General features: G+C 53.2%; 54 protein-coding genes and 1 tRNA gene (2 of these 55 only partly in view). 33 read left to right on the top strand and 22 right to left on the bottom strand.

The window, feature by feature from the left end; genetic code table 11:
- Window positions 1-213: the 3' portion of a hypothetical protein gene (locus FE845_RS07600; RefSeq protein ID WP_200363085.1), read on the top strand. 21 nt of this gene lie to the left of the window's left edge; 213 of the gene's 234 nt are visible here — the last part of the coding sequence; the start codon falls outside the window, past its left edge; it ends in the stop codon at window positions 211-213.
- 11 nt (window positions 214-224) lie between these two features.
- Here FE845_RS07600 and FE845_RS07595 read toward each other — a convergent pair whose 3' ends face one another.
- From FE845_RS07595 to FE845_RS07575, 5 genes are all read right to left on the bottom strand, one after another.
- Window positions 225-1,475 carry a CynX/NimT family MFS transporter gene (locus tag FE845_RS07595; RefSeq protein ID WP_227714182.1) on the bottom strand — a complete coding sequence of 417 codons (1,251 nt, stop codon included), beginning with the start codon at window positions 1,473-1,475 and terminating at the stop codon, window positions 225-227.
- 71 nt (window positions 1,476-1,546) lie between these two features.
- A complete protein-coding gene (locus FE845_RS07590) occupies window positions 1,547-2,857 on the bottom strand; it encodes a TRAP transporter large permease (protein WP_200363083.1) in 1,311 nt (436 codons plus the stop codon).
- Entirely contained in the window at window positions 2,854-3,399 is a 546-nt protein-coding gene (locus FE845_RS07585; protein ID WP_200363081.1) for a TRAP transporter small permease subunit, read from the bottom strand. The genes FE845_RS07590 and FE845_RS07585 overlap by 4 nt, the downstream gene beginning before the upstream one ends.
- Window positions 3,400-3,489: 90 nt before the next feature.
- Window positions 3,490-4,536, bottom strand: a complete 1,047-nt coding sequence (dctP, locus tag FE845_RS07580) for a TRAP transporter substrate-binding protein DctP (protein WP_200363079.1) — start codon at window positions 4,534-4,536, stop codon at window positions 3,490-3,492.
- 259 nt (window positions 4,537-4,795) lie between these two features.
- Complete coding sequence (locus tag FE845_RS07575; RefSeq protein ID WP_200363077.1) at window positions 4,796-6,397, bottom strand: class I adenylate-forming enzyme family protein; 1,602 nt, start codon at window positions 6,395-6,397, stop codon at window positions 4,796-4,798.
- Window positions 6,398-6,542: 145 nt separating this feature from the next.
- Between FE845_RS07575 and FE845_RS07570 the strand changes: the two genes are divergently transcribed.
- The 8 genes from FE845_RS07570 to FE845_RS07535 all read left to right on the top strand — a co-directional run bounded on the left by FE845_RS07570 (window position 6,543) and on the right by FE845_RS07535 (window position 14,529).
- Window positions 6,543-7,337, top strand: coding sequence for an SDR family NAD(P)-dependent oxidoreductase (locus tag FE845_RS07570; RefSeq protein WP_200363075.1), 795 nt, complete (start codon window positions 6,543-6,545; stop codon window positions 7,335-7,337).
- The gene (locus FE845_RS07565; RefSeq protein ID WP_200363073.1) at window positions 7,337-7,792 is read left to right on the top strand and encodes a PaaI family thioesterase; all 456 of its coding nucleotides are present in this window, start codon (window positions 7,337-7,339) and stop codon (window positions 7,790-7,792) included. Before FE845_RS07570 ends, FE845_RS07565 begins: the two co-directional genes overlap by 1 nt.
- 75 nt (window positions 7,793-7,867) lie before the next feature.
- Complete coding sequence (locus tag FE845_RS07560) at window positions 7,868-9,070, top strand: acyl-CoA dehydrogenase family protein (protein ID WP_200363071.1); 1,203 nt, start codon at window positions 7,868-7,870, stop codon at window positions 9,068-9,070.
- Window positions 9,071-9,226: 156 nt separating this feature from the next.
- Window positions 9,227-9,994, top strand: a complete 768-nt coding sequence (locus FE845_RS07555; RefSeq protein ID WP_200363069.1) for an SDR family NAD(P)-dependent oxidoreductase — start codon at window positions 9,227-9,229, stop codon at window positions 9,992-9,994.
- Between the two features lie 66 nt (window positions 9,995-10,060).
- A complete protein-coding gene (locus FE845_RS07550) occupies window positions 10,061-11,125 on the top strand; it encodes a phosphotransferase (RefSeq protein ID WP_200363067.1) in 1,065 nt (354 codons plus the stop codon).
- On the top strand, window positions 11,122-11,901 hold the full coding sequence (gene surE / locus FE845_RS07545) for a 5'/3'-nucleotidase SurE (RefSeq protein ID WP_200363065.1): 780 nt from the start codon (window positions 11,122-11,124) through the stop codon (window positions 11,899-11,901). The genes FE845_RS07550 and surE overlap by 4 nt, the downstream gene beginning before the upstream one ends.
- Window positions 11,902-11,926: 25 nt before the next feature.
- Entirely contained in the window at window positions 11,927-13,597 is a 1,671-nt protein-coding gene (locus FE845_RS07540; RefSeq protein ID WP_200363063.1) for a long-chain fatty acid--CoA ligase, read from the top strand.
- Window positions 13,594-14,529: a ketopantoate reductase family protein gene (locus FE845_RS07535; protein WP_200363061.1), complete on the top strand. Its 936-nt coding sequence runs from the start codon at window positions 13,594-13,596 to the stop codon at window positions 14,527-14,529. The genes FE845_RS07540 and FE845_RS07535 overlap by 4 nt, the downstream gene beginning before the upstream one ends.
- A gap of 30 nt (window positions 14,530-14,559) precedes the next feature.
- Here the strand turns inward: FE845_RS07535 and FE845_RS07530 are convergent, their stop codons facing one another.
- Genes FE845_RS07530 through FE845_RS07510 form a run of 5 tightly spaced genes read right to left on the bottom strand, consistent with a single transcriptional unit; the run spans window position 14,560 to window position 19,337 of the window.
- Window positions 14,560-15,012: a MaoC family dehydratase gene (locus FE845_RS07530; protein WP_200363059.1), complete on the bottom strand. Its 453-nt coding sequence runs from the start codon at window positions 15,010-15,012 to the stop codon at window positions 14,560-14,562.
- A 15-nt stretch (window positions 15,013-15,027) separates the two neighbouring features.
- Window positions 15,028-15,780, bottom strand: coding sequence for a class II aldolase/adducin family protein (locus FE845_RS07525; RefSeq protein ID WP_200363057.1), 753 nt, complete (start codon window positions 15,778-15,780; stop codon window positions 15,028-15,030).
- A 5-nt stretch (window positions 15,781-15,785) separates the two neighbouring features.
- Window positions 15,786-16,928, bottom strand: a complete 1,143-nt coding sequence (locus FE845_RS07520; RefSeq protein ID WP_200363055.1) for an acyl-CoA dehydrogenase family protein — start codon at window positions 16,926-16,928, stop codon at window positions 15,786-15,788.
- A 10-nt stretch (window positions 16,929-16,938) separates the two neighbouring features.
- Window positions 16,939-18,135 carry an acyl-CoA dehydrogenase family protein gene (locus tag FE845_RS07515; protein WP_200363053.1) on the bottom strand — a complete coding sequence of 399 codons (1,197 nt, stop codon included), beginning with the start codon at window positions 18,133-18,135 and terminating at the stop codon, window positions 16,939-16,941.
- A 32-nt stretch (window positions 18,136-18,167) separates the two neighbouring features.
- Complete coding sequence (locus FE845_RS07510; protein ID WP_200363051.1) at window positions 18,168-19,337, bottom strand: acyl-CoA dehydrogenase; 1,170 nt, start codon at window positions 19,335-19,337, stop codon at window positions 18,168-18,170.
- 331 nt (window positions 19,338-19,668) lie between these two features.
- Between FE845_RS07510 and FE845_RS07505 the strand changes: the two genes are divergently transcribed.
- From FE845_RS07505 to FE845_RS07480, 6 genes are all read left to right on the top strand, one after another.
- Window positions 19,669-21,036: a hypothetical protein gene (locus FE845_RS07505; RefSeq protein ID WP_200363049.1), complete on the top strand. Its 1,368-nt coding sequence runs from the start codon at window positions 19,669-19,671 to the stop codon at window positions 21,034-21,036.
- 94 nt (window positions 21,037-21,130) lie between these two features.
- Window positions 21,131-21,958, top strand: a complete 828-nt coding sequence (locus tag FE845_RS07500; RefSeq protein WP_200363047.1) for an IclR family transcriptional regulator — start codon at window positions 21,131-21,133, stop codon at window positions 21,956-21,958.
- Window positions 21,959-22,109: 151 nt separating this feature from the next.
- Complete coding sequence (locus FE845_RS07495) at window positions 22,110-24,203, top strand: 3-hydroxyacyl-CoA dehydrogenase NAD-binding domain-containing protein (RefSeq protein ID WP_200363045.1); 2,094 nt, start codon at window positions 22,110-22,112, stop codon at window positions 24,201-24,203.
- An 81-nt stretch (window positions 24,204-24,284) separates the two neighbouring features.
- Window positions 24,285-25,469: an acetyl-CoA C-acyltransferase gene (locus tag FE845_RS07490; protein ID WP_200363043.1), complete on the top strand. Its 1,185-nt coding sequence runs from the start codon at window positions 24,285-24,287 to the stop codon at window positions 25,467-25,469.
- 196 nt (window positions 25,470-25,665) lie between these two features.
- A complete protein-coding gene (locus tag FE845_RS07485) occupies window positions 25,666-26,775 on the top strand; it encodes a zinc-binding dehydrogenase (protein WP_200363041.1) in 1,110 nt (369 codons plus the stop codon).
- A 1-nt stretch (window position 26,776) separates the two neighbouring features.
- Window positions 26,777-27,757, top strand: a complete 981-nt coding sequence (locus FE845_RS07480) for an NAD(P)H-dependent flavin oxidoreductase (protein WP_200363038.1) — start codon at window positions 26,777-26,779, stop codon at window positions 27,755-27,757.
- 107 nt (window positions 27,758-27,864) lie between these two features.
- Here FE845_RS07480 and FE845_RS07475 read toward each other — a convergent pair whose 3' ends face one another.
- Together FE845_RS07475 and FE845_RS07470 are read right to left on the bottom strand one after the other, a co-directional pair.
- On the bottom strand, window positions 27,865-28,995 hold the full coding sequence (locus FE845_RS07475; RefSeq protein WP_200363036.1) for a DcaP family trimeric outer membrane transporter: 1,131 nt from the start codon (window positions 28,993-28,995) through the stop codon (window positions 27,865-27,867).
- Between the two features lie 209 nt (window positions 28,996-29,204).
- The gene (locus tag FE845_RS07470; protein WP_200363034.1) at window positions 29,205-29,546 is read right to left on the bottom strand and encodes a DUF805 domain-containing protein; all 342 of its coding nucleotides are present in this window, start codon (window positions 29,544-29,546) and stop codon (window positions 29,205-29,207) included.
- Between the two features lie 365 nt (window positions 29,547-29,911).
- Here FE845_RS07470 and FE845_RS07465 point away from each other — a divergent pair, with 365 nt between their 5' ends.
- The 4 genes from FE845_RS07465 to FE845_RS07450 all read left to right on the top strand — a co-directional run bounded on the left by FE845_RS07465 (window position 29,912) and on the right by FE845_RS07450 (window position 34,642).
- Window positions 29,912-31,156, top strand: a complete 1,245-nt coding sequence (locus FE845_RS07465; protein ID WP_200363032.1) for an immunity 49 family protein — start codon at window positions 29,912-29,914, stop codon at window positions 31,154-31,156.
- 48 nt (window positions 31,157-31,204) lie between these two features.
- Window positions 31,205-31,765 (top strand): hypothetical protein, encoded by a 561-nt coding sequence (locus FE845_RS07460; protein ID WP_200363030.1) that lies wholly within the window; start codon window positions 31,205-31,207, stop codon window positions 31,763-31,765.
- Window positions 31,766-31,869: 104 nt separating this feature from the next.
- Window positions 31,870-32,451, top strand: coding sequence for a hypothetical protein (locus FE845_RS07455; RefSeq protein WP_200363028.1), 582 nt, complete (start codon window positions 31,870-31,872; stop codon window positions 32,449-32,451).
- 358 nt (window positions 32,452-32,809) lie between these two features.
- Complete coding sequence (locus tag FE845_RS07450) at window positions 32,810-34,642, top strand: ricin-type beta-trefoil lectin domain protein (RefSeq protein ID WP_200363026.1); 1,833 nt, start codon at window positions 32,810-32,812, stop codon at window positions 34,640-34,642.
- Window positions 34,643-34,726: 84 nt separating this feature from the next.
- Here FE845_RS07450 and FE845_RS18585 read toward each other — a convergent pair whose 3' ends face one another.
- The 7 genes from FE845_RS18585 to FE845_RS07415 all read right to left on the bottom strand — a co-directional run bounded on the left by FE845_RS18585 (window position 34,727) and on the right by FE845_RS07415 (window position 40,185).
- Complete coding sequence (locus tag FE845_RS18585; RefSeq protein WP_227714180.1) at window positions 34,727-36,163, bottom strand: fibronectin type III domain-containing protein; 1,437 nt, start codon at window positions 36,161-36,163, stop codon at window positions 34,727-34,729.
- Window positions 36,164-36,300: 137 nt separating this feature from the next.
- Window positions 36,301-36,930 (bottom strand): HPP family protein, encoded by a 630-nt coding sequence (locus FE845_RS07440; RefSeq protein WP_200363024.1) that lies wholly within the window; start codon window positions 36,928-36,930, stop codon window positions 36,301-36,303.
- A gap of 439 nt (window positions 36,931-37,369) precedes the next feature.
- Window positions 37,370-37,684 carry a hypothetical protein gene (locus FE845_RS18970; RefSeq protein ID WP_413785076.1) on the bottom strand — a complete coding sequence of 105 codons (315 nt, stop codon included), beginning with the start codon at window positions 37,682-37,684 and terminating at the stop codon, window positions 37,370-37,372.
- Window positions 37,685-38,064: 380 nt separating this feature from the next.
- Window positions 38,065-38,613: a superoxide dismutase family protein gene (sodC, locus tag FE845_RS07430; protein WP_200363022.1), complete on the bottom strand. Its 549-nt coding sequence runs from the start codon at window positions 38,611-38,613 to the stop codon at window positions 38,065-38,067.
- Between the two features lie 93 nt (window positions 38,614-38,706).
- Window positions 38,707-38,991 carry a hypothetical protein gene (locus tag FE845_RS18965; RefSeq protein ID WP_200363020.1) on the bottom strand — a complete coding sequence of 95 codons (285 nt, stop codon included), beginning with the start codon at window positions 38,989-38,991 and terminating at the stop codon, window positions 38,707-38,709.
- 478 nt (window positions 38,992-39,469) lie between these two features.
- A tRNA-Arg gene (locus tag FE845_RS07420) sits at window positions 39,470-39,546 on the bottom strand.
- Between the two features lie 99 nt (window positions 39,547-39,645).
- A complete protein-coding gene (locus FE845_RS07415) occupies window positions 39,646-40,185 on the bottom strand; it encodes a YaeQ family protein (protein WP_200363018.1) in 540 nt (179 codons plus the stop codon).
- Window positions 40,186-40,260: 75 nt separating this feature from the next.
- Here FE845_RS07415 and FE845_RS07410 point away from each other — a divergent pair, with 75 nt between their 5' ends.
- From FE845_RS07410 to FE845_RS07355, 12 genes are all read left to right on the top strand, one after another.
- A complete protein-coding gene (locus FE845_RS07410) occupies window positions 40,261-40,626 on the top strand; it encodes a CidA/LrgA family protein (protein WP_200363016.1) in 366 nt (121 codons plus the stop codon).
- Window positions 40,619-41,341 carry an LrgB family protein gene (locus FE845_RS07405; protein WP_200363014.1) on the top strand — a complete coding sequence of 241 codons (723 nt, stop codon included), beginning with the start codon at window positions 40,619-40,621 and terminating at the stop codon, window positions 41,339-41,341. The genes FE845_RS07410 and FE845_RS07405 overlap by 8 nt, the downstream gene beginning before the upstream one ends.
- A gap of 169 nt (window positions 41,342-41,510) precedes the next feature.
- Complete coding sequence (locus tag FE845_RS07400; protein ID WP_200363012.1) at window positions 41,511-43,073, top strand: ABC transporter substrate-binding protein; 1,563 nt, start codon at window positions 41,511-41,513, stop codon at window positions 43,071-43,073.
- 93 nt (window positions 43,074-43,166) lie between these two features.
- Entirely contained in the window at window positions 43,167-44,216 is a 1,050-nt protein-coding gene (locus FE845_RS07395) for an ABC transporter permease (RefSeq protein WP_200363010.1), read from the top strand.
- On the top strand, window positions 44,213-45,145 hold the full coding sequence (locus FE845_RS07390) for an ABC transporter permease (RefSeq protein WP_200363007.1): 933 nt from the start codon (window positions 44,213-44,215) through the stop codon (window positions 45,143-45,145). Before FE845_RS07395 ends, FE845_RS07390 begins: the two co-directional genes overlap by 4 nt.
- A gap of 6 nt (window positions 45,146-45,151) precedes the next feature.
- Window positions 45,152-46,162, top strand: coding sequence for an ABC transporter ATP-binding protein (locus FE845_RS07385; RefSeq protein WP_200363005.1), 1,011 nt, complete (start codon window positions 45,152-45,154; stop codon window positions 46,160-46,162).
- Entirely contained in the window at window positions 46,159-47,169 is a 1,011-nt protein-coding gene (locus FE845_RS07380; RefSeq protein WP_200363003.1) for an ABC transporter ATP-binding protein, read from the top strand. Before FE845_RS07385 ends, FE845_RS07380 begins: the two co-directional genes overlap by 4 nt.
- 113 nt (window positions 47,170-47,282) lie before the next feature.
- On the top strand, window positions 47,283-48,197 hold the full coding sequence (locus FE845_RS07375; protein WP_200363001.1) for a LysR family transcriptional regulator: 915 nt from the start codon (window positions 47,283-47,285) through the stop codon (window positions 48,195-48,197).
- The gene (gene pepQ / locus FE845_RS07370) at window positions 48,190-49,482 is read left to right on the top strand and encodes a Xaa-Pro dipeptidase (protein ID WP_200362999.1); all 1,293 of its coding nucleotides are present in this window, start codon (window positions 48,190-48,192) and stop codon (window positions 49,480-49,482) included. Before FE845_RS07375 ends, pepQ begins: the two co-directional genes overlap by 8 nt.
- 98 nt (window positions 49,483-49,580) lie before the next feature.
- Window positions 49,581-49,787 (top strand): bacterioferritin-associated ferredoxin, encoded by a 207-nt coding sequence (locus FE845_RS07365; protein ID WP_200362997.1) that lies wholly within the window; start codon window positions 49,581-49,583, stop codon window positions 49,785-49,787.
- 167 nt (window positions 49,788-49,954) lie between these two features.
- Window positions 49,955-50,431 carry a bacterioferritin gene (gene bfr, locus FE845_RS07360; protein ID WP_200362995.1) on the top strand — a complete coding sequence of 159 codons (477 nt, stop codon included), beginning with the start codon at window positions 49,955-49,957 and terminating at the stop codon, window positions 50,429-50,431.
- Window positions 50,432-50,439: 8 nt separating this feature from the next.
- A complete protein-coding gene (locus FE845_RS07355; protein WP_200362993.1) occupies window positions 50,440-51,792 on the top strand; it encodes a phosphomannomutase in 1,353 nt (450 codons plus the stop codon).
- Window positions 51,793-51,946: 154 nt separating this feature from the next.
- On the opposite strand, the gene FE845_RS07350 is transcribed toward FE845_RS07355, so the two are convergent.
- A complete protein-coding gene (locus FE845_RS07350) occupies window positions 51,947-53,071 on the bottom strand; it encodes a phospholipase A (RefSeq protein WP_200362991.1) in 1,125 nt (374 codons plus the stop codon).
- A 13-nt stretch (window positions 53,072-53,084) separates the two neighbouring features.
- Window positions 53,085-53,423: a hypothetical protein gene (locus FE845_RS07345; RefSeq protein WP_200362989.1), complete on the bottom strand. Its 339-nt coding sequence runs from the start codon at window positions 53,421-53,423 to the stop codon at window positions 53,085-53,087.
- Between the two features lie 198 nt (window positions 53,424-53,621).
- Here FE845_RS07345 and FE845_RS07340 point away from each other — a divergent pair, with 198 nt between their 5' ends.
- Complete coding sequence (locus tag FE845_RS07340) at window positions 53,622-54,035, top strand: c-type cytochrome (protein ID WP_200362987.1); 414 nt, start codon at window positions 53,622-53,624, stop codon at window positions 54,033-54,035.
- Between the two features lie 63 nt (window positions 54,036-54,098).
- Here FE845_RS07340 and rep read toward each other — a convergent pair whose 3' ends face one another.
- Window positions 54,099-56,117: a DNA helicase Rep gene (rep, locus tag FE845_RS07335; protein WP_200362985.1), complete on the bottom strand. Its 2,019-nt coding sequence runs from the start codon at window positions 56,115-56,117 to the stop codon at window positions 54,099-54,101.
- 147 nt (window positions 56,118-56,264) lie between these two features.
- On the opposite strand from rep, the gene FE845_RS07330 reads away from it, so the two are divergent.
- Window positions 56,265-56,653: the start of a putative bifunctional diguanylate cyclase/phosphodiesterase gene (locus tag FE845_RS07330; protein ID WP_200362983.1), read on the top strand. 1,348 nt of this gene lie beyond the right edge of the window; the window shows 389 of its 1,737 coding nt (coding positions 1-389); its start codon is at window positions 56,265-56,267; its stop codon lies off the right edge, out of view.

The following is a 56,653-nucleotide window of genomic DNA, read 5'->3' as shown; positions in this document are numbered from 1 at the left end:
CAGGTTTTGGACGTGATTCCGGATGTGCGTGACGGCCTAACCCGAACTGAAAGGCTTATTCTGTATTTGATACACGAAACCCAAAAAGAGCGGTGCGGGCGCAATGTGCCCACGGTTATGCTTTATGGGCGGGTACTGGAATATGTTGATATGAGTGAGGCCGAGTTGCATGTCTATCTGGACCGGCTCGGCGTTCGAGGTGACGGCACCTAAGACCACCTTGCCTAATGATCGAGCACGTAAAGCCGGCGCCCGGCCCCGAGCCCGGCAACAATGGCTCCAATGGCGACCAGAGCCAGAAAGCCACCTGCAACATTCCAGCTGTCGAACTTCTCGTGCAGTATGCCCACACATAGCGGACCCAGAGCTGCCATGGTGTAGCCCAGGCTTTGTGCCATGCCCGACAAGCGCGCAGCGGCTTCCGCATCCCGCGCTCTTACGGCAAGCAAGGTAAGTGCAATGCTGAATGAGCCGCCCTGGCCCATTCCCAGCAAAACCACCCATACCCACACTCCGTTGATCGGTGCGTAAATGCTGCCGCAAAGCCCTGACAATGTTGCCAGCATCACCAGTACCAGCATAAATCGCTGGTCGCGCATGTGGCTGGCTATCCAGGGTGCTGCAATAGCGGTTGGCACTTGCATAAGAATGGAAACCGACGCGGCCAGCCCCGCATCCACTGGCGCCAACCCGCGGTCTTGAAGAATTGTGGGTAGCCAGCCAAATACCGTATAGGCCAGTGATGATTGCAGGCCCATGTAAAAAGCAATCTGCCAGGCCAGTTTGTCTTTAAACATGGATTTTGTGGGTGCGCTGGGCACCTTCGGAACGTGCTTACCGTTGAGTTGCAGCCACCAGACGAGGGCAGCGATAACGGCGGGGATTGCCCAGAAGGCCAGCGCAGATTCCCAGTTGCCGGAGAAGGCGATGCGAAGCGGCTCGGTTGCCCCAGCTGCAACAGAGGCTCCGGCGCAAAGCATGGCGGTGTAAATGCCAGTCATCAGGCTTGTGGAATTGGGGAAATCCCGTTTCACGATACCCGGAAGTAAAACACTCATCACGCCGATGCAGCCACCGGCCACCGCTGTGCCCAGAAATAAGCTGCCTGCGCCAAGGTAAGGGCGTGCCACTAACGCCACACCCAGAATGATAAGGGCCACTAACACCGCTCGTTCCAAGCCGAATTTGCGCGCTGCTCTTGGAGCCAGTGGTGCTGCAAGGCCCAACAGCAACACGGGGAGTGTTGTGAGTACGCCCTGGCCAACAGACGACAGCGACAGGCCATCGCCGATGGACGTCAGAATCGGGCCGACACTGGTGAGTGCAGGTCTCAGATTGAGGGCGACCAGCATCAAGCCCACGAACATCATTATGGTGTTGCGGGTTGGCCGAGGGCGGGGGTTGTTAATCATGAGGTTGGGCGCAATCGCTTCCACCGACATAGTGCTGAGGCGAAGGTAGCTACTGGCATACATTGTTCAGGTGCAGGCGGCAGCTTGGTATGTAACATTCACTGACCGCCTTTTTGGTGCACCTGAGTGATGGATCAGAAGAACACCCCTGGTAGCCAAGTGGCGATTTCCGGGAATACCATAATGATACCTATGGCGATTATCTCGATGATCACAAACGGAACCACAGAGGTATAGATGTCTTTCATGGTGATATTCGGCGGAACCACGCCCTTCAAATAGAAGAGGTTGAAGCCGAAAGGTGGCGTCTTGTAGCCAATTTCCATGTTGATCACGAAAAGGATGCCGAACCAGATTGGGTCGAAGCCAAGGGATTTCACGATTGGCATGAAAACCGGCAAAGTGATCAGCATGATACCAACCGGGTCAAGCACCATGGCCAGAAAGAATATAATCACCATCATCGCGATGATGATGCCCCAGGGGCCTCCGGGGATATACTGCATCATGCCTTCGATGAGCTCCTGCGCACCCATGCTCTGATACGCTGCGCTGAAAGCGTGGGCGGCAAACAGAATCCACATGATCATGCCCGTTAGCTTGAACGTGCGGATAGCCGCTTCGTGCAAAATGCTCCACTTGAGCTGGCGATACACGGCAGCTGAAATCAGCGAGCCAAGAACACCCATGGCAGCAGCTTCTGTGGGCGTAGTTATGCCGCCGATGATGGAGCCCAGCACCATGAACACAACGCCAATGGGCAGTAGAACGGCTCTCAACGCCCGGAATTTTTCGGGCCAAGAGCCACGTTCTTCCGGCGGTAATGCAGGCGCCAGATGCGGTTGAAGCGTAGAGCGCACAAGGATGTAAATAACCGTCATAACCATCAACAGCACGCCCGGCATGATACCGGCAGCAAACATTTGGCCTACGGATACACCGGTAATCAGGGCGTAGAGAATCATCAATATGCTGGGTGGTATCAGAATGCCCCAACCACCGCCTGTGTTGATGACACCCAGCGCCATCTTGCGATCATAGCCGCGCTCCAGCATGGAGGGCAGTGCGATGGTGCCCATGGCGACCACTGCTGCACCGCTGATGCCGACCATTGCCGCAAACACCGCACAAATGACCAATGTTCCTATGGCCAGACCGCCACGAAGGCCGCCGAACCACAAATGCATCATCCGGTACAAGTCTCGCGCAACACCGGTTCGCTCCAGCACCATGGCCATGAAGACAAACAGCGGTATGGCAACCAGTGTAAAACTGCCCATGGTGCCCCAGATCTGCGAGGCCACCATATAGAAGGAATCAAATCCCCAGGTGAAATATAGAAAGATCACCGAAACACCGCCGAGAACAAACGCCAGCGGTAAGCCCAGTATCAGGAAGAACAGCAACGAGCCGAAAAACAGCAGGGTCAGGATTTCAATACTCACGACTGCTCTCCTTCGGTAGTGTTCTGATCGGGGCGGTAATAGTCCAGATTGAAGGCAATGGCGATGTCTTCAAGTAGTTTGGCCAGGCCCTGAAGTACCAAAAGCCCTGTACCGACAGGAATGGCTAGCTTTACTGGCCAGATTGGGGGATTCCAGGCGGAGTAAGAGGATTCCCAACTTGATATGGACTCGTTCGCCATATCGATGCCAAACCACAGCAAGGCTAGGGTGAAAATAAAAAATATCAGCGAAGTGAAGATATCCATGGCTGCCCGTTTGCGGGGGGGCAGTTGAGAGTGCAAAAGATCGACATTCACATGCCCCCGGTGAGCCATGATGTAGCCTCCGGACATGACTGCATAAACGCCAAACAGCATCTGGGTAAGTTCGTTGGTCCAGACCGTGGGCGCGTTCAGCAGGTAACGGAATCCCACCTCCAGTAGCAGGAACGCGAACATGGCGAAAACGAGCAAGGCGATCCAGCGTCCGACAAAATCATTAAGACGGGTAACCCCGCTTATGAATGCGGTCAGCACACTCATGGCATTCTCCGGAAGGATGTTGGTTGCTTCAGGGATAAAAAGGCCGGGCGCCAAAGGCGCCAGCCTTTATCAATTAGCTAATCTCTTAGCTTAGAGGTAGCCGAGTTCCTTCAGGTAATCTTTAAGCATAGCCAGCGCCTTCTTGGCGTTTGCGCTGCGCTCGCCTTCCTCGTTCCACATTGCCTGTGCTGCTTTCACCAGCTTATCCTGAACCTCATCGGGCATAACGTTTACCTGCACGCCCTGTTCGGCGATGACCTTGGCCAAAGTTATGCGCTCCTTGTAAAGGTATTCGTTGGTACGAACCCAAAATTGCTCATCAAGAGCATCTTTGACGATTTGCTGCATGTCTTCCGGCAACTTTTTCAGTGCCTTCATGCTGACAATGATGACGTCTGTGCCTGCAATGTTCAGGGCGGGTTGCACGTGGTATTTGGCCACTTCATACAGAGCCATGCTGGCAGCGCCCTGAGCAGCACCCCAATGGGCGCCGTCAACAATGCCCGAGTCCAGAGCCGAGTATAGCTCGCTACCCGGAATGTAAGATGCGGCAGCACCCGCTTCGGTCAGGAACTTTTGCAGAGCGCCGGAGGAGCGGATTTTTAGACGGGTAAAATCATCCCAACTATTGATCGGTTTTTTAATCACCATCTCGGTGGGGTACACCTTGTCGGTCGCCCAGTAAACACCGTGTTCCGCAGCTTCGTCACGAAGCATCTGCTCAAAGCCCATGCCCTGATGGAAATAAGTGGCTTCCCAAACATTACGGAACGCAAAGGGCAAGCCGGAAGCAATGCCAGCGAGAGAAATCTTATCCTGAGCGTAGCCCGGAGAAATTGTACCCATTTCTAGAATGCCGCGACTTACGGCATTGAATGTTTCCTGAGCCTTGAAAAGCGCGCCCGCTTCATAAAGCTTGAGCTTAAGGCGGCCGTCGGTACGCTCGTCCAGAACACGCTGCAGCCTTACCAGACTGTCTGTGTAGGAGCTGCTGGCACCCGGCCAGTGAGACTGTACTTTCCAAGTGTAGGTTTCCTGTGCAGCTGCAGGTGCAGCGGTCAGGGCGGCGGAAACCCCTAGGGTAAGGGCTGACGCGTAAACGGTCAGAGTTTTGCGTGCATTGGCGAAGAGATTCATGACGTGCCTCGTTCGTTGTTGTAATGATGTTTGTTGTTGTTTCACTGTGCAGAACTGGCGACTGCAGGGTGAACTATTGTTTAGTGAATCTATCACAAGAGCTGGCTTTTGCAATAGGATGTTTTAGGCGTATACAGCAGAATATTTTTAAAAGGATAGCTCAATGATCGATAGTCAGCAGTCTCAGGGTGTGCTCCAGCTAGTCATTAATCGAACTGAGAAGAAAAATGCCTACTCCAAAGTTTGTGCTGGCATTTGATCAGCGCTGTAAGCCTTGCCAGTAGGGCTCGCGAAGCTCCCGTTTGAGAATTTTGCCGATAGTGGAGCGGGGCAGCTCTGTTCGGAGTTCGATCGCAGAGATGCGTTGGCTCTTGCCCAGTGTTTCGTTGGCCCATTCGAGTATTTCTGGCCCGGAACCTGAGTGTCCGGACCTGAGAACAACCAGCCCTAACGGTGTTTCGCCCCACTGTTCGCTTGGAATACCGATAACCGCTGCATCATCCACCGCAGGGTGAGCCAGCAGCGCCTTTTCAAGATCCACGGCGTATATGTTGAATCCGCCGGAAATAATCATGTCTTTACGGCGATCGAGTATATGAATGAAGCCCTCTTCATCGATTCGCCCCATATCTCCGCTGCGATAAAACACATCGCCTTCTGGGCTTTCCCAAACGATTTCCCGGGTCTGCTCTGGCCGATTCACGTAGCCTCGCATCATTGAGATAGCCCGACCAACGATTTCGCCGATTTCGCCTTTCGGCAGTTCGCGGCCCTCTTCGTTGATTACGCGCACTTCCGCGCCTTCCGTCGGAACGCCTACAGAATTCCACTTGTCCGGGTAGGCTGCACAGTCAAGGCTGGTGGAAATACCGCCTTCAGTAAGGCCGTAAAGCTCTCGTATATTACCGGGCCAGCGGGCCATGGCATCGGCTATTACCTCTGGCCTCAAGGGTGCACTGGTGCAGAGTTTTAGCTTGAAGCTGGAGAGATCAAAGCGATCGAACTCTGTGTCAGCCAGAATCCTCTGGTATTGCACCGGCACTAACATCGCATGGGTCACCTGGTGCGCTTCTGCGAGCTCCAGAAACCGACGAGCGTTGAACTTCGCCATGATCACCAGAGTGCCGCCATGGAACAGTGTGGGTAACACCGAAACAAGTGTGGTGTTGGAGTAAAGCGGCGTTGAGACCAGATTAACGGCATCGGCATCCAGCCCGAAGCGGCTCATGCGTACCATCTGTCTTTGCCTGAACCGGTAGTCATGAAGTATGCCTTTTGGCGTGCCGGTGGTGCCAGAGCTGTAAATGATGTTGAAGGCATCATCTATGGTTACATGCGCCGGTGCGGCTTCGGTTGACGTGTTGCCAAGCCAGTTGGTAAGTGGCTCTCCAATACCGTCACCATGTTCATCCAGAGCAATAATGCGGTCGGCTGGCAACGCCTTTAGCTCGGGTGGGACGCTATGAAGCAGATCCCGATTTGTTTGCGATACGAATAGAAATTGCGCGCTGCAATCTGACAGCATCAATCCCAGAGATTCGGCGCTGGCCATGCCTGATAGCGGAACCATACAGCCGCCTGCCGTGAGCACGCCAAGATACAAGGCAATATAGTCCGCACTGTTCTCCGATAACGCAGCAACAGAATCGCCGGTCTGCAGACCTGCCTCTCTCAGGCGGTTTGCAATCTGGTTTGTCCTCTCCAGAAGCGCCCGCCAACCCACAGTGCCTTGCTCAGTGATCAGTGCCGGATGGTTGGCGCGGGTGGATTTGAACGATTGTATCCGGTGGCCAATGGCCTCCATGGGCTCATTGTCGGTTATGGGGGCATACACCGGCATTTTTCTCAGGTTACTTTTCATTTTTGTGCCTTATGCTGCTATGGTGTTTTGACTAGTGAAATTTACTTCCGATTATATTGACTCAAAATCGGAAGGCATGACAAATTAATGCGAAAGCAAAACCGCCAGCGCAATAATAAAATTAGCGACACGAAGGGGCAGCGGAATGGAGCGTTTTGAGAATCGGGTGGCACTTGTTACCGGGGCTGGCAGTGGTATAGGCCGCGCAACTGCTTTGAGGCTGGCCCGCGAAGGTGCCCGAGTTGTCTTGGCGGATACGTCCGAATCGGGTCTGGTGGAAACCGGGAACCAGATGCCAGAAAGTGCTGAGCATCGCAGGCGCATCGTCAACGTTGCCGATGAAACTCAGGTAAAGGATCTGGTAAGCGAGACGATCAAGGCTTTCGGGAAAATTGACATCCTGTGCAATATCGCAGGCATTGCGAGTACAGGGAAGGGGCATCCGCCGGTCACTGAAAACGAGCGCGACGAGTGGAACAGCGTGCTGTCCGTTAACCTCATTGGCACCATGTTGCTCATTAAGCATGTTGCACCTCATATGCAGGCTCGCAAACTCGGTTCCATTATTAATACAGCGTCGGTTGCTGGTATCCGTTCAGGCGCGGGAGGCAACGCTTACAGTGCCTCCAAGGCTGGAGTGATTAACCTCACCATGACCGCTGCGTGTGATCTTGGTGGCGACAATGTCCGCGTGAACGCCGTGTGCCCGGGTCTGGTCGAGACCGGCATGACCAAACCGATATTTGACTATGCCCGTGCCCATGAAAAAGCCCACAAACTGGGCGCTCGCTGCGAACTCCGCCGCTACGGCGACCCGGAAGAAATTGCGGCGGCCATTCTGTTTTTTGCCAGTGATGATGCCAGCTATATCACCGGGCAGGCGCTGCCTGTGGATGGTGGCAACACGGCCTCTTTAAACCTGCCGGGAATGAAAGTGTAATGAGTAAGCACGAGCTTCCTTCTGTTGATCGAACCTATGTTGATGGCACGGAGTTGCCGGGCTTCCACAACTTGCTGGGCTACCGTCAGGCCAGCTGGGAAGAAAATGAAGCAGTTATTGAACTCGAGTTGCAATCCCGGCACCTGAATCTGGGTGGAGTCATTCACGGTGGCGTGCTTACCTCGCTACTTGATATTGCCATGGCTCAGGCTGGCACACACTGCCCCTTCCCGGGGCGGATGCGTAAAGCCATTACCTTGTCTCTGACTACGACGTTCACCGGCCAATGCTCCAGCGGCACTATCCGAGTGATCGGACGGAAGCGCGCTGGGGGAACCCGGATTTTCAACAGCACCGGTGAAGTCCTCGACGACCAAGGCAACCTGCTCGCCATTGCCGAGGGCACATTCCGAATCCGGTCTGGCAGTGACAAGCCGGAAGGCGTCCCAATCTGATTTTCAGTCTACAAAACAAAAACCCGATCGGCTGTGAAGGCCGGTCAATGAGTCTGTATCAAAGAGGAATGAGTCATGTTTGAGTTATCAGACAAAGTAAAAAAGCTGCAGGCGCAGTTGACGGAGTTCATGGATGCTCACATTTACCCCAACGAACATAAGCATCATGAGCAGATCGAAAGGGCAGAGAATCGCTGGGCGCCGGTTCCGATCATCGAGGAGCTGAAGGTAAAGGCGAAGGCCCAAGGTCTCTGGAACCTGTTCCTGCCTGAGAGCGATCTGGGGGCTGGGCTGACCAACTTTGAATACGCCCACCTTTGCGAAATTATGGGCCGTTCTGAAATGGCTCCGGAGGTATTCAACTGCTCCGCACCGGACACCGGCAATATGGAAACCATTGCCCGATACGGTAATGAAGAGCAGCAGGAGCAGTGGTTGAAGCCCTTGCTGGCGGGTGAGATCCGGTCCTGTTTTTCTATGACCGAGCCGGATGTGGCTTCTTCAGATGCGACCAATATTGCTTGTGAAATTCGTCGCGAAGGCGATGAGTATGTGATCAATGGTAAAAAGTGGTGGTCTTCAGGTGCCATGACGACGTCGGCAAAAATTGCCATCGTGATGGGCAAAACCGATCCGGCGGCGCCTAAGCATCAACAGCAATCCATGATTCTGGTACCTCTGGATGCGCCCGGTGTAAAACTGATTCGCCCCTTAACTGTGTTTGGTTACGATCACGCACCCCATGGCCACGCAGAAGTGCATTATGAAAACGTGCGGGTTCCTGCCAGCAATATTTTGCTGGGTGAGGGGCGTGGCTTTGAAATTGCTCAGGGTCGCCTTGGGCCTGGCCGTATTCACCACTGCATGCGCACTATTGGTGTTGCTGAGCGAGCGCTGGAATTGATGTGCAAGCGTGCCAATGAGCGCGAGGCATTTGGCAAGCCCCTGTCCAGCTTTGATTCTATCCGCAAGGATATTGCCCGTAGTCGTATTGAAATCGAGCAGGCGCGACTGCTGACGCTGAAGGCTGCGCATATGATGGATACCGTAGGTAATAAGGTAGCCCGTCAGGAGATTGCCATGATTAAGGTGATTGCTCCGAGCATGGCTTTGAAGGTGCTTGATCGCGCTATTCAGGTGCATGGCGGTGCAGGTGTGAGTCAGGACACTTTCCTTGCGTCAGCTTGGGCGAAGGTTCGGACATTGCGTTTGGCGGATGGCCCGGATGAGGTACATCTGGATTCTGTGGCCAAGATTGAATTGCGTCAGTACCGGTAATCAGACCGAAACCTTTGAGGAGGCGCGAGCGGGAAGAGTGTTCAGGGGCACGCTGTGAATACGTCCCTGTACGCTTGTCAAAAACATCCCTGTTTTTGGCATCCCCTGAACGCTCTTCCCGCCCGCGCCCCAAGCACCGTGCATGAGGATCGAGTTATGAACAACCCGCTTTTTGATATGACCGGAAAGGTAGCCCTGATAACGGGCTCCACCAAAGGTATCGGCCGTTCAATTGCCGAAGAAATGGCCCGCCTGGGCGCGAAAGTTGTTATCTCCAGCCGTAAAGCCGAGGCCTGTGAACAGGTTGCGAATGAGCTGAAGTCGCAAGGTTTCGAGGCCATGGCCATACCCTGCCACGTAGGTAAAAAAGACGATCTGCAGAATCTGGTAAACAAAACCAACGAAGCCTGGGGCACGATCGACGTGCTGGTTTGCAACGCGGCTACTAACCCCGTTTATGGCCCAACCTCGGAAATGACTGACGAGGCCTGGGACAAGATCATGGACACCAATGTTAAAGGTAGCTTCTGGCTTACCAACATGGTGCTGCCTCAGATGGCACGGCAAGGCGAGGGCGCTGTTGTAATGCTGTCCAGCATTGCTGGAATCCGTGGTAACACCACCATTGGTACTTATGGAGTGTCCAAGGCAGCAGAAGCCGCACTGGCGAGAAATTTGGCCGTGGAGTGGGGGCCGAAAGGCGTCCGTATAAATAGTATAGCCCCCGGCCTGATCAAAACCGACTTCGCCAAAGCGCTCTGGGAAGACCCTGTTCGCGTGAAGCGCGCAGAAGATAAAACCCCTTTAAGAAGGATTGGTGATCCGGTTGATATCGCTGGTCTGGCTGTCTTTTTGTCAACCAAAGCCAGTGCCTATATAACCGGCCAAACCATTGTAGCCGACGGCGGCGAAACGATTTGTTGAAACAGGGCCTCGCGCGTGGCGGTGAGGCCGGCGGCACATAAAGATTAAAGAAGGCTGAGGCGAGCAATGAGTATGAAGCCGGAATTGGTGGACGTTTTACCAGCACATAAATTCGATCAGTCCAGACTTCTGGCCTGGCTGCAAAAGGAGTTGCCAGAGATTGGTAGTCGATTGTCGGTGAAACAGTTTCAGGGTGGTCAGTCGAACCCAACGTTTTTACTGGAAACCGACAGCGGCCGCTATGTTTTGCGCAAAAAACCACCGGGAAAAACCCTACCTTCCGCCCATATGGTGGAGCGTGAGTACAAGGTGATGCGCGCATTGTTCGAGCACACCAAGGTACCCGTTCCCAACGTTCGGGTGCTTTGTGAGGACAATGACGTTATTGGTACGCCGTTTTACGTGATGGACTTTTTGGAAGGCCGTATCGTCAGTCATTCTGCTCTACGAGAGTTGGATCGTAAGGACCGGTTACGAGCCCACCATTCTGCTATCGATACGCTCGCAGGGCTGCATTCCGTGGACGTAAATGCCGTTGGCCTTAGCGACTACGGGCGGCCAGAGGGTTATGTGGCACGTCAGGTTTCGCGCTGGAGCAAACAGTATCTGGCGGCAAAAACTGGCGACATGCCTGCCATGGACAAATTGATGGCTTGGTTACCGGAAAATCTGCCGTCGACCGATGAGTGTGCCATCGCCCATGGCGATTACCGTTTTGGAAATCTGATGTTAGCGCCGGACACACCGGAGGTTATTGCTATTCTGGATTGGGAGCTTTCCACTCTGGGGCACCCGCTGGCGGATCTGGCCTATTACTGCTTGCCTTACCATCTGCCCTCAGACCTGACGGGTATGCGCGGGCTTCTTGGAGAGGATTTGGAAGCACTGGGTGTACCGGATGAGCAGGCAACCATCGCTCGCTACTGCGCTAAAACTGGGCGTGACAGCATTGCAGACTGGCACGTGTATCTCGCGTTTTCATTGTTTCGGTTGGCTTCTATCCTTCAGGGGGTCTACAAGCGCGCGCTCGACGGCAATGCTGCCAACGCCAACGCTTTGGAAGTGGGCGAGCGAGCGAGCCTGTTGGCTGAAACAGGCTGGGCGATTGCGAGTGCAGGTGAACGAGTATGACACCCCCCATGGTACGGCGAATTCTGATCACCAACGACGACGGCATTAATGCCCCGGGGCTGGCGAGGCTGGAAAAGATTGCCCGCAATCTGGCGGAAGAGGTTTGGGTTGTTGCTCCTGAGCATGATCGCAGTGGTGCAGGCCAGAGCATCTCCATTCATCACCCGTTGCGGGTGTACGAAACCGGGGAGAAGCGCTTTGCGATTTCTGGTACTCCGGCAGATTGCGTTCACTATTCGCTGGCACAATGGTTCAGTGAAGCGCCTCCGGACCTTGTGTTGTCCGGCGTTAACTGCGGTGCCAACATCAGTGACTCGGTACAGTATTCTGGAACGGTGGGTGCTGTGCTCAGTGCTCAGCACATGAACATTCCCGCCATTGCTTTGAGTCAGGCTTTTTTGTCCCGGGACGGTATCGACTGGGCTCCTGTCGAGCGTTTTGGTGAAACGATGATCCGAAAGCTCTGGCAGCCGGGTGAAACGCGAGCCTGGAACGTTAATTTTCCCGCCTGCGCGGTTGGGGATATTGTCTCCGCGCGCTGGTGTGAACAGTCAAGCGGTTCGATACAGAAAGCCCGCTTGCAGGCCGGCCAGGACTCTCGCAGCTTGCCATATTGGTGGCTCGGGTTTGATCGCAGTTCGCGGCATATCGTAGCGCCGGACTCCGATGTGGCTGTGCTGAGAGATAGGGCGATTGCGATAACGCCGTTGCGGCATGAAGCCCCCCTGCCCGGGGAAACGAAAGAATTTGATCTGTCCGCAATGCTGGCAGACTGATTTAAACCTGAAGAGAATAATAATCATGTTCACACGCCACTACGCGGTCTGGCCGAAAGAGTTGCCCAAGACCATGACTTTACCGAAAACCAGTGTGTTTACTAATCTGGATATATCGGCCCAGCGCTACCCTGATCACACCGCTATTATTTTCTATGACGCCCTTATCACATACCGCCGTCTACTGGCGGAGGTGGAAGCCATGGCAGGTTACCTGCAGGCGCAAGGTGTGAAAAAGGGTGATCGGGTGCTGTTGTATATGCAGAACTCCCCTCAGTACGTCATTTCCTACTACGCGATTCTGCGTGCGGATGCTGTTGTAATCCCGGTAAACCCAATGAATCGGGCTGCAGAGCTGGAGCACTTCATTTCTGACACTCGGTCATCGGTATGTTTGGCGGGTCAGGAATTGGTTGAACACATTGCGCCCCTGTTGCACAAAACCAATCTCGAACAGATTGTGGTGGCCTCTTACAGCACATACATCAAGCCCGACACCGATCTGGACCTGCCAGCGGAAGTCGCAAGCCCGCCCTGGTCGGGTGATGGTGCTGGTTTGGTAAGCTGGGAAGCAGCTATGGCAGAGGGCCACAGGCCGACTGAGCACACCGCCGGCCCGGAAGATCTGGCGGTGATTCCTTACAGTTCGGGCACAACCGGCACACCAAAAGGCTGCATGCACACGCATCGCTCGGTGATGGCCACGGCGGTACATAGAGTGTTCTGGAACCTGAGCACATCAGACAGCGTACAGTTGGCTACGCTGCCATTTTTCCATGTAACAGGAATGACAGGCTCCATGAACGGGCCGATTTTTGCCGGATCCACTTCGGTGATCATGACCCGCTGGGATCGCACCACCGCTTCTAAGCTCATCGAGCGCTACAAGGTTACCGGCTGGACCAACATAGTCACCATGGCCGTGGACTTTCTGTCTAACCCGGATATCGGCAAATATGATCTCTCCAGTCTTAATATGATTGGTGGCGGAGGCGCGACCATGCCGGTCGCCGTTGCGGAGAAGCTGAAAAAGCTGACGGGCCTGAACTACATCGAAGGTTATGGTCTGTCAGAAACCATGGCTGCAACCCATATCAACCCCAACGCGAAGCCTAAAGCTCAGTGTTTGGGTATTCCGGTGTTTGATGTAGATAGCCGGATAATTGACGTGGATACTCTGGAAGAGAAAGGCCCGGGTGAAACCGGTGAGATCGTTTCCTGTGGTCCGCAGGTAACCATGGGCTACTGGAACCGACCAGCCGAAACCGAAGCAGCGTTTGTTGAAATCGACGGTAAGCGTTTCTTCCGCACTGGCGATCTGGCGTATTACGACGAAGAAGGCTACTTCTTTATGGTCGACCGTCTCAAGCGAATGATCAACGCATCCGGATTCAAGGTGTGGCCGTCGGAAGTGGAAGGGCTGATGTATCAACACCCGGCCATTCATGAGGTGTGCATTATCTCGGCGCCGGATCCCAAGCGTGGTGAAACGGTCAAGGCCTGTATAGTGCTGAAGCCGGAGGCAGAAGACAGCACCAGCGTTGAAGAAATTATCAGTTGGTGCAAGGACACAATGGCGGTCTACAAAGTACCAACCATTGTTGAGTTTGTGACTACCCTGCCGAAGTCCCCCACGGGCAAGTTGATGTGGCGAGCGCTTCAGGACGAAGAATGGAAAGGAACGGAGAAACCATGAACGATAAACCCAGCATTCTGATTATTGGTGCCGGCGCTATCGGCAGCTTCTACGGTGCTATTCTCAAGAAAGCCGGTTGTTCGGTGAGCACCGTTTTACGTTCAGATTATGAAGCAGTCAGAACCCGGGGTGTACGCATTACAAGCCCGCTTGGAGACCTCTCTTTCGAACCCGATCGTGTATACCGCGATAGTGATTTGCCAGACGAATCGCCGGACTTTCTCATTCTGTGTGTGAAGGTGTTACCCGGTGTGGACCGGGTTGCGCTGGTTGCACCTTGGATGGGTGAGAAAACCTGTTTGGTTCTGATCGAAAACGGACTGGACATCGAGAGAGAGCTGGCTGACGCTTACCCGGATAATCCGCTAATAAGCTGTCTGGCTTTTATTGCGGCAAGCCGCACAGAATCAGGCGTTGTGGAGCATAAGGCATACGGTAAGTTGGTAATGGGGCGTTATCCTGAAGGCGTTGATGACAACTGTCGGGCCTTATCCCAGCTCTTTATGGATGGCGGTATCAAGATTGATCTGACAGAGCGCGTGGTGGGTGAGCGTTGGCGCAAGTGCCTATGGAATACACCGTTCAACCCTTTATCGGTTGTTGCCAACGGAGCCGATACTTTTACTATTCTGGATACCGAGGGCGGTGAGGAGCTGATTCGGGCCATGATGCGTGAGGTGATGGTGGTGGCTGCCGCGGAAGGCTACCCAATGGATGAGGCGCTGATCGACCAGAACATTGAGAGCACCCGCAAAATGCCTGCCTATAAGAACAGTATGGCGCTGGATTATCTGAACGACCGCCCGATTGAACGGGAGGCGGTATTGGGCAATGTGGTGACCATAGCCGAGCGCCATGGTCTTGCCGTGCCCCATCTAAACACCGTGCTGGTGACTCTGAAAATGCGCGCGGCTCTGGAAGGGCGGGAATAGCGTTTAAAAAGCCTCGCCGAGATGTCTGGCTCAGACCACATACATAACGAGGTTTTCTGCTACACAGGCCGGTTTATTCTGGCCTTTTATTTCCACGGTGGTTTTGTACGTCGCCAGAGTTTTTTTGTCATCCACCGAGACAACGTCGATCAGTTCGACGTTGGTGCGGATCTCAGAGTTCACGGGCACTGCAGCTGGAAATCGCAGTTTATTCAGTCCGTAATTAATCGTTGCCTTGGTGCCAGTTACCCGCAGTGCTTTAGGGTTGAGCATGGACATCAGGGATACCGTCAGGTATCCATGGGCGACGGGGCTTTGCCAGGGTGACTCGCGCTTCGCCCGCTCCACATCTACGTGAATCCACTGGTGATCCCCCGTTGCATCAGCAAAGGCCCCGATCATCTCCTGAGTGATCGTAAGCCATGGGCTGTGGCAGTTCAGGCTTCCTTTATGGTCGGGCAGGTGTCTAAGTTGTATTTCCATTAAGGCCCCCCCCTCTCACACCGCGTAGCCGGGGTTTTTGCTATCGAGAAGCCGCAACAGTGCTGGCCAGGTGAGCGTCGCTGCGGTGCTCAGAGATTGCGACTGGTCTGCAGTCGTTTTGATGGCCTGCTCTGAGGGCATCCACACTGGGCCGCAGCTTTGTGCTTTAACCTGTATTTCGCAGGCTTTCATTAGGAAGTACAGGTATGTGAAGGTTTCCGGTACATCTTTACCGGCGGTCAGAACCCCATGGTTGCGCAGCATCATCATGGACTTATCCCCCAGATCCCGTATCAGGCGCTCACGCTCATCCAGATTAAGAGCTACACCTTCATAATCGTGGTAACTCAGGTGCGCCAGACACAGCATGGCTGTTTGGCTCAAGGGCAGTAGGCCGTCTCTGTGGGCAGAAACTGCCACGCCGTCCGGCGCATGCAGGTGCATTACGGCACCTGCATCGTCGCGCCCCATGTGCACAGCGCTGTGGATGGTAAAGCCAGCAGGGTTTACCCGGCCAAGGCCGCCGGACTCCACCACTTGCCCCTCTCTATCAACCTTCACCAGAGAGGAGGCGGTAATCTCGTGGAACAGCAAACCATAAGGGTTGATTAAAAAGTGATGTTCAGGCCCAGGTACCCGCGCGGAAAGGTGGGTAAATACCAGATCATCCCATCCGAACAGGGCGACAAGGCGATAGGCTGCAGCCAGCTGGCTGCGTACCTGCCATTCCGCCGCTTTGAGAGCTTTTGCTTCGGTGTTGGTTGTCATGTTGCTCACCCTGCCTGCAAAAGAGAGGCGTAGTGCTCCAGATGGAAGTCGTCGTCACCCAGTTGGTGGTTGATCATGATCAGGCGCTTGGCGTAATGGGCAAAATTATATTCCCATGTCATACCGATACCGCCGTGGGATTGTATACCCTGTTCTGAAATGAACTGGCCGCTGCGGCCGATAACGTTTTTAGCCGCAGCCAGCACCCGGCGGCGTTCGTCACTCTGTTCTTCGTCCGCCACGCTGGCGGCCAGAATAGCCATGGAGCGAGCCTGCTCAAGTTCAGACATCATATCGACCATGCGGTGCTGCAGTACCTGAAACTTGCCAATAGGTACGCCGAACTGTTTGCGCTGCTTGAGGTAATCCAGAGTCAGCTCGTTGGCGACTTCCATAACGCCCACGGCTTCTGCGCATAATGCTGCAATAGCGCGGCCAGCCTGATACTCAATCACCTCGGCAGCTTTGCCTTCTTCACCCAGCAGGGCATCGGCATCTACCTGAACGTTGTTCAGAAGAAGATCGCAGCCTTTAGAGCCGTCAATGGTTGGGTACACCCGGCGTTCAATTCCGGCAGTGTCGGATTTCAGAGCGAATAGGCTGATTCCGCCAGAATCCCGCGCATCGCCAGACGTGCGTGCAGAAACCACAATAACGTCAGCGCAATGCCCGCCGATCACCACCGCCTTGCGGCCGTTGAGCAGATACCCGCCGTCTTTTTTCTCGGCGCGGGTTTCTACATTGTTCAGATCATAAAAGCTCTGGGGCTCCTGAAGCGCAACAGCTGCTTGCAGTTCGCCACTGGCAATTCCGCCCAGCCAGATTTCTTTCTGGCTATCGCTGCCCGCATGGCCGATAAGGCCGCCGCCAAAAATGACAGATTGCAGGTACGGCTCAAGACAAAGTCCGCGACCTAATTCGGTCATGACCGATTGCACTTCCACGCCGCCACCGCCAAAACCGCCAAGCTCTTCTGAAAAAGGAACGGCTGTCAGGCCCAGCTCACTGAGCTGCTTCCAGAAATCGACGCTGAACCCGGCTTCTGTTTCACTGAATTCAAGGCGTTTTTCAAAGCTGTATTCACCGCGCACCAGACGGGCCACGGTGTCCTGCAGCATTTGCTGCTCTTCATTGAGTCGGAAATCCATGGTCGTCTCCTTAAAGCCCGAGAATCATTTTCGATACGATATTCTTCTGGATCTCGTTGGATCCGCCGAAAATCGAGAGCTTACGGTTATTGAAATACTGAGCTGAGAGAGGGGCCGCGTTTTCGTCCGACAGGAACTCGCCGTCATAATCATGGTTCAGTTCCTCTTCCACAAACGGAATGGCGTAAGGCCCTATGGCTCTGCGCGCCAGATCGTTAATAGACTGGCGAATTTCCGTACCTTTTACCTTCAGCATGGAGCTCTCGGCGCCCGGCATGCCGCCACCTTCAACAGAAGCAATGATCCTGAGGTTGCTGATTCCAGCTGCCATCAAATCGATTTCAACCTTGGCGATGCGCTGGCTGAACGTTGTATCTTCAATCAGCGGACGACCGTTCTTGATGCGGCGAGAGGCAAGTGCTTTCAGGTGGGACAGCGCAGCTTTGGACAAGCCAATGCCAGCCAAGCCCGTGCGCTCGTAGGTTAGGAGGAACTTGGCGTAAGTCCAGCCTTTATCTTCTTCGCCGACCAGGTTTTCAACCGGAACTTTTACATCTTCAAAGAAAACTTCGTTTACCTCGTGCTCGCCATCGAGAGTGATGATCGGGCGCACGGAAATGCCAGGCGTGTTCATGTCGATCAGCAAGAAGGAGATACCAGCTTGCGCTTTCACTTCGGTATTGGTGCGCACCAGACAGAAAATCATGTTGGCGTATTGGCCAAGGGTGGTCCAGGTCTTTTGACCATTCACAATGTAATGGTCGCCCTCACGCACGGCGCGGGTTTTCAGGGACGCCAGATCGGAACCGGCGCCCGGCTCGGAGTAACCCTGACACCACCAGTCTTCACCGCTGAGAATTCGAGGCAGGTATTTTTGTTTCTGCTCTTCGTTCCCGAATTTGATGATAACCGGCGCCACCATGTTTACGCCAAAGGGCACAGAGCGGGGCACGCCATAGCGGCAGGATTCTTCATCCCAGATGTGTTTCTGGACGGGCGTCCACTCCACACCGCCATACTCTTCAGGCCAGTGTGAAGCGTACCAGCCCTGAGCGCTGAGAATCTTCTGCCAGCGCTGATGGTCCTCTTTGGACAGATGGCGGAAGCCTTTCACTTTGGCGGCGATATCTGCCGGCAGTTTCTCATCCAGAAACGCTCGCACTTCGTCACGGAAAGCGAGCTCCTCAGTGGTGTAGTTCATATTCATTGGGTAGCCTCGTCGTGTTGGGCGGTTGGGCTTCAGCTAAATGCTGCAATACCGGTTTGGCCACGGCCAAGAATCAGGGCGTGGACATCATGAGTGCCTTCGTATGTATTCACCGCTTCGAGGTTCATTACGTGACGGATTACGTGGTACTCGTCAGCTATGCCATTCCCGCCATGCATATCGCGGGCAACGCGAGCGATATCCAGCGCTTTGCCACAGTTATTGCGCTTGAGTAGGGAGATTGCATCCGGCGTCGCGTCGCCGCTGTCCATCATTCGGCCCAGTTGCAAGGCGGCCTGCAGGCCCAGAGTAATTTCGGTTTGCATATCAACCAGTTTTTTCTGGATCAACTGGTTGGCAGCCAAGGGCCTGCCGAACTGCTTGCGTTCCAGAGTGTAGTTACGGGCTGCGTGCCAGCAGAATTCGGCTGCGCCGAGTGAACCCCAACTGATGCCAAAGCGCGCTTTGTTAAGGCAGCTGAAGGGGCCCTTTAAGCCTTCTACGTCAAGCTTGTTTTCTTCTGGAACAAACACCTCATCCATAAAGATAGAGCCGGTATCAGACGCGCGCAGCGAGAATTTGCCTTCAATCTTTGGCGTTTCCAGACCTTTGGCGCCTTCACGCTCGATAACAAAGCCGTTTACTTTGCCGTCCAGTTTGGCCCACACCACGAATATATCTGCGATAGGAGAGTTGGTGATCCAGGTTTTGGAGCCGCTCAGCAGGTAGCCGCCGTCGACTTTTTTGGCGCGGGTTTCCATGCCAGCCGGGTCAGATCCGTGGTTGGGCTCGGTCAGGCCAAAACAGCCCACCCATTCGCCTGAGGCAAGCTTAGGCAAGATGCGCTTTTTGAGGGCTTCCTGAGCGAAGGCGTGAATCGGGTGAATAACCAGTGAAGATTGAACGCTCAGTGCGGAGCGGTAGGCAGAATCAACACGCTCCACCTCACGGGCGATCAGTCCGTAACAAACGTGGTTAAGGCCCGGGCCGCCGTACTCTTCCGGCAGGGTGGCGCCCAGCATGCCGAGATTGCCCATGTCGGTGAAGATACTCCGATCAAACTTTTCGTGACGGTTGGCCTCGACAATGCCGGGCATTAGGCGCTGATCACAAAAGCCGCGAATGCTGTCCCGGACCTGGCGTTCGGTTTCATCCAGCTGTTTTTCAAGCTGCAGCAGGTCGTTCCAAGGTGCAGAAGCCATGTTTTTCTCCTCATTAAAAACAGTTGTTAACCCGTTCAATCGCAGTGGCGGTGCGACCTCCGTTCGGGGTCAGCCGGGCCTATCGATAGGGCTCATAGTCAGTCTAGTGGTACATCCGAGAACCTGAGCGGCAAACTTCGCATTAATCCCGTCTGAGTTAACGAAAGCCCACCGCAAATAAATACCGGGTTGTCTTGTTATTTGCGCTAGTGTAGTTTCATTCAGCGAAACTTAGTTTTGTAATGGCTACGCAAAAGACTAATCCGGGTGTGTGTGAAATGCAAGCAGAGACCTCGTCTATCCATGTGATCCCGTCAAAGGCTAGGCAAGTATGAGTACAGCAGATCGCTGGCTGTTACCTTTGGCGGTATTGATCGAGCTGATTGCTATCGGCTTTTCAAGCATTCAGCTCGGTGCAATCGCGGGCGTATTGTTCATTTTTTGTTTTCTGTGGGCGGGTGGGCGCTTACAAGGTTATTCCCGCGTGTTGTTGCTGATTTCTCTGGCGGTCACAGCGTGGCTGTGTGTGCGTGGTCAGTTGGGTATAGACAGGCTGGTTAAAGCGTCGGCTGATGCGGCTTTTTACGCTGCTTTTCTTGGCAGTCTTGGGATGATGCAGTGTTTGGTTAGACGCTTTGAGGTTCTGCGCCGGATCCACGATGTCCTGCTGGGGGGGCGCGCCCTTTGGCTGTATCCCAAGTACGCAGTTGTTAGCTGTGGCATAGCATCGGTATTGAGTTTCGGCATGATGAACCTGCTGTGCGGCAGCCTTTCGGACACGCTGCGAGAGCGCGGAATTACCGGCGAATCTCGCCTGCAATGGCTGCGCAGTGTTCTGATCAGCGCGCTACGCGGCTTTGCACTGGTGCCTTTGGTGGCGCCGACCAGTGTGGCAGTAGCGATATTGACTAAAGAGCTGCCCGAGTTAACCTGGCTAATGCTGCTACCTTATGGCCTTGCGGCGTCCGTGGTTCTGATAGGCGTTGGTTGGTTTCTGGAGCAGCGCCGCTTTCGGCAAGTAAGCAGCGAGCGTGCAGCTCTGGAGCGTTGGCCAGCGGGCACGTTGCAGTTGCTGGGGTTGGTCGCGACAGTTTTTTTCATAATGGCAATGATCGTCGCTTTGACCGATTTCAAAGTGTCTGTTGCTGCCATGATGGCTGTTCCATCGGTTACGCTTCTTTATATGATGTGGCAGGAAAGATCGCTTGGAGTGGTGCTCAAGGAGGGTGTGACTCAGGTGTCGGCCATGAACAATGAAATGGCGATTTTTGCTGCCTCGGCGATTTTGGGGGTGTCAGTGTCCAGCGTGATTCCGGCGGATGCCCTGAGCGGGCTTGCAACCTCTTCGGGGGGAATGTGGGTGCTCGCCGTTGTTGGTATGTTGAGCCTGCCACTATTATCAACCATCGGGATTATCCCGATTACGGTGCTCAGTGTTCAGGCGGGGCTGTTGCCGCAGCTGATGGCAGAAGGCATGGATCCGATTTTGATATCCGTTGCGCTGGTTATCGGCTTTTCACTGGCGATGATGCTTTCACCGTTCGGGCCATCAGTAATGCTGCTGGCCCGCTTCGGTCAGGTTCCGCGCTGGGTGGTGGCATTCCGCTGGAATGGCGTGTTTGTGTTGATTGCTGTGCCGCTGTTACTGGCGCTATTAGCTTTTGAAATGCTTGTCTTGCCCGGAGTTAGTGGTAGTTGAGTTCATCAGCGATTAAAATGCCGCTCACTTTATATACATGAAATTGATCCCCCGGAACTCGGGAGCAGGCGACGTTGTTGGAGGACGCCACACTATGCCCAAAGCAAAAACCACTTCACCGGAACTCATGGCAGCCTCCGGTGACGGCGAACCGGTGAAGCCGGAGAAGGATCGTAAGTTCGTCGAGGCGCTGTCCCGTGGTCTGGATGTGTTGCGTGCGTTCAGCCAAGGCTCTGTCATTCTTGGTAATCAGGATATTGCCAGGATTACGGGTCTGCCCAAGCCGACCGTATCCCGTATGACCTACACGCTGACCAAGCTGGGGTACCTGAGCTACAACACCCAGCTGGAAAAATATCAGCTTAGCTCCGGTGTACTCGCGTTGGGTTATGCGTATGTGTCCAATCTGAAAGTTCGCCAGTTGGCCAAGCCTTACATGGATGAATTTGCTCGCCACAACAACATGTCTATAGGCCTGACTTGCCGTGATCGCCTGCACATGATCTATGTAGAAAACCGTTTACCGCCGGAAGCCTCGTTGCTGCGAATGGATATAGGTAAGAAGCTGCCATTGGCGACCACATCGGCGGGCCGGGCCTATTACTGCGCAATCTCAGACAAAGGACGAAAGGTAATTGATGACGCGATGGCGATAAAATATGGCCCGGAAGCCTGGCCCGAGAAAAAGGAAGGTTTGGATCGCGCCATGGAAGACTACAAGAAGTACGGCTTCTGTCTTTCGCTCGGTGAATGGGATCGCAATATTAATTCTGCCGGTGTTCCCGTTCATTTGCAGGACGGAACAACCATGGCGTTGACCTGCGCTGCTCCGTCTTACTTGGTGCCTGCGGAGAAGCTTCGCGACTCGATTGCACACCAGTTGGCCATGCTGGCGAGTGACATAGAATCGCTAGGCGTTTAAAGCGCCCACGTAAAAAAACCGCAGGATGCCCTCCTGCGGTTTTTTTATGGGCGAGTTTAAATGGTGGTTGAAACCCTGAGAGAACTTGTATTAAATCGTACAGATGTTTCGCTTGTTAAAACTAAATTCCATATAAAGCGAGGAAGAGATTATGTCTGAAGTCGTAACTTACAGTCGTGAAGGCAATATTGGCGTAATTACAGTGGACTACCCGCCGGTCAATGCCCTCAGCCACGCGGTGCGTTCAGGCCTGATTGCCGCGCTGGAACAGGGGCAAAAGGATTCTGATGCCAAAGCACTTTTGTTGGTGTGTGAGGGTCGCACCTTTATAGCAGGTGCTGATATCCGCGAATTTGGTAAGCCTATGCAGGAGCCGGGGTTGGCTTCGGTGGTTGCACAGTTTGAGAACAGCGACAAGCCGCTGGTTGCTGCGATTCATGGCACAGCTCTGGGTGGTGGGCTGGAAACGGCTCTGGGTTGCCATTACCGAGTTGCGCTGAGCAGTGCCAAAGTTGGTCTGCCGGAGGTAAAACTCGGCCTCCTGCCCGGCGCTGGCGGCACCCAGCGTTTGCCGCGTTTGGCGGGCGCTCAGAAAGCGCTGGAGATGATCACGACAGGGCAGTTTGTAGCAGCCAAGGACGCGCTGAGCTTCGGTATTGTGGATGCCGTTGATGAAGGCAAGGATGTGAAAGCGGCTGGCATGGCCTTCGCCCAAAAAGTTGTAGTTGAGGGCATGCCTGTACGCCGGGTAAGGGACCTGACCGACAAGATCGCGGCGGATAAAGGCAGCGACGTATTCGAACAATTCCGCGCGTCACTGCAAAAAACGGCCCGAGGTCAGTTTTCCCCATTCAAGTGCGTGGATGCTGTTGAGGCGGCCTTTACCCTGCCGTTCCCGGAAGGTTTAAAACGCGAGCGCGAGCTGTTTGTAGAGTGTATGAACTCGCCGCAACGGGCAGGACAAATTCATTCTTTCTTTGCGGAACGCGAAGCCTCCAAAGTGAAAGGGTTGTCGAAGGACACACCGGTGCGTGACGTAAACAGCGTTGGCATTATTGGCGCAGGCACCATGGGTGGTGGCATCGCCATGAACTTTGTCAACGTCGGTATCCCCGTCACCATCGTTGAAATGAAACAGGAAGCTCTGGACAAAGGGCTGGGCATTATCCGCAAGAACTACGAGAACTCTGCCAAAAAAGGACGTATCACCCAGAAGCAGGTGGACGACCGGATGGCACTGATCACCGGCAGCCTGAACTATGACGATTTCAAAGACGTGGATTTGGTGATCGAGGCTGTGTTTGAAAACATGGCGGTCAAGAAAGAGATTTTCGCGAAGCTAGACAGCACCTGTAAGCCCGGAGCCATTCTGGCTTCCAACACGTCCACTCTGGATATCGACGAAATTGCCTCTACCACCAAACGCCCGGAAGACGTCGTGGGTATGCACTTCTTCAGCCCGGCCAACGTGATGCGGCTGCTGGAAAACGTTCGTGGCAGCAAGACCTCTGATGAGGTGAAGGCGACCGTGATGGCTGTTGCCAAGAAAATCAAGAAGGTAGGTGTTTTGGTTGGCAACTGTCACGGCTTTGTGGGCAACCGTATGCTGCACAAGCGTGGCACTGAAGCCATGGCGCTGGTTAACGAAGGAGCTACACCGCAGCAGGTCGATAAGGTGTTAACGGACCTTGGTTACCCCATGGGGCAGTTTGCCATGTCGGACCTGGCCGGTATTGATGTGGGTTACCGCATTCGTGAAGAACTGCGTAACGCTGGCGAAAACGTCCCGCCCAGCTGGATGGATAAGCTTGCTGAGCAAGGGCGTCTGGGCCAAAAGACCATGGCGGGTGTTTACAAGTACGAAGAAGGCAGCCGTAAGCCGATTCCCGATCCTGAAGTGGAACGCATTATTGAAGACTTCCGCAAGGAGCAGGGCATCGCTTCCCGTGAGATTACGGATCAGGAAATTCTTGAGCGTTGCATGTATGTGATGGTGAATGAGGCGGCGAAGATTCTGGAAGAGGGCATTGCTGACCGGGCCCTGGATATCGATGTGGTCTGGATTTATGGCTATGGCTTCCCGGCTTATCGTGGTGGGCCTATGTTCTGGGCAGATCAGGTTGGTTTGGATGTGATTCTGGCTGCGGTGGAGAAGTATCACGCTTCGGTGGGAGGGGAGCAGTGGAAGCCTGCTTCGTTGCTGAAGCAGTTGGTGGCTGGTGGCAAGAAGTTCGGCGACTTGTAAGGCTGTTATTGGCTGGCCTCTTTTGTCTGGTGCATTGGGGGCTGGCCGGCGCTACTTCACTTTTATTTCGAGGCAATGTTTATGTCAGACGCAGTTATTGTTTCTACCGCACGCACAGGGCTTGGCAAGTCTTACCGTGGTGCTTTGAACGCCACGCACAGTGTGGACCTTGCAGGGCAGGTTATTAAACACGCTGTGGCTCGTGCGGGCATCGATCCGGCGATTGTTGAAGATGTGATTCTGGGGGCGACGTTCCACGAAGGTTCTCAGGGTAAGAACATCGCTCGCTTAGCGGCAATACGAGCGGGTTTACCGGTGACGACTGCGGGGCTGTCGATTAACCGTTTTTGCAGTTCCGGTTTGCAGTCGATCGCTATTGCAGCGCAGCGGGTGGTTTCCGAGAAAGTGCCTGCAATGGTAGCGGGCGGCGTTGAGTCTATTTCTCTGGTTCAGAACGATAAGCTCAACAGTTTTCATGCAACCAATGAATGGTTGATGAAGAACAAGCCTGAGCTGTACCTGTCGATGATTGAAACGGCGGATATTGTGGCTCAACGCTACAACGTCAGCCGTGAGTCTCAAGACGAATACGCGTTAATCTCCCAGCAGCGCACAGCCGCTGCTCAGGAGGCGGGCAAGTTTGATGATGAGATTGTGCCTTTTGACGCGACGATGATGGTGAAGGATAAGGAAACCGGAGAAGTCAGTAAGAAAAATGTCACTCTCACGCGTGATGAGTGTAACCGCCCCAACACAACTCTTGAGGGGTTGCAGGGTTTGAATGCGGTGCGTGGTGAGGGCAATTTTGTGACGGCTGGCAATGCAAGCCAGCTATCTGATGGTGCCTCTGTGTGCACGGTAATGAACAGCACTTATGCTGAAAAGCACAACATTGAGCCCATGGGTATTTTCCGTGGTTTTGCAGTGGCAGGGTGCGAGCCCGATGAAATGGGTATTGGCCCGGTGTTTGCGATTCCGCGCTTGCTGGAGCGCAACGGCTTGACCATCGATGACATTGATCTGTGGGAACTGAATGAAGCCTTTGCGTCGCAGGTGGTTTACTGCCGTGATCGTTTGGGCATCCCCATGGAAAAGCTGAACGTTAATGGTGGTTCTATTTCTATCGGCCATCCATACGGTGTAACTGGCTCCCGCCTTGCGGGCCATGCCCTGATTGAAGGCAAGCGCCTTGGCGCCAAATACGTTGTCGTCACCATGTGCATTGGCGGAGGCCAAGGCGCAGCCGGGCTGTTTGAAGTCGTATAACCTATAAAAATGATCAGCGGCGGGAAAGGCAGAACAAATTGAGGTGTTCACTCGGTCCGGGGGTGGGGTGCCTTTTCTTCTGGGAAAAAGATGTCTGAGCGCAGCGAGTTGTTTTTCCCAGAAGAAAAGGCACCTCGCCTCCGGGCCAGCCACCAAAGTTTCAGCTCCTCCAGATGACTAACAGGAAGCACTTACCATGGACAGAAAAGCCAAAGCTGTAGTCTGCCGCGAATGGGGCCAACCCGTTCAGGTAGAAACCATCACTGTTGAAGGCCCCAAGCGTGGTGAAATCACCCTGAAAATCGCCGCCTGCGGCGTATGCCACAGCGACTTGTCCGCCACCACTGGCAAAATCCCGTACCCACCACCCCTTGTGCTCGGTCACGAAGCTGCCGGTGTCGTCATTGAAGTAGGCGAAGGTGTAACCGAGTTTCAGGAAGGCGACCACGTAGTCAGTTCCTTTATCTCCATGTGTGGCAAGTGCCGCCAGTGCGTGCGTGGTCGGCCAGTGCTGTGCGAGAACGCCCGCAAAGCCATGTTTACATTGCCTGATGGCACAGTAAGAACTAAAGACGCCGACGGCGAGCCACTCAACGTATTCGGGGCCTGCGGTGTGATGGCGGAATACGCCACCATGCACGTGGATAACTGCGTAAAAATCGACAAAACCGTGCCCATGCAAAATGCCGCGTTGGTGGGTTGTGCGGTAATGACCGGTGTCGGCGCTGTATTCAATACCGCTCAGCTAGAGCCAGGTTCCCGTGCGGCAGTCTTCGGAATTGGAGGCGTCGGCCTTAATGCAATTCAGGGTTGCGCCACAGCTGGGGCAGAAATGATTGTTGCCGTGGACAGCAGCTCAAAAAAGCTGGAAATGGCGAAAGAATTTGGCGCGACCCATACCGTCAATATTAACGACGTAGAGGATGCCGCGAAGGCTGTTAAAAAGCTGACTGGCGGCGTGGACTATGCCTTTGAGTGTGTTGGTGCAGGCACAGTTGTCGAGCAGGCGTATAAAAGTTTGGGGCGAGGGGGCACGGCTGTTGTTGTAGGCGTCTCTGACCCGAAAGACAAAACCTCGATAACCACACTGACTTTACCCGCAGACGAACGCACCCTCAAAGGAAGCTGGCTGGGTTCGGCCCGCCCGCAATACGATTTTCCGCGCATCATTGGTTTGTACAAGGCCGGTAAACTGAGGCTGGATCAGCTGGTTACACGCACCTATCCCATTGAAGAGGCCGCTCAGGCATTTGACGACATGGTGGCAGGTAAGAATGCACGCGGCGTAATTGTGATGGAGCCCTGAAATGAAAACCCGAATTACTGAAATGTTTGGCATACGCCACCCGATCATTCAAGGGGGTATGCACCACGTTGGTTATGCCGAGCTGGCATCCGCCGTGTCCAACGCTGGCGGCTTGGGCATTATCACCGGGCTTACCCAGCCTACGCCTGAGGATCTTGCGCGAGAGATTGCCCGCTGCCACGAAATGACCGACAAGCCTTTCGGCGTGAACCTTACTTTTTTACCCTCGTTCAGTGCACCGCCTTACCCCGAATATATCGACGCGATTATTGATGGCGGAGTAAAGGCCGTTGAAACCGCGGGCCGTAGCCCTGAAAAGTATATGCCCCAGCTCAAGGCTGCCGGTATCAAGGTGATTCACAAATGCACCTCTGTACGCCATGCCCTGAAAGCGGAAAAGATTGGCTGCGATGCTGTCAGTGTTGATGGTTTTGAATGCGGCGGTCACCCCGGCGAAGACGATATACCGAACTTTATTCTGCTACCGCGAGCGGCTGACGAGCTGAAGGTTCCGTTCGTCGCTTCTGGAGGCATGGCCGATGGCAGAAGTTTGGTGGCAGCCATGGCGTTGGGTGCAGAAGGTATGAATATGGGCACCCGTTTCCTGGCCACCAAAGATGCGCCGATTCACGACAACGTCAAACAGGCGATTGTCGAAGCGGATGAGCTGCAGACTCGACTGATCATGCGCAACCTGCGCAATACAGAAAGGGTTCTGAAAAATGCTGCTGTAGAAGAAATCATCCGCATTGAAAAAGAAAAAGGAAAAACTGTCACCATCGATGACATTCGTCATCTGGTCACCGGCGCCAAAGGCCGCCTTGTGCTGCAGGAAGGTAAAATGGATGAGGCTGCTTGGAGCTGCGGTATGGTGGCAGGGCTGATTCATGACATCCCTACGTGCGATGAACTGATCCAACGCATCATGCAGGAGGCCGAGTCGATTGTTCGTGAGCGCCTAACAGGGTTTTTGGGCGGCTAACGCCTCCGGAAAGCAAGGCTCCTCTGCACCACAGGTAAGATAAAACAGAGCCAAAAAATACGCCCCGGGAGATCCGGGGCGTATGGTTACTTTCTTAACAGTACGTTTTAGAAGTTGTACTGGGCTGCGAACAGCAGGCGGTTCGCGTCACCGTCGTCACCACTCTGAACTTCGCGCATACCATACTGGTACTCGACACCCATCATTACGTTCTTGACTGGCGTCCACTTGTAGTTCGCCATTACTGCAGCGACTGACTGGGTTGTGCTAGCAGCAATTACGCCGTCAGCAACGCCATCATCCAGATCGACTTCGGTCATGCCAACGCCAAGGTTCATGCTACGACCATTGCCAAGATTGAAGCCAGCGCCAATGCTGCCGCCGTATCCAGAAATGGTTTCTACGTCGCCATTAGGAGCAACGTATGCACTGGCTACGCCTGCACGGTAAAGGTAGCTGCTTGCGCCCTCAGTGAAGCTTAAAGTGCCTTGAATCGAGATCATATCTGACAGCGCGATTTTAGCAGCTACGAAGGTTGCGAAACCAAAAGCGCTTTCGTCAGAAGTGCCTGTGTCATAACCCAGTTGCTGTGCCAAAACAGCAGCAGAATAGGAAAGACCACCAGAGCTATCTTCAAAACGGGCTGTTAGGGCAGGCATGCCATCTTTAGCGGCCGCGCCAGCGCCTTCAATAGAGTTCTGGGGTTGCTCTGCAGAGATGGACAAAGCCCCAGTCGTGTAGCGCAACTGCGGGGTACGGGACTGGTAGCCAGCTAAACCTGGAAGAGAATCGAAGTCCAGCGTTGAAGTGCTGCCTACAAAACTGGTGAAGTTGGACCAAGTCTGACCGGCCAAAATGCCGTTGTATGAACCGTAGGCATGGCGTAAACGCAAGCTGCCGCCTCCGCCGCCGCGGAAGTCACCTTCTACGTTGAAGGTAACGCCTTCAGGGCTGGTTGTTTTAAAACCAATACGGCTTTGAAAAGCGTCAGCGCCGAAATAGCCGGTGGCCTCATTGTCTTCAGCGGCACCTACATTGATTCCAGAGTAGTTGAATGACCGGGTAGAAGATGCAGCATTCTCATCGATATCGTAGCTCGCTTTAAGGCTCGCATAACCGTATACGCTGCTATCCCAACCGCCAGCGTTAAAGCTTACAGCGCCAGCCTGACCAGCCATACCAGCCACAACTACAGCTGCCGTCGCACGAATGGCCATTCTCAATTTGTTGCTTTGCATTATTGTTGTCTCCACACATTAGACAATTATTTTTGTAGGACTCGCAGTCAAGATAGTTACCATTTCATGACAATTCAAATACATTTGTCTATTAGTTAGACGAATGTCTATGAGGCCTTTTTCTTTTTTTATACAGGTGCCTGCGTGCCTTTGGGGAGGTGGAGAGCCCCCAAAGCACGCCTGCGCCACACTCACGGATTGGTTAGGGCTTATTTTTGGGGCGGATACGCCTCAATAGATTCGGGCTTGGTAGGCATGCAAAACATTACCAATAGTATGATGAAGCCAAGAACAGGTATAAAGAGGAGCAGCTGCCACCAGCCAGAGCGACCCATGTCGTGGAGGCGGCGGGCACCGTAGGAAAGACTGGGCACAAGCATTATCAGCGAAAACACTGAAGATAGGATGGTTGGTAATCCGATTATCACTTCAAGGATGGTCAGGCCAACGATGATCAAAAAGTAGATCAGCATGAATATCCAGAATTGCGTGCGTGTTGCACGACCGCTGAAGTTGGCGAAGTTGCTGAACGCTGCCGTGAAATGTTCCATAGTTTATCCTTAATCTAAAGGTGCATTGCATCAAGTAGCTTGCCTGCTACCTGGGTGTTGCAGATCGCACGGTTTGTTGAAGCGATAATGTTATAGCTTTGATGTTTGAGAAAATAGAGGTCTCTTCTTTTTGCCCAGTGAATGCCTGCGATGGGATTGCTTAGTGAAGAGCAGGCCCCTAAATGTAAAGAACGCCTGCAATAGCCAATCTCCTACACCACCCTACGAACCTGCTTACATTCGCATCACCCCGCAAAAGATAAGATCCGCGTCCTCTTTTGAAAGTTGACGCTGGCGCCTAGCCAAGGATGCGTATGGCCGTTCTATATTCTGGTGACCAACACGAGTGATACGGAGAACGCAGTATGATTAAGCGCCACCACACGCCAAATATCGCTTCCTATGAGTATTGTCTCGAAAGGTATAAAAAAATGCTGGTGAGAGCTCCAGCTGTTATTCAGCAAACCCCTCGCTCTGCTTTACCCACCTTTTTCAACTCCTGTCGCGAGTTTTTTGCCACAGAAGCTTCGGTCCATCCCGGCTCCGATCTGGCTTGGCACGCCCTGTGTCTAGCCGAGCAACTGGGAACCGGCCACTTTCGGTCGGTGTTGAACGATGGCAAGGAATTGCAGCTGCGCTTTGAGGATCGGCAGTTGCCCATAACCGGCAAATATACGGCAAACAATACGGATATTGGTGTCTGGTTGAAGGTGTTTTGTTTTGGGGTGATGACGCGCAGTGGTGAAGCGCTGGAGGTTCTCAATCAGGTGGGTGAGGACATGTTACTGCAGGCTGAGAAAGCGCCCGCTACAAAGTACGAACTGGCGCTCGCCGCTTTGCTCAAAGGCGTCTACAACCCCGAAGCGAATCTAGCCCGGTTGCTGCTGGATTCAAAAGCAGCTTTTGACCCCGACGAGCTTCACGATAGCCGGTTTTTCTATGTGAGCCGTATCCTGCTGCCCATTGATTCCATTATTCGAACCATCTTCGCTGGAGATCAGGAGGATGCCTTCAATGAACACATGGAAGAAGCCCTGCGCCTGCATCAGGAATACTGGGTTAAGGTATCAGAGACAGCAGAAGACGGGCTGGTATCTGTGCCCCTCACGGCTCTTGCCGTCATGGCCTACGACCACAAAGGCTACCGGGTTCGGGTTGAAAATGAATACATCCCAGACTGGGTCGTAACCGCCGATCGGTTCAAAGCACTAACCGAGGTCAAGCCCGCGCCCAGCGGCACAGCGGTGTTCAAAAACACCCCCGTGCAGGTCAAACAAGCAGTACTACGGGACGACTACGACGAGCTGGAAGCCTACCGCGAGATAGACCACAGCGAGTGGCTACCGGATTTGATCCACGCCTTCGAAACATCCGACGACTGGACAGTGCGCGATGCATTGGCCTACATGCTGCAAGACCGCCGAGGCGACCCAGCGGTGAAAGGGCTTTATGAACAGGCTTTGGAATCGCCCACCCTGATGATACGAGCCATTGCGCTTATTGTGCTGCATGGCGATATCGATCTCTGGAGCGTCGTGATGGTGCATAACGAATTCAATGAGGAAGCCGTTGCTCGGCTTAAAGGCGAGTATTTAAGCCGGGTGGGTTAGGTCTCTTTGCTGCGCGCCGTATTAAAAACAAACGATTAGGAAACATATATGAAGAACATCTCGAGAGTACTGATATTGGCTATGGCCGCATGGTCGCTGCCAGTGTTTGCCGATAGCCTGCAACAAAGTGATGTAGACCGGTTTATCGCCAAAACACCGGCTGTTTTTACTGTTATTGCCTCCGTGGACCAGCGGCTGAGCAAGCAAGAAAAGAAGCGGTTTCAGGCATCTCTGATGAAGATGCGCCCCTATACCACCATGGCAGACATGATGGAGGACAAGCCCGATAACCTGTTGCTTGATGGCGTTAGCCAAAAAATAGGCTATGAAGATTTTCAGCACTACGCGAAAGTGGCAGATCGGTTTTTTTCCGTTGCCATGAGTGCTCAGATGGTTGAGCAGTTTTCCGGCTTAGGGCAAGAAAACCCGGAAAAAATCAACAACCTTTTCCGCTATCTTGACGATCCCAGCAAGCCTGAAGAAAAACAAAAGCGCTTATCTGAGGCGTTTGAAAAAATGTGCCAAGAGAGGTGTGTGAATCCTGATGATGTTGATATCGTCGCACAGAATTACTTGCCACTTAGTAAAGTGCTTCGCTTGAAAAAGTAGCCAGCTGGCTTTTATAGAGCCACAAATAACCAAATAAAAATCGCACTTCCTCATAGTACGCAATGCTGTTGGCGCAGTGACGTTATGGAAAAAAAGCTTGTCCCATGAAACACACCTTGATCACTCTTGTTTGGATCGGCGCTTTGTGGCTATCCCCTCTCGCACACTCAGCTTCACCAAACCAGCCGCAATCCGAAGAAATCAGCTCAGCTGCTAAGCCTGCAACCAGCAACCGTTCGCGGGCACCAGCGCTAAGCTATTATGACGATCCGGAGCGAATGGATGCGCTGTGGGGTGCTGATCGCAACCAAAACGGTGTTCGTGATGATTACGAGAAAGCCATTGCTTCCAGCAGCTTGCCCTTGGCGGTGAAGCCATACGCCCTTGCGGCGGGTAAGGTTTATGCTGAGTTGATAGCGACAGCAAAACCTGATTTTCAGGTAACGCCCGACAACGCCCGGTTTGTATTAGAGCGGTTATTGTTAGCAAATGCGTGTAAGCGTGAAATGCAGGCATTGCACAGGGGGCAGGCATGGCAGAAGAGTGCTTTCTTCGACACCTGGGATCGCATCGAGGCGAATCATAAACTCCAGAGCAGGTTGGTTCGCGTTGTGGATGAGGCGAGAATTCCTTATCCGACAGAGTCGCCGTGTACCGAGCTTCTGTCTTTAGGCGCTGGGCTTTAATCAACGTGGGGCGTGATGGGTTCTGCGCGCCCGGATTGGCCCCTCCTGACATGCTTTCAAGAAACTGCACAGTCCTTTCATGATATGCAAAGCTGTTGCTGTGGCGTCAGCTAAGCCCTGCTCCTATTGTTTGTGACGGATCCACCCGGTCAATCCGACAAACACAATAAAAGGACAGGATTAGGGCTCGATTCATCTTGGCGCTCTTCGGGGCCGCCACCTTGCTTGTTTCAACAGCCCATGCCTCTGAAGCCCGTGCATTTGAAGAAGGTTCACTTTCTGGCCCAATCACCAGAGTTTGTCCCACACCGGTTACTATTACCGCTGGATTGAGCGGGCCTTTCTGGGCGGACAGCGCATGATGGTGACCCATCTTGTAGAGAACGAGGTGCTTTGTAATCTGCAATCCACCCTCTTGCCACAGAGCTGGGGCGGTACCAACAGCTGCAATACCATGGAGAGTATTGACCTTCAGATTCTCCGTTTGCACGAAATGCAGGCCTATGTGGATGCTCAGCTGCAGAAATATCACGATTTGGGCGTTCGTGTGATCTACCCCATTCACCGGTTTGATAACCAGTTTGGTGGCGCCAGAATTGAAGGCGGGTTGATCAACGTGGGCAATAATCTGTCGACCGGCCGGTATTTCTCCACCAGTGCCTGTAGTGAGGAGACCGAAGGTCAGATGATGATCAACGACCTTGGTCTGTTCGGACTTGAAGGCTTGCTGGGGGTTACGGGTTCTACCAACTACGATGAGACCACCGACCAATGCAACAACCGTGGGTTGACCGATCTTGGTATCTATTTGGTGAATCGGCTGATGGATATGGGCATGGTCATTGAGGTGGATCATATGTCCCAGCACAGCCACGAAGCCGTGCTCGATATTGCCGAAGCACGACAATACTCCGGGTTGATATCCGGTCACAGCCATATGCACGCGGGCGCGAACGGGACCGTGCACCCGAATGCGGTTCGAATTGCTGAGCTTGGCGGCATTTTAGCGCCCTATAACAGCGATGCGGACACGATTGGCGGTGCGATTTCCGGATTTCTGGACAAGGTTGAGGCCACGGATTATCTGCCGGGTGTCACCTTCTCTACCGACATGAGCGGAATCGGCAACCAGCCCGGCCCCCGCGCAAGCGTTGGAGTATCGCCACTTGAGTATCCGTTCACTACGGAGTTTGGTTTTACGGTAGACAAGCAGGTTACCGGCAATCGTAGTTTCGATCTCAACTCCGATGGCATGGCACATTACGGTCTGGTTGCTGATCACATTCAGGATATTCGTGAGCGCGCGCCCAGCCGTGTATACGAGTCTGTTATGAACTCCGCAGAAGCCTATCTGCAGATGTGGGAACGGGCTCGCGGCAACACGAATCGCCAGTTTGTGAATCCGTTACCAAACTACGTCACTGCCTTTAACCGTGGCACCAACACCTGCATGGATATTCCGGGGAACGACGATGGCGTAACCAGTGGAGCCTGGGTGGATCATTACGCCTGCCAGCCCCTGGCTCGGGATCAGCGGTGGCTGTTCGACCCGGTTGAGGGAACAATCTCCAATCAGGAAGGTGATAATGCATTCTGTCTGGATAACAACGGTACGCCTTGGAACAACGGCTATCCCAATCTTCAGGCGTGTAACGGCAGTTCACAGCAGAGCTGGCAGTACTCCGGGCAGCGGATAACCAGTGCGGGCAGCGATAGCCATTCATTGGACGCCTATGGCAGCGGCTGGGTAGGGTTTTGGGAGTCCCATGGTAACGCGAATCAACAATGGGAGTTGCGCATGGATTCCGCAAGCGGTCGCTGGGCGGAGTACAGGAGCGCCAAGTCTGGTTTGTGCCTGACTGCGAGCGGTGCCGGTGCCCAACTGAGCCTTGCTAACTGCTCAGGGGCCGACGCTCAGTTGTGGCAATGGCAGCCCACGTTGGGCGTGTTGCGCTCCGGACTTGATCCCAGCTTGTGTGTGGCCAGTTCGGCTCAGACTACCAACAACACACCGCTTGTGCTCGCCGCCTGTAGTTCCAGTGCGGCTCAGCAGTTCGAGCAGCATGCCGACAAATCCTTCCGGCTAAAGCAAAACAGCCATTACGCTATGGATGCAGCAGGCCAGGCGTTGGTGATGTGGCAGCACCATGGCGGTAGCAATCAGCAGTGGGTTGCGACACTTCCGCAATAAGTGCAAATAGGCCAGCCCGTCTGTGATGACGGGCTGGCCTTATACGTTTGGCGCTTCTAAAAAACCGAGATTGGGTTCCCCGGATTACCGGGAAATCGTTTTGCTAACAGAGGTTGACCAGTCACTTTCAAGACCATTGGTATCTATGGTTTTGATTGCGAAGTACCAGGTGCCTTCTGTAAGACCCGCAATCTGGTATTCCATCGCCTGACCATCTGTCACCTCTGCTTCATGGGCTCTGTCTTCAATGTTCTGCTCTTTGCCGTACTTGACAACATACTTTTCAATTTCACCCATTGTCAGCGATACGCCATTTACTCGGGTTCCAGGTGCGGTCCAGCTCATTGTCGCGGAGCCTGTTACCGCCACCGGAGGTGTCTCTGGCTCTGGAGTGGGCGTTGGCTCCGGCGTAGGTACAGGTGTTGGCTCCGGCTCTGGAGTAGGCAGAGGTGTTGGCTCGGGCACAGGCTCTGGAGTAGGCTCAGGTGTAGGCACTGGTTCCGGAGTTGGCTGCGGTGCAGGTGGATTTCCGGTTGATATCAGGGTTTCTTCAAGGCCAGCTACCGCTGCAGCAAGAACGCTATCGCGAACACCGGCAGTTTCCAGATAATCCTGCAAATATTCAGCTTGTAGCATACCGGCCAGCGTTAACAGCTCAACGCTCAGGCCCAGATTGCTTTCCGATTTAAGTGGTAAGTCACCATTCGAGTCAGCGGTTTCCTGCGCAGCGTTAAGTACATCGCCCAATGTGTTCCACTCTTGCCCATCTGCAAGGCTCAGAAAGGCAATATTCAATAAGGCTGTTTTCAAGTCCGATGCTTGAACGTTATTCAAGTCGGGTGCTGCCAAATCGACGGGCTTTCTCCAAAGGGCGCCAGCTTCGAGGCCGTAGCGGTCTTCCTGAAACCGTAGCAACTCTGCAAACTTGGAAAAACGGCGGCTGGTAGACTTAATGAATTTTTCGAATACCAGAGTTACCAGCGGTGTTAAAACTACGCTTTGGTTTGCATCAGCTGTGTTCACGAGGGACTTCAGTTCCAGGTTGTTTCCCGGCCAAAACCACTCGCCAAAACCTACACTAACACCCGATGGCGTGTTACACGCTGGTTTGGCGTCGCAACGCATAAGGGTTTGCGTATCGGATTTTAGAACCACTTTTAGCGGCTGAGAGGTATAAACCTCAGGCACTGAGATGCGAAATGCACCATTCTGGTCGGTTCTGGTAGTTTCCCCTATTTGCTCCCATCCATTGTCCGTCCTGAAATCGGGCTTGAGGTACCAAATAGAGATTAGCCCACCGTCAATCGCTCCCTTAACCGCAAAGCCCTCTACCCAAAACTTTTGGTCCGTCGTTTCTGCAGGAGGGGTGTTGGTGTCAGGTGCACTGGTGTCCGGCGTATTCGCCGATGCGTCTGGAGTTTCAGGTGTAGAGGATGATGAGCCACCACCGCCACAGGCTGTCAGTAGCGCGCTTAGCGCGATGGCAAGGTAGCTTAGCCGTGTGTTGGTTGGGAAGGACATTATGCATCTCCATAAAAAGTGGACAATGCAATCCTATCGGGCCAAGGTGTTAAATGGTGTAAAATATGGCGCTGTTTGGTTACTGAATGAGTCAATTTACCGTCGCTCGCGATGTGTCAATGCGTTCGGCTATCGCGCTATGTCCTCTCAGGACTCAGCGATAGGGGCGGCCCGGCGGTACTGGACGACCAGAGCGGGTAGGGGATGCCGGAAAGGCGATTCATCAAAAACGCATGAACAAGTAACACCAGTACTCCGGCCATCAAAATGGGCAGCTGGGAAGGGTTCGGCATAAGGCCAAGAGAGACAATCAGCGCCGTTGCGCCTGCCGGAGGGTGGGCAACTTTAAGCAAGACCATCAAGCAACTGGTTAGCCCCAAAGACAGTGCTGCAGCACCAACCCGCGGTAGGTCCACATGGGTTGTAAATGCAGATGGCGAATCTTGTAAACCGAAAAGATACAGTGCTAGCAGGCCCATCAAAGCGCCAATCAGGTGACCACACAGTGTGTTTTTAGGTGAGGCTGGCTGAGCCATAGGTACATAAAAAAGAATAAAAGCAGTCGCCCCCAGTGAGGGGAAGATGAAGGCTTCTTGAGTCACCAGGGCTATGAACGCCACCAAGGCGATGCTCAGCCCGCCGTTCACGAGGTTAAAGCCAGCCATAACAGCTCTTCGGCTGTACCGGTTCGCCAAGCGCTCTAAATGGACCGCCTTCAAAACGCCGGAGGCCAGTTGCCACCGCAGTCGCTCGTTCTTGATACCCATAGTGTTTCCGTACACGAAAAAAGCGTTGTAGCCTACGTCGAGGCGACAAGATTTACAATTGCCTGGGGAAATTAGAGAGTGGTTTTTTATAACAGGTTCAACGGCAAAGCGTCTAATGGTTTGCAAAATAAGCTATGGCTGTACTGAATCCTGTATTAATGGTGGGCAAGGCTGTGACCAGCTTTAGGGCTACCTGCTTAGCCGGCCCTTGCCGGTGGCGGAAAAGACTCGCTTGTTGAAGAATACAAAATCGACCAACTTTCTCGCGGCGATAAAGAGTCAGTCGCCACCGCGATTAAAATGGCGAGATTCATAGACAAAACGGTCCGGGCCGATAAAGAAAGGTGACCGATAAACCATTATAAAAAGCCAAATCCTTTGGCTGAAATCGCGTCCTGTGCTGTTCTGATATTTTTGCTGGTGGTGTATCACCAGCCGCTTAGGCAGGCCGGAATGTTGTAGCTTCTTCAATAAGCTGACGCACTCTGGCTTGAGTTTTTCCCAACGCGTTGGCCAGTTCCTCACAAAGAAACGCCATGCCAAGGTTCAGGTGTCTGCGGTCAGTCATGCTCAACGCATTTTGTTCTTGCATCACGCTTAGCCCCTTCACCACTTCAGCGTAGCCATATGGGTCGCCTTTATCGATAGCAGCCTGATTTGCTGTTGATCGGGTTTTCCATTGCTCGCTCAACGTGCCTTGCCAGCTCTTCAAATGGTTAATGATCTTTTTTGCCTCTTTGGCGCTCATTGGCATGCGAATTGTGCTCGGGATGTCACTAGCGCGCACCAGCCAAGTGAGATCGTCACGCTCGAAATAGAACTTGACGAACTTGGCTTTGTCTTCGCCAAAAAAGCTCTTTTTGCGAATAGATTTAACTATACCGATGCCATGCCCCGGATGATAAATGCGGTCACCTTGATTAATAGTGATGATGTTCTCCTTGTTTTAGTTGTAGAATCCATTTTTATAAAAAATAAATATAATCAGTATGTTACATCATTCCTAGCATTATCTCAAGGCGACCCTGATTGCAAGCTATTTTGGCTCGGGAAGATGGTTTAAATGTTGATTAGCTTTTCGGCGGTGCCCATGGCGTGATCGTTACACAGCTGGTCTACCTGAAAAGCCTCCTATTAGTCAGCAACAACTCCGCAGGCTATACGAGCACCGCCTCCGCCCAGAGGCTGGGGAGAATCTGAGTAGTTATCGCCTCCGCCATGAATGACCAGAGCACGGCCTTTAAAGTCGGCCAGCTTCAGCCTTGGCGCAATATTGGTTTGGGCGTTTTCCCCATCAGGGCCCACGTGAAGCCTCGGCAGGTCTCCTAGATGCCCTGAGACGTCGAATGGGCCTTTATGCTCTTTGGCCTTTTGCGGGTCGTAATGACCGCCAGCAGAGCCTGCTGGTGTCGTTTTTCCATCTTTTTTTATCGGACTGCAGCCAGGGTTTTCGTGAAGGTGGAAGCCATGAGTGCCAGGTGCAAGCTTGCGAAGGTCCGACTCAACTAGTACGCCCTCGTCATAGGCGATGAGGGTGACCGTCCCTAATGAATCTCCTTTGCCATCCACACTTGCTTCAAACATTTCCACCTCAAGCTTCGGCTCTGCGAGCGCCTGCGATGTGGATAGAAGCAACGCTGCGGAAGCTGCTATAAGGGGAAGTCCGAGTTTTTTGCTATACATGTTTGTCTCCCATTTCATTCCTGAATTAGAAGGCTTTCACCAATTTTGTGCGGTGAAGGGCTACAAATAAGCGTAGTTGCAGTCTTATTATTTTTAAACACTTGTTGCTAGATGTTGCCTCTTGGTAATGACCTGAGCGAAGCTATCCAACAGATCGATTTCAACCTCGTAGCTGGGTTCAGGCTTCTTAAACAAGTGCTCCCCATTGCCAATAGAAAACCAAGGGTCGTTGATGGAGTCCTGACCAAAGCATACGTTTATATCGCTCTCCCAGAATTCCTTCACGCGGGTCATGCCTCGGCGTTTGAGGGGAGGTGTCTTGCCGCCTTTGTAGGCGTACATTCCCTCCTGTGGGAAGGCGACAATCTGAATGGTCACTTTATCCTTAAGTTACTCACGAACCTCCATCATGACCTTTAGCCCTGTCAGGTTCGGGTCGCAGAAGTCGATATGGGTACGGACGAACTGAACACCCTTGGAGACATACTCGTGTAAACCTCTTAGGTCGATGGTTTCCTCTGCCGGGGGTAAGTCAGCTCCAACTTTTTGAATAACGCCATTTTCTACGAGGATTTCAGAAGAGTCGCTGTTGCGTGTGCAATGCTAGTCTCGCTACAAATCAACTAGTCGAGATGGTGCGCATGCAATAGTAGTTTAGACGCCAGATGGCGCTGGCGCAGAAAAGGGCGGTCGAGCGGCAAGATCTGCGCCCTCACTATCAAGGAGTGCAATCAGGCAAAGGGCATAATTCCCGCGCCAAGAAAATGCAGTTTCAATTCTGGGGCGCGCCATGGACACAATTTGGACACAGAAAATTAAAAAGGCCCTACGCTTTCACGTAAGGCCTTGAAAAATATGGCGCGCCCGACAGGATTTGAACCTGTGACCACCGCCTTCGGAGGGCGGTACTCTATCCAGCTGAGCTACGGGCGCATTCGAATGCGACGGCTGTGCGTCAATTTCGAGTGCGCAATCTTACGTGTGCAAGCCTACGCTGTCCAGTCCCGGCGCGCTGGTCGGGGTAGCCTTTCGTCACGGGAATAGCGGGGCCGGAGTAATACTGGCCAGTGCGCCCTCATTACTGAAAGATACCTCACCATCCTGAATCGTCACCTGAAAACTCATGTTGCGTTCAGCCAGTCCAGCAAGGACTTCTGTGGACTCACTCGGCAATTCAACAATTCGCAGGTTATCGAAGCGGCGCAGTTTGCTCTGGTTTTTTTCCAGCCATACGGGCACTGCGCGCGAGCCATAAGCGTACAGAATAACCTGACGCGCGCGGTTGCAGGCTTTGCGCAGGCGGCTTTCGTCGGGCAACCCTAGTTCAACCCACAGTTCAATCTCGTCACTTAGGCTTTTTTGCCAAAGCTCCGGCTCGTCGTCTGTGCTTAGGCCCTTGGTGAAGTCCAGATCTTCATGTGCATTCAGGGCGAACGCCAGCAGGCGAATCATCATGCGCTCGTCATTCTCTGACGGGTGTTGAGCTATGGTGAGCTGATGATCTGCATAATAGTGCCTGTCCATATCGGCAATATTGAGTGTGGCTTTAAAAATGGTTGCTTTGAGCGCCATGGCCGTCCTGCATTGGTATCAAGATGTTGGTTTGCGCTAGTGTAAAGCAATTCTTCAGGGGGTGAGCAGGACGATATGTCGATGTTGCGCGGTTTTCTGATTTTGGTTCTTTTTTTTCTATTTGGCGAAGCCTTGCGGTTGGTGTTTTTGATACCGGTCAGCGGTGGTGTGCTAGGTATGATTTTGATGACATTAACGCTAATGCTGCGGGGGAGGGTGAGTGATGCGTTGGCGTCGGCCAGCCAAGCACTCATTTCCGTTCTGGTGTTGCTGATTATGCCCGGTGTAGTTGGGGTGTTCTTTATGGCTTCGCAGTTTTCGGGGCAATGGCTGGCGGTTTCGGCGGCCTTGCTGCTGGGCACCTTTCTGAGTGTTTTAACGACCTTGTTGCTGATGAAGCAGGTGGTGCGCTTGTCTGCGCGGAGCCGAACAAATGACTGAGCTTGCGGGTCGCTTTATGGCTATTCCTGATGTTTTGTCAGCTAGCCCCATATTCGCAATCGGTCTTACACTGAGTGCATTTTTTGCCGGTAACTGGCTGTTTGCGCGCCTAGGCAAGCCCTTATGGATGCCGCCGGTGGTGCTCTCTGCCGTCATGTTAGCGGCAGTCATCGCGGTTTTGTCGTTGGACTATGTTCGTTATCAGCAAGGGGCGCTTTGGATTACTGTGTTGCTTGGTCCTGCCACCGTAGCTTTGGGGATTCCTCTGTATCAGCAAATTCACCACATTCGGGCCATGTGGAAGCCGATTGTGGTTACGCTGCCGCTGGCGGCAACCATGGCTGCTGTTTATGCGGTTGTGATCGCTTGGGCGATGGGGGCCACGCCGGAGGTGCTGGCATCCCTTGCGCCTAAATCTGTGACCGCCCCCATTGCTATCGGTATTACAGAGCAGTTGGGTGGGTCTGTGCCTTTAATGATGGGTGGGCTGTTGATTACGGGTGTTGTTGCCGCCCTATTTGTTGACCTGTTAGCGCAATGGCTCAAGATTGATGATGAGCGCATTGTTGGGTTTGCTCTGGGCCTCAATGGCCATGCCATAGGTACGGCCAGAGCCTTCGAGATTAGCCATACCGCAGGCGCCTTTGCCTCTTTGGGTATGGGGCTGACGGGTGTTTTTACAGCACTTATCTTGCCTCTGGTATTTCGTCTTTAAGGGGCGGGCGCAAGCCGCTATTCAGCTCACGAATAACCGTAAGTTGTAATTTCGATTGCGGTACGTAGTTTCCGGGACTAGTTTCTATGGAAGACGTCCGGGGCGCCTGAGTGTCGGTGTGCCCCAAATAAAGTGCCGTAAAATTCTTAAAACAACGACGGGAAACGCAATGAAAAAACTACTTGCAGCTTTAGTCGGTACCATGGCGCTTGCCACGGCACCTGTTGCTCTGTCTGCTGAAGCGACGAAAGAGCTTAAAATGGCGTACGACGCCGACCCGGTCACTCTCGATATTCACGAGCAGCTCTCGGGAGGCATTCTGCAGTTGTCTCATATGTCTTTTGATCCGCTTGTGCGTTGGACGAAAGACCTTGGTTTTGAAGGCCGCCTAGCGGAAAGCTGGGAGCGTGTTGATGACAAAACCATGCGTTTTAAACTCCGTGAAGGTGTGAAATTCCATTCGGGTAATGAGTTCACCGCCAAGGATGTGAAGTTCACTTACGATCGGCTAAAAGAAAGTCAGGACTTTAAGGCCATCTTCCAGCCGTTCAGTGGCATAAACGTTATTGATGATTACACCTTTGAACTGGTCACTAGCGAGCCTTTCCCTCTGCTCCTCAATACCGCCACTTACATTTTTCCGCTCGACAGTCAGTTCTATTCCGGCGAGACAGCCGATGGCAAAAAGAAGAGCGCGATTGTGAAGCACGGCAACTCGTTTGCCTCCGATAATCTGTCTGGTACCGGCCCCTTCGTAGTCAAGTCTCGCCAGCAGGGCGTGCGCATGGAATTTGAACGTTTTGCGGATTACTGGGATGAAGAATCTCCCGGCAACGTTAAGAAGATTGTTCTAACTCCAATCAAGGAAAATAACACTCGCGTATCGGCGCTACTATCTGGCGGCGTTGATTTCATTGCCCCTGTGCCACCTACGGATCTTGATCGCATCAAACGTGACAAGAACTCGGAGCTGGTCACCATGAGTGGTACCCGTATCATCATGTTCCACATGAATCAGGAACGGGTTGAAGCCTTTAAGAATCCCAAGGTGCGTCAGGCAATCGCCTATGCCATCAATCAGGAAGGCATCGCGGCCAAGATCATGAAAGGTTTTGCTACGCCAGCAGCTCAGTTGTCGCCAGCGGGTTATCAAGGGCACAACGAATCCCTGAAGCCACGTTATGACGTGAAAAAAGCTCAGGAGCTGATGAAAGAGGCCGGTTATGAGGATGGCTTTACCATTACCATGATGGCGCCAAACAATCGCTACGTTAACGACGACAAAATCGCTCAAGCTGCAGCGGCCATGCTGGCTCGCATTAACATCAAAGTGGATCTTAAAACCTTGCCAAAAGCACAGTACTGGCCGGAGTTTGATAACCGCTCCGGCGATATGATGCTCATTGGCTGGCACGCTGACACCGAGGATTCCGCCAACTTCTACGAGTTCCTAACCTTCTGTCCTGAAGCTGGCAGCGGCGCTGGTCAGTACAATGCGGGTAACTACTGTAACCCGGAAATTGACGCGCTGGTTGCAAAAGCCAACGTCGAGACCGATGTTGAAAAGCGTACTGCCATGCTGCAAGAGGTAGAGAAGCGTTTGTATGACGACGCTGCTTTCGTTCCGCTGCACTGGCAGGATCTGGCTTGGGCCAGCAAGAAAAACGTAAAGATCGAGCCGATTCTGAACGTTATGAACTTCCCTTATCTGGGTGATCTGGTCGTAGAGTAAACGAGGGTTTGCCCCCTCTCTCCAACCTCTCTCCCGCCCTTTACGGGATAACAGGGAGAGAGGCTTTAATGGCTCATCATCGGTGAATTTTTCATGCTAGCGTTTTTGGTTCAGCGCATATCCCAGGCCGTGCTGGTCATGTTTGTGATCAGTGTGATCGCCTTTGCTATTCAGGACGGCCTTGGCGACCCGCTTCAGGAAATGGTGGGCATGTCCGTCTCTATGGAGGAGCGGGAGGCTCTGCGGGAAGAGCTGGGATTGAATGACTCCATGGTGGTCCAGTACCTGCGCTTTGCTGGCAAAGCTCTTCAAGGCGATTTGGGTAATTCCTATTTTTACGGCAAGCCGACGCTTGAGGTTATTGCCGAGCACCTACCAGCTACTTTGGAGTTGGTGATTGGGGCCAGTTTGATCATTATGTTCTTGTCTGTTCCTATTGGTGTCTACGCCGCCATAAGGCCACAGGCATGGTTGGCCAAGTTTTTTATGGGCGTGAGTACTGTGGGTATTTCCATTCCGGTATTCCTCACGGCCATTGTTCTTATCCAAATCTATTCTATCGGGATAACCATTGAGTGGTTCCCCGAAGACACCGGCTGGGGGCAGTGGTTAAACGGCGCTTTAACAACCGAAGGTGGGTTGCCGTCATATGGGCGTGGTGATGAACTCACTCACCTGTTTGGTACTTGGTACTCCGGCTTTTTCTCCACGGATGGGCTCATGCATCTGGTGCTGCCCTGCGTATCGCTGGCATCCATTATGCTGCCGTTGTTTATTCGCTTAATCCGCGCAGAAATGATGGAAGTGCTGCAAAGCGACTACATTCGTTACGCTCGCGCCAAAGGCCTCAGCGCCGTGCGAATCAACTTTCTCCACGCCCTCAAAAACACCATGCTGCCGGTTATTACCGTAGGCGGTGTGCAGGTGGGCGTTATGGTGGCCTACACCATTCTTACAGAAACCGTTTTCCAATGGCCGGGCGTCGGGCTGATGTTTTTGGAGGCCATCACTCGCAGTGATATCCCCTTAATCGTTGCCTACTTAATGGTGGTGGGTCTGATTTTCGTGATCACTAATACGCTGGTGGATCTGGTTTACGGGCTAGTGAATCCCACGGTGAAACTGACAGGTAAGAAAGCATGACAACAGCGACCCTTTCACGCTGGAATCGCTTTCGCGAATCCTTCCTCTGGTACAGCTTCAAGCGCGACAAAGTGGCGATTGTTAGCTCCATCGTGCTGCTCTTGATGGTTTTTGCAGCCGTTTTTGCGCCTCTATTTGCCCCAACGGACCCTTACGATTTGGCGCAAATTGACATCATGAACTCGGAATTGCCGCCGGTAGGAATGCCGGGAGCGGATTCAGCTTTCCCTCTGGGTACAGATGCTCAGGGCAGGGACATGCTTTCCACCATTCTTTACGGTACTCGTGTATCCCTATTGATCGGTTTTGGTGCGGTTGTGCTGCAGGCAGCGCTCGGCATACTGTTTGGGCTTTTGGCAGGCTACTTGGGGGGACGGGTAGACTCGATCCTGATGCGCATTGCCGATGTTCAGCTCTCCTTCTCCACCTTGATGGTGGCGATCATTGTGGGCGCGGTGTTCAAGGCCAGTTTCGGCAACCTGATGTTTGGTGAAATTGCCATTTATATGCTGATTTTCATTATCGGTGTCGCTGAATGGCCACAAATTGCCCGAACCGTTCGGGCGTCTGTGCTGGCGGAGAAGAAGAAGGAGTACGTGGATGCGGCCAAGGTGATGGGGTTTCGTACCAACCGCATTATGTTCCGCCATATTCTGCCTAATACCTTGTCTCCTATTTTTGTTATTGCCACCGTACAGATCGCCAATGCGATTATTTCCGAAGCGGCTTTGTCGTTCCTTGGATTAGGCATGCCGGAAACCCAGCCGTCGCTGGGCTCTTTGATCAAATCCGGTTTTGACTACATCCAAAGCGGCTCCTGGTGGATTACGCTGATTCCCGGCCTAGTGCTGGTCGTGCTCGTGCTAGTCATCAATCTATTAGGTGACTGGTTACGGGATGTTATGAACCCACGGCTGTACAAGGGCTAAATCACCATGAAAAGCGATACACCACTGCTGGAAGTGAAAAATCTGGATGTCCGGTTTGCCGTTCGCGGCGGCGATCTTACAGCCTTGCGCGGCATTAGTTTTAGTCTAGATAAAGGCGAGCGGTTAGGGCTGGTGGGAGAGTCCGGTGCAGGCAAATCCGTGGCGGCCTTCTCGATTCTCAACCTGATTGCACGCCCAGGATATATTGCAGGTGGGCAGATTTTGTTTGAAGGCAAGGATTTGGCGGCCATGAGCGAGCGGGAACTGCGTAAAATTCGCGGCAACCGTATTGCCATGATTTTTCAGGACCCCATGATGACGCTTAACCCGGTGCTCAGTATTGGCACGCAGATGGTTGAAGCGATCAAAGCGCATCGCCGGGTCAGCACCAAAGCGGCCCGAGAAATCGCTCTGAGCAAATTGCGCAAAGTGCAAATCCCCTCGCCGGAAAAACGCCTTGATCAATACCCTCACGAGTTGTCGGGCGGTATGCGCCAGCGGGTGATTATTGCTATTGCTTTGTTGCTTGACCCGGAAATTATTGTGGCAGACGAGCCTACAACCGCGCTGGACGTGACCATTCAGGCGGAGATAATGGCGCTGCTGCTGGATCTGTGTGAGCAGGAAAACGTTGCATTGATGCTGATCACGCACGATTTGGGTGTTGTCTCGCAAGTGACCCAGCGCATGTTGGTTATGTATTCCGGTCGGATTATTGAACAAGGGCCCACACGGGAGATCATCAACGATGCCCAACACCCCTACACCCAAGGCCTGATCAACGCTTTGCCACAGATGGGCGAGCCTGGCGCGCGGTTGTTCCAGATCCCCGGTTCTATGCCATCGCTGAAGAACGTACCCTCCGGTTGTCCTTTCCACCCGCGTTGCGATTTCGCCACAGATCAGTGCCGACAAACCATGCCTGAGTATGTTCGCTCCGGAAACGTGGATGTGGCCTGTTACGAGGTTAGCAATTTGATTGAGCAGGAGAAACGCATGCAGGAGGCCGGATCATGACCTCCCCATTAGTCGATATTCGTGGTCTGGAGAAGCGTTTCGACCTCTCTGGCAGCTTTCTGGAGCAAATCACGTTCAAAGGTGGCCGCTTCCAGCGTAAGCAGGAGGCAGTGCATGCCATCAACGGCGTGGATCTACAGGTGCAAAAGGGCGAGGCCCTGTGCGTGGTGGGCGAATCCGGCTGTGGTAAGTCCACCGTGGCCCGCACAGTTATGGGCTTGCTATCGCCGAGCGCAGGCGAAGTCCATTACGGCGGTCAGCGCATTGATAATCTGAAAGGTGGGGACGTGCTGCCTTACCGTCGTAAAATGCAAATGATCTTCCAGAACCCTTACGCCTCTCTGAACCCCCGGATGACGATCCAGCAAACGCTGGAGGAGCCGATTCATTTCCATCGACCGGAGTTGGCCCGCAGCGAGGTGCGCGAAAAAGTTCAGGAAGTGATGCAGTCTGTGGGAATAGACCCGGATTGGGGTAGCCGCTTTGGGCATGAGTTCTCCGGTGGCCAGCGCCAGCGTATTGCCATTGCCCGAGCTTTGGCGGTAGACCCAGAGTTTATTGTGGCGGATGAGCCCATCTCGGCACTGGATGTTTCCATTCAGGCGCAGGTGCTGAATCTGCTGATGGAGGCGCAGGAAACCCGAAATCTGACCTACCTGTTCATTACTCACGATCTTGCTGTAGTGGAGCATTTTGGCACCCGCGTTGCCGTAATGTATCTGGGGCGGGTGTGCGAGTTGGCAGAAACCAAAACCCTATTTGCTGAGCCTCGCCACCCCTATACTCAGGCGTTGCTCTCGGCTATCCCTAGGCTAGAGGATGACAGGCCTAACTACATAAGGCTGCAGGGCGAAGTGCCAACACCGGTAAATCTGCCATCGGGCTGTGTGTTTCATGGCCGCTGCCCCTATGCGAACGAGCGCTGCCGCCAAGAAATACCCCGGCTGATTGTCACAGATGGTGGTTCGCAGGTGGCTTGCCATGCTGTGGAAGAAGGGCGGTTGTAAGAGTACAGGTTTTAAGAGTGTGGATGCGATAGGCTATGATGCTTGCAGTGAGTAGCCTATGAAAAACCATCACCCTTCACCTGTCCTCTTTACCGTTATTCGCTGGGGAATCCATGGAAATACGTTGGCTGGAAGACTTCATGGCACTGGCCCGCGCGCGCCATTTTTCTCGTGCTGCTGAGCTGCAACATGTCAGTCAGCCCACATTCAGTCGCCGCATCAAACTGCTTGAAGAAGCCATGGGCGCCACTTTGATTAATCGGCAGACCCTACCCTTGTCTTTAACGCCCGCTGGCGAGCGTTTTTTTGAGTTGTGCCAACGGGTAACCCGGGATGTTCGCGATGTGCGAAGCCAGATTGCAGATATGGAGGCGGAAGTATCTGCACGTATTAGTGTGGGATCCACTCAAGGGCTCTTTTCTCACTTCTATCAGGGCTGGGCTAGCGAAGTAGGTGTTGCAGACCGTCTTCAACTTAACCTCAAGGCGACAAGCTGGGTGGGAGAGCAGTTTCTAGATGCCCTTGATGGTGGTGAGTGTGATTTGGTGCTGTGCTATTGGCATCAAGACTTGCCGTGGGCTGAGCGGCTGGGCCGTGGCGAGTATGAGTCCATCGTTATCGCCCGCGAGTGGCTTGTGCCGGTGAGTGTTGCTGCCGAAAGCGGTGAACCAAGATTTCCCCTGCCGGGAGCCGCCGGACAAACCGTACCGCTGATTGCTTACCACTCACGAGGCTTTTTGCAGTCTGCTATTGAGGCGCATTTGTCGCGCAGCAAAGAGTCTGTAAACCTCTTGCCGTTGAACGAGAACACCCAGTCGGCAAGCATCAAGGCGCTGGTGAAGCAGGGCTTTGGCATGGGCTGGTTGCCCAGCCGGATGACGGAAAAGAGCGAGCAATTTGGCAGCCTTACAAGGGCTGGCGACGAACGTTGGGATGTGCCGCTGGACATCCGCCTGATCCGCTTGCGAGAGCCACGTACAGACGATCTTCTAACCCTCTGGAAAACACTGGAAAACCAACATGCCTGACACTGAGCTTTTAACTCTCCAGATTGATCATGTAGGTATTCTGCAGAGCCGCTATGAGAAGGCTCTGGAAGACCATGGTTACGATAGTTTACTGATCAGCTCTGGCGCGGCTCCGATGCGTTATGACGACGATCAGTCGTGGCACTTTCAAGGTTATGGCCCCTTTCTGCACTGGACCGGATTGGTTGGGTATGAGCATGCTTGGTTGCTGATCCGCAAAGGCCGAAAGCCTTTGCTCTCACTGTATCAGCCGGTTGACTTTTGGCATGCAAGTCTCGAATTGGCCCAAGAACCGTGGCTCGATGGGTTTGAGCTTCGTTTCAGCGAAGGCCGCTCGGCGCCTAAACTGGATGGCCTGAGCCAGCTAGCTGTTCTTGGTGATCCGTCTTTGCTAGTTGGCATACCGGGCGATGAAAACCCGGGTGCTCTTTGCGCGGCGCTCAATGAAACCCGAGTGCACAAAACGGCTTACGAAATTGCTTGCTTGGCTCACGCCAACAAGCTGGCGATGACCGGTCATCGCGCTGCTCGGGATGCGTTTTTAGCGGGCGGCAGTGAGTTTGAGATCAACTTGGCGTACCAGCGGGCAACGCAACAACGCGAGGCGGATGCGCCTTATCACAGTATCATTGGGCTCAATGAGCACGCTGGCACGCTGCACTATCAATATTACGATACGGGGGCACCAGCAAAATCCCGTAGCTTACTCATAGACGCTGGCGTGCGTTACCGGGGTTACTGCTCTGACATTACTCGTACTACAGCGGGTGTTGGGGAAGGGCGGTTTGCCGCACTCGTGCAAGGGCTTGAACAGTTGCAGTTTCGGCTCTGCAAAATGGTGGCTCCCGGCGTTGATTATGTGGATATACACCGTAAAACCCACCTGGGCATTGCGGCATTACTGGGCGCTGCGGGGCTGGTTAGCGACTTGAGCGATGAAGATATGGTTGCAAAAGGCGTTACCCGTGCTTTCTTTCCCCACGGGATTGGCCACTTTCTTGGTGTACAAGTGCACGATGTTGCCGGAAAACCTGTAGCGCCTCCCGCCGATGCACCTTTCCTGCGCCTGACGCGAACTCTGGAGCCGGGCATGGTGGTGACCATAGAGCCGGGGTTGTATTTCATTCCCTCTTTGCTCGAGCCACTGTTATCTGGGCCTCTTGGGCGTCACATCAACCAGTCATTGCTTGACGAGTTACAAGGCTGTGGTGGAATCCGTATAGAGGATAACCTGATGGTGACGGACTCCGGCTACCGAAACCTGACGAGGGAGGCCGAAGCCTGAAACAACCTGTTGCACAAAATTAACACAGGGGGCTTGCAATCCGTGATGCTAATGACAATAATTATCACTAACATTGTTGTCGTTGGTGGAGTTGCGTTATGTATGTATGCCTTTGCCACGGAGTCACAGATCGGGACATCCGTGAAGCTGCAGAAAATGGTGTTTCATCCATGCGCCAGCTTGGTAAAGAGCTTGGCGTAGGTACCCAATGCGGGCGTTGTGCCTCCATGGCACGGGGCATACTGCGCGAAAGCCGCTCACCGGACTATTTGGCGCTTGCAAACATGCTCGCAACCCCTGCCTGACGCAATTAACGTTTATTTCCGTTCCGCAATTTTGTAATGCGCCTTAACGCGCTATCCTTGTTAGGTGATGAGAGAGCTTTGAAAGCTCACTGAACCCGACCCAATCAGCCAGATAGGCCTTTGTTAGAGAAGGGTGAGTTAGCTGGCTGAGATCAAGGAGTGCTGCAATGAAAGGCGACAAAAAAGTCATACAATTCTTGAATAAAGTTCTTGCCAACGAACTGACCGCTATCAACCAGTATTTCTTGCATTCGCGCATGTACAAAGACTGGGGTATCACCAAGCTCGCGGCCAAGGAATACGAAGAATCCATCGACGAAATGAAGCATGCGGATCAGTTGATCGAACGCATTTTGTTTCTGGAAGGCCTGCCCAACTTGCAAGACCTCAACAAATTGATGATTGGTGAGAACGTTGAGGAAATGATTGCCTGTGACCTCAAAATCGAGCACATCGCTCACGTGGACCTGAAAGAAGCGATTCTGTATTGCGAAGAAGTTCAGGACTTCACTAGTCGTGAACTGTTCCGCAGCATTCTCGATAGCGAAGAAGAACACATCGACTGGCTGGAAACCCAGCTTGAGATGATTAACCAGATGGGCATACAAAACTATATTCAGCTTCAGTCAGCTGCCTCGGAGTAAGCCAGACAATGGATTTGTCCTGTTTCAAAGCCTATGATTTGCGCGGTAGCGTACCAGAGCAGCTAAACCCTGCTCTGGCCGAGCGCATAGGGCGCGCCTATGTGGAAATCACGGGCGCAAAAAAAGTCATCGTCGGCTACGACATTCGCCTCTCAAGCCAAGAAATCACCGAAGCCCTAAGCTCCGGGCTAATGGCAGCGGGCGCAGACGTGTTCGATATTGGCTTGTGTGGCACAGAATACGTGTACTTTGCCACCAGCCACTATGGAATGGACGGTGGCATCATGGTTACCGCCAGCCACAACCCCAAAAACCACAACGGCATGAAAATGGTAGGGCCGGAATCCCGCCCCATCAGCTCCGACAACGGTTTGAATGATATTCGGGATAGGGTACGCGAGCCCTTTTCGGACGCGCCGGTGCAGGGCAGATACGAGGCACTGGAAGTCACCAGTGCCTACATAGACCACTTGTTGGGGTACATCGACGCGAGCGCACTGGCGCCGATTAAAATCGTTGTTAACGCTGGCAATGGCGGCGCTGGCTTGGTCATCGACCAACTCGAAAAGCACTTGCCTTTCGAATTCACCAAAGTGCATCATCAGCCCGACGGAAACTTCCCAAACGGCGTGCCCAATCCCATTCTCGAAGAAAATCGGGAAGCTACAGCCAACGCCGTCATCGAACACGGCGCCGCCATGGGCATCGCCTGGGACGGCGATTACGACCGCTGTTTCTTCTTCGACGAAAACGGCCGCTTTATTGAGGGCTATTACATCGTCGGCTTGCTGGCAGATCAATTCCTACGTAAAACTGGCCCGGGCAAAGTTATCCACGACCCCAGGCTAACCTGGAATACCCAAGATCTGGTAAAAGCAGCCGGTGGCGAAGCCATTGAGAGTAAAACTGGCCATGCTTTCATCAAACAACGCATGCGCGACGAAGACGCTGTCTACGGTGGCGAAATGAGCGCCCACCACTACTTCCGCGACTTCGCTTACTGCGACAGCGGGATGATTCCGTGGTTGCTGCTTGCAGAACGCCTATGCCAATCCGGTAAGCCCTTCTCATCCCTTATAGATGCTCGAATCGAAGCCTACCCGGCTAGCGGTGAAATCAACCGCACCATCAACGACCCGGCGAAAGTCATCGCCGCGATCGAAGAAAAATACTCGCACGGTGCGAAGAGCGTCAGCTACGTCGATGGCTTGAGCATCGAGTTCGACACCTGGCGCTTCAACCTACGCATGTCCAACACCGAACCTGTGGTTCGTTTGAACGTGGAATCCCGTGCTGACATACCGCTGATGAAAGAGAAAACGGAAGAACTTCTCGCGGAAATGGAGCGGTTGAATAACTAAAAGCGAAGGGTAGTGGAAGGCTATTCCAGAGCTGGGGCCGGGGTGCCGGTATAAGTTGCGAAAACTGTGCGGAGCCAAGCGTACATGGAAGTATTCACAGCATGTTTTCGCAACTTATACCGGCATCCCGGCAAACTCCGAAGCTAAAGAAAACTCAGAGCCAGTCGTTCAACATAATCCCAATCCCGAATCGCTCAATCCGATGATTGTAATCAATCAAACTCTCCCCATACCCATTGGAGTACTGGAAAAAACCCTTAATCGTATCCCCCAGCGGAAAGCTATAACCAAACTCCAACGACGTACGGTTATCCGAACGCAGATTATTCATCAGTCTAAGTGAAAACGTCCGATCTTCCGCAAGCTTATAAACAACATTGTAATTGGCGTATCCAAGGTAACGCTGAATATCTTTGTTATCGTCTTCCTTGTCCTCAGGAATCCGATACCAGGGCTGCACACTGAACAGCCAGCGCCCGCGAGTAAAAGCAGCGCCCGCCATAACTCGGTTCCAACTCCTTGAACGAGGCTCTGATTGACCGTTCGATTGATGATTGATACCAACCGACATACCACTGAGCGTCACAAAGCCTAAATCCCAATTAGCCAAATGGCGCAAAAAAATCTCCGGCTCATAGTTCGTCTCACGAAAAGGTGCTGAATCATCCTGATTGTAAACCTGCCAAAACGAACGCTGGGTATAACCGAACCACAACGTAGTCTCATCCTCCAGCCAGCCTGTCAGCAAAGGAACCTTAAAACTAATTTGGTACTTGGCCTCCTCATTCTCCAGATCATAATCGTAACCTGTCGTGCCCAGTCTAGGGCTAACCGGCGCTTGGTTCGTGTCATCCATCCAAGTAACCGGCAGAATATAAGACGGACGATGACTGATAAAACTGCCCGAAAAAGAAAACAGTGCTCTTTCCGCCTTTACGCTGCGCTCCACCATGTTCGTCATCACACCCGCATCAGGATTATCCCCTTCAGACGCTTCAACGGCACGGCTTTGGCTCTCTCTTGAAGGGGCCAAGGTTTCAGCGGTTCGCTCCGTCTCCTCAACTTTCTGCTCTGTGGCGTTTTCTCTTGCTATTTTCGGGTTGTTGAATGAGTCATAGCAGGCAAGCCGTTGCACACCTTCGCGTATCAGCGCGCAGTCTTCCGGGGAGGCAGCCTGAATATCACTGGATGGTCCACCTTCCTTGGCGAGAGTTAGTGCTGGCCATAACAAAGCTAGTGCAGCTGTCGTTGAAAGCCACAGGTAGGGGCGTTTTCGCATTCTTTGGATCTCTCTATGCCGCATTAAGGCTAAGCCACGTACTGGCAATGCCGTAAACCCAAACGCTGATGAGGGTAAGTGCCAGCAGTGAAAAAACTAATTTATGCCGAAGTTGGTTGGCTGCACTTGCCGCCACAACCCAGCGTAAATACATAAGGCCAATAAAACTGATAAAAACCCCAAGGCTTGCAAAGGCGGGTATCAGCAGCCATGCAGGGTTGATAGTATGGCCTGTGTCCGTTTGGCTTGAGAACCAACCCATAGATGCCAGCAGCACAGCCAGCGAGCTAAACTCTGTGATCAGAAGCGCCTTACGCAAGGGATGTGGGGAGGGTTTCTCCAAGTTATTCATGGGTTGAATCCTGAGGTTCTGGGATAAGCTGCAACATGGTAACCGGATGTTGTGAAAGAGTCTCCATACAGACCAAATGGCAATAAAAATGGTGGAAATCAATTTATGATTTTGCTATTCGGTTTTTTTGCCTGGATTCAGTCGCTATAATGCGGCAACCAAAGATTATAACGCTCAAATGCGAGGTGCATTGTGAAGATGAAGAGAGTCCTGGCTGTTGTATTGCTCGGTTTCGGTATTACTGCTGGTGCCGTCATGGCAAGTGTTGACGACGAAATCCGTGCGCGAATCCAGCCGGTTGGCGAAGTTTGCCTGCAGGGTGAGGAATGCGGTGAAGCCGCTGCTGCCACTGAAACTGCCAGCTCTGGGCCCCGTTCAGGTAGCGAAGTGTACGATGCCGTATGCATGGCGTGCCACACCACCGGCGCAGCGGGTGCACCTGTTATCGGCAATGCGAGTGACTGGGCTCCGCGTATTGACCAAGGCATGGAAACCCTGATCAATCACGCTATCAACGGTTTCAATGCCATGCCCGCCAAAGGTGGCTGTGCAAGTTGTCCGGATGAGGAAATACAAGCCGCTGTGGAACATATCGTGGCTGAGAGTAAGTAAAACTAAAGCTCTTATTTCCGAAAACCCCGCACACGTTATGTACAGTGCGGGGTTTTTGCGTTTTTATAGCCCCAAATCGCCAAGCAGGGCACTCAATGTCGCCTTGCCTTTTTTCTGGTTGGCTTCAACATCCAAATCTCCCGTGCCTTCCCAGCGTACATCGTCTGGCGGCAACTCATCGAGAAATCGGCTAGGTATGGTTTCGATCTTTTCTCCATACTGCCTGCGTTGGGCGGCATAGGTTAGAGTTAGCGTTTCTTTTGCGCGGGTAATTCCCACATACATCAGCCGTCGTTCTTCCTCAATGTTACCTTCTTCAATACTGGATCGATGGGGCAAAATTTCTTCTTCAAGCCCAAGAATAAATACATGAGGAAACTCCAGACCCTTGGATGCGTGTAGCGTCAGCAGCTGTACCTTGTCGCTGTCATCCTCTTCTTCCCGCTGCTCCATCATGTCGCGCAGAATCAGCTTGGTAATCGCATCTTCTATGCCCAGTTCATCCGCAGTACCTTTGCCGTCGTCCAGCATGCGTTGAATGGAGTCCACCAAGTACCAGATATTCTCCATGCGCCGCTGAGCTTGCTTCGGGGTGCCGGAGTGTTGATGCAACCATTCCTCGTATTCAATGTCGGTGAATAGTTGTTTTATTACGGGCACCGGGCTCTCGCTGTGCAGGCGCTCGCAGGTAGCATCCACCCAGTGGGCAAAGCGCCGCAGCCGGTCTAGCCCCTTTTCGGTTACGTGGGATTCCGCCCCCATATCGCTCAGCGATTTGAACAGGCTAACGTTGCGCGCTCGGGCATAGTGGCTGAGCTGCTCAAGGGTGCGCGGGCCAATTTCTCGCCGAGGCACGTTCACCACACGCAGGAAAGCAGCATCATCATCCGGGTTAATCAACAGCCGCAGATAAGACATGGCGTCTTTGATTTCGTTTTTCGAGAAAAACGACTGTCCCCCCGAAATGCGATAGGGAATTTGGTAGGCCTGCAACTTCATTTCCAGCAAGCGAGCCTGATGGTTGCCCCGGTAAAGCACAGCGAAATCTCTGAATGCCAGCCCCTTTTTCAGCTTTTGGTCGAGAATTTCCGTGGCCACTCTTTCGGTTTCTGCGTCTTCGTTGCGGCAACGCACAATACGGATTTCGTCGCCAATGGTGTGATCACTCCACAGAGATTTTTCGAACACGTGAGGGTTGTTGGCGATAACGGTGTTGGCGGCCCTAAGAATGCGCGATGTGGAGCGATAGTTCTGCTCAAGCTTTACAATCTTCAGGCTTGGGAAGTCTTCTTTCAGTTGGGCCAGATTTTCCGGCCGTGCCCCGCGCCAGGCATAGATCGACTGGTCGTCATCGCCAACCACGGTAAACGCCGCGCGCTCGGCAACCAGCATTCGCACCAACTCGTACTGGCAAATGTTGGTATCTTGATACTCGTCCACAAGCATGTAGCGGATTTTTCTGCGCCACTTTGCCAACGCCTCGGGATTATTCCGGAACAGTTGCACTGGCAGCAGAATCAGGTCGTCAAAATCGACGGCATTGTAGGCCTTCAGGTATTCGCTGTAGTGCTTGTATACGATGGCAATGCGTTGCTCCCGTTCATCGGCAGCTTTGCTGTATGCTTCCGCCGGCCCCCGCATGGCGTTTTTCCAAGATGAAATTGTCATTTGCACATCGTTCAGTTCATCGCCCGCGTCGGCACTGGCCTCCCGCAGCATCAAGTCTCTTAAAAGAGCTTTGGCGTCTTCCGCATCAAAAATGGAGAAGCCGGGGTGATAACCCAGATGCATGTGTTCTTCGCGAATTATATTCAGCCCAAGGTTGTGGAAGGTGGAAACGATCAAACCCCGGGTTAGCTTGCGATCCACAATCTTGCCCACCCGCTCTTTCATCTCTCTGGCTGCTTTGTTGGTGAAGGTAACTGCAGCAATGTGGCGGCCCGGAATACCAAGGTGTTCAATCAGGTAGGCGATTTTTCGGGTGATTACGCTGGTCTTGCCGCTGCCTGCGCCGGCCAGCACAAGCAGGGGGCCGTCTGTGTAGCGGACAGCTTCATTTTGTCGCGGATTGAGTTTATTCACGAATACACTGCCAGAATGGTTTGATACGGAGGTTCTCTCGCTAAGACAATAGTCTACACCAGCCAGACTTACTGTACCTTGCCGATCTATCAGCTATCCTTTTAACAGAAGAGGCTTGTTGCTCACGCACCCATGGACTTTTGCTCAATGACCTTGCCACAGGAAACCCTCGAACACGACCAGCTTCGCCTGTTGGTCCTGACGCCAGACTACACTGATTTTCTCTGGGTCAATGCGTTGCTGGCGAGAGATACGGAGATCACTGCAGACTCAACCTGGTGTCCGGATCTTTTGGATTGTGACGATCTTATCCACAATGCGAAATTCGACATTGTGGTGTGGAACTGTGTGGTTCATGGTGGCTCAGAAACCGCTTTCTTGCAGTATTTGGCCGTTGCCACTGGCGATCGCCCGATTTTGGCACTCAGTGCCGAAACGCCAGAGGAGCGGGCGAGTGATTTGTTAAACGGTGGTGCAGCGGATTACTTGAGTCGTCAGGAGCTTGATCACTGGAGCTTTCGTCGGGCAGTAAAGTG

The sequence above is a fragment of the Marinobacter sp. 1-4A genome (assembly GCF_016597725.1).
GTDB lineage: Bacteria > Pseudomonadota > Gammaproteobacteria > Pseudomonadales > Oleiphilaceae > Marinobacter.
This window is presented reverse-complemented; position numbering and strand designations above follow the sequence as displayed.

Excerpts from the sequence above, each read along its gene's own strand:
- FE845_RS07595 (WP_227714182.1), bottom strand. The coding sequence starts at position 1,475 with ATGTATGCCAGTAGCTACCTTCGCCTCAGCACTATGTCGGTGGAAGCG.
- FE845_RS07585 (WP_200363081.1), bottom strand. The coding sequence starts at position 3,399 with ATGAGTGTGCTGACCGCATTCATAAGCGGGGTTACCCGTCTTAATGAT.
- dctP (WP_200363079.1), bottom strand. The coding sequence starts at position 4,536 with ATGAATCTCTTCGCCAATGCACGCAAAACTCTGACCGTTTACGCGTCA.
- FE845_RS07575 (WP_200363077.1), bottom strand. The coding sequence starts at position 6,397 with ATGAAAAGTAACCTGAGAAAAATGCCGGTGTATGCCCCCATAACCGAC.
- FE845_RS07570 (WP_200363075.1), top strand. The coding sequence starts at position 6,543 with ATGGAGCGTTTTGAGAATCGGGTGGCACTTGTTACCGGGGCTGGCAGT.
- FE845_RS07565 (WP_200363073.1), top strand. The coding sequence starts at position 7,337 with ATGAGTAAGCACGAGCTTCCTTCTGTTGATCGAACCTATGTTGATGGC.
- FE845_RS07560 (WP_200363071.1), top strand. The coding sequence starts at position 7,868 with ATGTTTGAGTTATCAGACAAAGTAAAAAAGCTGCAGGCGCAGTTGACG.
- FE845_RS07555 (WP_200363069.1), top strand. The coding sequence starts at position 9,227 with ATGAACAACCCGCTTTTTGATATGACCGGAAAGGTAGCCCTGATAACG.
- FE845_RS07550 (WP_200363067.1), top strand. The coding sequence starts at position 10,061 with ATGAGTATGAAGCCGGAATTGGTGGACGTTTTACCAGCACATAAATTC.
- surE (WP_200363065.1), top strand. The coding sequence starts at position 11,122 with ATGACACCCCCCATGGTACGGCGAATTCTGATCACCAACGACGACGGC.
- FE845_RS07540 (WP_200363063.1), top strand. The coding sequence starts at position 11,927 with ATGTTCACACGCCACTACGCGGTCTGGCCGAAAGAGTTGCCCAAGACC.
- FE845_RS07535 (WP_200363061.1), top strand. The coding sequence starts at position 13,594 with ATGAACGATAAACCCAGCATTCTGATTATTGGTGCCGGCGCTATCGGC.
- FE845_RS07530 (WP_200363059.1), bottom strand. The coding sequence starts at position 15,012 with ATGGAAATACAACTTAGACACCTGCCCGACCATAAAGGAAGCCTGAAC.
- FE845_RS07525 (WP_200363057.1), bottom strand. The coding sequence starts at position 15,780 with ATGACAACCAACACCGAAGCAAAAGCTCTCAAAGCGGCGGAATGGCAG.
- FE845_RS07520 (WP_200363055.1), bottom strand. The coding sequence starts at position 16,928 with ATGGATTTCCGACTCAATGAAGAGCAGCAAATGCTGCAGGACACCGTG.
- FE845_RS07515 (WP_200363053.1), bottom strand. The coding sequence starts at position 18,135 with ATGAATATGAACTACACCACTGAGGAGCTCGCTTTCCGTGACGAAGTG.
- FE845_RS07510 (WP_200363051.1), bottom strand. The coding sequence starts at position 19,337 with ATGGCTTCTGCACCTTGGAACGACCTGCTGCAGCTTGAAAAACAGCTG.
- FE845_RS07505 (WP_200363049.1), top strand. The coding sequence starts at position 19,669 with ATGAGTACAGCAGATCGCTGGCTGTTACCTTTGGCGGTATTGATCGAG.
- FE845_RS07500 (WP_200363047.1), top strand. The coding sequence starts at position 21,131 with ATGCCCAAAGCAAAAACCACTTCACCGGAACTCATGGCAGCCTCCGGT.
- FE845_RS07495 (WP_200363045.1), top strand. The coding sequence starts at position 22,110 with ATGTCTGAAGTCGTAACTTACAGTCGTGAAGGCAATATTGGCGTAATT.
- FE845_RS07490 (WP_200363043.1), top strand. The coding sequence starts at position 24,285 with ATGTCAGACGCAGTTATTGTTTCTACCGCACGCACAGGGCTTGGCAAG.
- FE845_RS07485 (WP_200363041.1), top strand. The coding sequence starts at position 25,666 with ATGGACAGAAAAGCCAAAGCTGTAGTCTGCCGCGAATGGGGCCAACCC.
- FE845_RS07480 (WP_200363038.1), top strand. The coding sequence starts at position 26,777 with ATGAAAACCCGAATTACTGAAATGTTTGGCATACGCCACCCGATCATT.
- FE845_RS07475 (WP_200363036.1), bottom strand. The coding sequence starts at position 28,995 with ATGCAAAGCAACAAATTGAGAATGGCCATTCGTGCGACGGCAGCTGTA.
- FE845_RS07470 (WP_200363034.1), bottom strand. The coding sequence starts at position 29,546 with ATGGAACATTTCACGGCAGCGTTCAGCAACTTCGCCAACTTCAGCGGT.
- FE845_RS07465 (WP_200363032.1), top strand. The coding sequence starts at position 29,912 with ATGATTAAGCGCCACCACACGCCAAATATCGCTTCCTATGAGTATTGT.
- FE845_RS07460 (WP_200363030.1), top strand. The coding sequence starts at position 31,205 with ATGAAGAACATCTCGAGAGTACTGATATTGGCTATGGCCGCATGGTCG.
- FE845_RS07455 (WP_200363028.1), top strand. The coding sequence starts at position 31,870 with ATGAAACACACCTTGATCACTCTTGTTTGGATCGGCGCTTTGTGGCTA.
- FE845_RS07450 (WP_200363026.1), top strand. The coding sequence starts at position 32,810 with ATGATGGTGACCCATCTTGTAGAGAACGAGGTGCTTTGTAATCTGCAA.
- FE845_RS18585 (WP_227714180.1), bottom strand. The coding sequence starts at position 36,163 with ATGTCCTTCCCAACCAACACACGGCTAAGCTACCTTGCCATCGCGCTA.
- FE845_RS07440 (WP_200363024.1), bottom strand. The coding sequence starts at position 36,930 with ATGGGTATCAAGAACGAGCGACTGCGGTGGCAACTGGCCTCCGGCGTT.
- FE845_RS18970 (WP_413785076.1), bottom strand. The coding sequence starts at position 37,684 with ATGCCAATGAGCGCCAAAGAGGCAAAAAAGATCATTAACCATTTGAAG.
- sodC (WP_200363022.1), bottom strand. The coding sequence starts at position 38,613 with ATGTATAGCAAAAAACTCGGACTTCCCCTTATAGCAGCTTCCGCAGCG.
- FE845_RS07415 (WP_200363018.1), bottom strand. The coding sequence starts at position 40,185 with ATGGCGCTCAAAGCAACCATTTTTAAAGCCACACTCAATATTGCCGAT.
- FE845_RS07410 (WP_200363016.1), top strand. The coding sequence starts at position 40,261 with ATGTCGATGTTGCGCGGTTTTCTGATTTTGGTTCTTTTTTTTCTATTT.
- FE845_RS07405 (WP_200363014.1), top strand. The coding sequence starts at position 40,619 with ATGACTGAGCTTGCGGGTCGCTTTATGGCTATTCCTGATGTTTTGTCA.
- FE845_RS07400 (WP_200363012.1), top strand. The coding sequence starts at position 41,511 with ATGAAAAAACTACTTGCAGCTTTAGTCGGTACCATGGCGCTTGCCACG.
- FE845_RS07395 (WP_200363010.1), top strand. The coding sequence starts at position 43,167 with ATGCTAGCGTTTTTGGTTCAGCGCATATCCCAGGCCGTGCTGGTCATG.
- FE845_RS07390 (WP_200363007.1), top strand. The coding sequence starts at position 44,213 with ATGACAACAGCGACCCTTTCACGCTGGAATCGCTTTCGCGAATCCTTC.
- FE845_RS07385 (WP_200363005.1), top strand. The coding sequence starts at position 45,152 with ATGAAAAGCGATACACCACTGCTGGAAGTGAAAAATCTGGATGTCCGG.
- FE845_RS07380 (WP_200363003.1), top strand. The coding sequence starts at position 46,159 with ATGACCTCCCCATTAGTCGATATTCGTGGTCTGGAGAAGCGTTTCGAC.
- FE845_RS07375 (WP_200363001.1), top strand. The coding sequence starts at position 47,283 with ATGGAAATACGTTGGCTGGAAGACTTCATGGCACTGGCCCGCGCGCGC.
- pepQ (WP_200362999.1), top strand. The coding sequence starts at position 48,190 with ATGCCTGACACTGAGCTTTTAACTCTCCAGATTGATCATGTAGGTATT.
- FE845_RS07365 (WP_200362997.1), top strand. The coding sequence starts at position 49,581 with ATGTATGTATGCCTTTGCCACGGAGTCACAGATCGGGACATCCGTGAA.
- bfr (WP_200362995.1), top strand. The coding sequence starts at position 49,955 with ATGAAAGGCGACAAAAAAGTCATACAATTCTTGAATAAAGTTCTTGCC.
- FE845_RS07355 (WP_200362993.1), top strand. The coding sequence starts at position 50,440 with ATGGATTTGTCCTGTTTCAAAGCCTATGATTTGCGCGGTAGCGTACCA.
- FE845_RS07350 (WP_200362991.1), bottom strand. The coding sequence starts at position 53,071 with ATGCGAAAACGCCCCTACCTGTGGCTTTCAACGACAGCTGCACTAGCT.
- FE845_RS07345 (WP_200362989.1), bottom strand. The coding sequence starts at position 53,423 with ATGAATAACTTGGAGAAACCCTCCCCACATCCCTTGCGTAAGGCGCTT.
- FE845_RS07340 (WP_200362987.1), top strand. The coding sequence starts at position 53,622 with ATGAAGAGAGTCCTGGCTGTTGTATTGCTCGGTTTCGGTATTACTGCT.